General features: G+C 58.8%; 49 protein-coding genes, 1 tRNA gene and 1 riboswitch (1 of these 51 running past the window's edge). Of the genes, 34 read left to right on the top strand and 16 right to left on the bottom strand.

Features of this window, described 5'->3' with window-relative positions:
• The 12 genes from ispC to tilS form a co-directional block, all read left to right on the top strand.
• On the top strand, positions 1-327 hold the 3' end of the coding sequence (gene ispC, locus DCS96_RS00780) for a 1-deoxy-D-xylulose-5-phosphate reductoisomerase (protein ID WP_116472482.1). It extends 867 nt beyond the left edge of the window; 327 of the gene's 1,194 nt are visible here — the last part of the coding sequence; its start codon lies beyond the left edge, outside the window; it ends in the stop codon at positions 325-327.
• Positions 324-1,676: a sigma E protease regulator RseP gene (rseP, locus tag DCS96_RS00785; protein WP_116472483.1), complete on the top strand. Its 1,353-nt coding sequence runs from the start codon at positions 324-326 to the stop codon at positions 1,674-1,676. The genes ispC and rseP overlap by 4 nt, the downstream gene beginning before the upstream one ends.
• Positions 1,677-1,706: 30 nt before the next feature.
• Complete coding sequence (gene bamA / locus DCS96_RS00790; RefSeq protein ID WP_116472484.1) at positions 1,707-4,142, top strand: outer membrane protein assembly factor BamA; 2,436 nt, start codon at positions 1,707-1,709, stop codon at positions 4,140-4,142.
• Positions 4,143-4,274: 132 nt separating this feature from the next.
• Complete coding sequence (locus DCS96_RS00795) at positions 4,275-4,778, top strand: OmpH family outer membrane protein (protein WP_116472485.1); 504 nt, start codon at positions 4,275-4,277, stop codon at positions 4,776-4,778.
• Positions 4,779-4,852: 74 nt separating this feature from the next.
• A complete protein-coding gene (gene lpxD, locus DCS96_RS00800; protein WP_116472486.1) occupies positions 4,853-5,875 on the top strand; it encodes a UDP-3-O-(3-hydroxymyristoyl)glucosamine N-acyltransferase in 1,023 nt (340 codons plus the stop codon).
• A gap of 20 nt (positions 5,876-5,895) precedes the next feature.
• A complete protein-coding gene (fabZ, locus tag DCS96_RS00805; protein ID WP_116472487.1) occupies positions 5,896-6,357 on the top strand; it encodes a 3-hydroxyacyl-ACP dehydratase FabZ in 462 nt (153 codons plus the stop codon).
• A 2-nt stretch (positions 6,358-6,359) separates the two neighbouring features.
• Complete coding sequence (gene lpxA, locus DCS96_RS00810; protein ID WP_116472488.1) at positions 6,360-7,151, top strand: acyl-ACP--UDP-N-acetylglucosamine O-acyltransferase; 792 nt, start codon at positions 6,360-6,362, stop codon at positions 7,149-7,151.
• The gene (gene lpxB, locus DCS96_RS00815; RefSeq protein ID WP_408645983.1) at positions 7,126-8,292 is read left to right on the top strand and encodes a lipid-A-disaccharide synthase; all 1,167 of its coding nucleotides are present in this window, start codon (positions 7,126-7,128) and stop codon (positions 8,290-8,292) included. Before lpxA ends, lpxB begins: the two co-directional genes overlap by 26 nt.
• Positions 8,289-8,891, top strand: a complete 603-nt coding sequence (gene rnhB, locus DCS96_RS00820) for a ribonuclease HII (protein WP_198649892.1) — start codon at positions 8,289-8,291, stop codon at positions 8,889-8,891. Before lpxB ends, rnhB begins: the two co-directional genes overlap by 4 nt.
• Positions 8,881-12,351, top strand: coding sequence for a DNA polymerase III subunit alpha (gene dnaE / locus DCS96_RS00825; protein WP_116472491.1), 3,471 nt, complete (start codon positions 8,881-8,883; stop codon positions 12,349-12,351). The genes rnhB and dnaE overlap by 11 nt, the downstream gene beginning before the upstream one ends.
• Before the next feature lie 9 nt (positions 12,352-12,360).
• Positions 12,361-13,317 (top strand): acetyl-CoA carboxylase carboxyl transferase subunit alpha, encoded by a 957-nt coding sequence (gene accA / locus DCS96_RS00830; RefSeq protein WP_116472492.1) that lies wholly within the window; start codon positions 12,361-12,363, stop codon positions 13,315-13,317.
• Between the two features lie 178 nt (positions 13,318-13,495).
• The gene (gene tilS / locus DCS96_RS00835) at positions 13,496-14,758 is read left to right on the top strand and encodes a tRNA lysidine(34) synthetase TilS (RefSeq protein WP_232818152.1); all 1,263 of its coding nucleotides are present in this window, start codon (positions 13,496-13,498) and stop codon (positions 14,756-14,758) included.
• A 133-nt stretch (positions 14,759-14,891) separates the two neighbouring features.
• Here tilS and DCS96_RS00840 read toward each other — a convergent pair whose 3' ends face one another.
• The 4 genes from DCS96_RS00840 to rcsF form a co-directional block, all read right to left on the bottom strand.
• Positions 14,892-16,043, bottom strand: coding sequence for a patatin-like phospholipase family protein (locus tag DCS96_RS00840; RefSeq protein WP_116472494.1), 1,152 nt, complete (start codon positions 16,041-16,043; stop codon positions 14,892-14,894).
• 156 nt (positions 16,044-16,199) lie between these two features.
• On the bottom strand, positions 16,200-17,918 hold the full coding sequence (locus tag DCS96_RS00845; RefSeq protein WP_116472495.1) for a proline--tRNA ligase: 1,719 nt from the start codon (positions 17,916-17,918) through the stop codon (positions 16,200-16,202).
• Positions 17,919-17,978: 60 nt separating this feature from the next.
• A complete protein-coding gene (gene tsaA / locus DCS96_RS00850; protein WP_116472496.1) occupies positions 17,979-18,713 on the bottom strand; it encodes a tRNA (N6-threonylcarbamoyladenosine(37)-N6)-methyltransferase TrmO in 735 nt (244 codons plus the stop codon).
• Positions 18,710-19,081: an Rcs stress response system protein RcsF gene (rcsF, locus tag DCS96_RS00855; RefSeq protein ID WP_116472497.1), complete on the bottom strand. Its 372-nt coding sequence runs from the start codon at positions 19,079-19,081 to the stop codon at positions 18,710-18,712. The genes tsaA and rcsF overlap by 4 nt, the downstream gene beginning before the upstream one ends.
• Before the next feature lie 234 nt (positions 19,082-19,315).
• On the opposite strand from rcsF, the gene DCS96_RS00860 reads away from it, so the two are divergent.
• Positions 19,316-19,389: transfer RNA gene (locus DCS96_RS00860), tRNA-Gly, on the top strand.
• Here DCS96_RS00860 and DCS96_RS00865 read toward each other — a convergent pair.
• From DCS96_RS00865 to DCS96_RS00880, 4 genes are all read right to left on the bottom strand, one after another.
• Positions 19,378-21,492 (bottom strand): putative bifunctional diguanylate cyclase/phosphodiesterase, encoded by a 2,115-nt coding sequence (locus DCS96_RS00865; RefSeq protein ID WP_116472498.1) that lies wholly within the window; start codon positions 21,490-21,492, stop codon positions 19,378-19,380. The two genes, DCS96_RS00860 and DCS96_RS00865, sit on opposite strands and share 12 nt — an antisense overlap.
• 9 nt (positions 21,493-21,501) lie before the next feature.
• Positions 21,502-21,732: a hypothetical protein gene (locus tag DCS96_RS00870; RefSeq protein ID WP_116472499.1), complete on the bottom strand. Its 231-nt coding sequence runs from the start codon at positions 21,730-21,732 to the stop codon at positions 21,502-21,504.
• A gap of 160 nt (positions 21,733-21,892) precedes the next feature.
• The gene (locus tag DCS96_RS00875; protein WP_116472500.1) at positions 21,893-23,965 is read right to left on the bottom strand and encodes a putative bifunctional diguanylate cyclase/phosphodiesterase; all 2,073 of its coding nucleotides are present in this window, start codon (positions 23,963-23,965) and stop codon (positions 21,893-21,895) included.
• A 7-nt stretch (positions 23,966-23,972) separates the two neighbouring features.
• Positions 23,973-24,452: a molybdopterin-dependent oxidoreductase gene (locus DCS96_RS00880; protein ID WP_157953545.1), complete on the bottom strand. Its 480-nt coding sequence runs from the start codon at positions 24,450-24,452 to the stop codon at positions 23,973-23,975.
• A gap of 13 nt (positions 24,453-24,465) precedes the next feature.
• Positions 24,466-24,551: riboswitch (cyclic di-GMP riboswitch) on the bottom strand.
• Positions 24,552-24,952: 401 nt separating this feature from the next.
• Here DCS96_RS00880 and DCS96_RS00885 point away from each other — a divergent pair.
• From DCS96_RS00885 to DCS96_RS00895, 3 genes are all read left to right on the top strand, one after another.
• On the top strand, positions 24,953-26,590 hold the full coding sequence (locus DCS96_RS00885; RefSeq protein WP_116472502.1) for a BCCT family transporter: 1,638 nt from the start codon (positions 24,953-24,955) through the stop codon (positions 26,588-26,590).
• An 85-nt stretch (positions 26,591-26,675) separates the two neighbouring features.
• Positions 26,676-28,559 (top strand): putative nucleotidyltransferase substrate binding domain-containing protein, encoded by a 1,884-nt coding sequence (locus DCS96_RS00890; RefSeq protein ID WP_116472503.1) that lies wholly within the window; start codon positions 26,676-26,678, stop codon positions 28,557-28,559.
• Between the two features lie 9 nt (positions 28,560-28,568).
• On the top strand, positions 28,569-29,306 hold the full coding sequence (locus tag DCS96_RS00895) for a 3'-5' exonuclease (RefSeq protein ID WP_116472504.1): 738 nt from the start codon (positions 28,569-28,571) through the stop codon (positions 29,304-29,306).
• A 287-nt stretch (positions 29,307-29,593) separates the two neighbouring features.
• On the opposite strand, the gene arcA is transcribed toward DCS96_RS00895, so the two are convergent.
• Positions 29,594-30,310: a two-component system response regulator ArcA gene (gene arcA, locus DCS96_RS00900; RefSeq protein WP_116472505.1), complete on the bottom strand. Its 717-nt coding sequence runs from the start codon at positions 30,308-30,310 to the stop codon at positions 29,594-29,596.
• 472 nt (positions 30,311-30,782) lie between these two features.
• Here arcA and DCS96_RS00905 point away from each other — a divergent pair, with 472 nt between their 5' ends.
• Entirely contained in the window at positions 30,783-31,274 is a 492-nt protein-coding gene (locus DCS96_RS00905) for a putative 4-hydroxy-4-methyl-2-oxoglutarate aldolase (RefSeq protein ID WP_116472506.1), read from the top strand.
• 29 nt (positions 31,275-31,303) lie between these two features.
• On the opposite strand, the gene aceK is transcribed toward DCS96_RS00905, so the two are convergent.
• Positions 31,304-33,040: a bifunctional isocitrate dehydrogenase kinase/phosphatase gene (gene aceK / locus DCS96_RS00910; RefSeq protein WP_157953546.1), complete on the bottom strand. Its 1,737-nt coding sequence runs from the start codon at positions 33,038-33,040 to the stop codon at positions 31,304-31,306.
• A gap of 105 nt (positions 33,041-33,145) precedes the next feature.
• Here aceK and DCS96_RS00915 point away from each other — a divergent pair, with 105 nt between their 5' ends.
• The 6 genes from DCS96_RS00915 (at position 33,146) to ung (ending at position 41,180) form a co-directional block, all read left to right on the top strand.
• Positions 33,146-33,844 (top strand): tRNA/rRNA methyltransferase, encoded by a 699-nt coding sequence (locus DCS96_RS00915; protein WP_116472507.1) that lies wholly within the window; start codon positions 33,146-33,148, stop codon positions 33,842-33,844.
• A gap of 214 nt (positions 33,845-34,058) precedes the next feature.
• Positions 34,059-36,518: a bifunctional aspartate kinase/homoserine dehydrogenase I gene (gene thrA / locus DCS96_RS00920; protein ID WP_116472508.1), complete on the top strand. Its 2,460-nt coding sequence runs from the start codon at positions 34,059-34,061 to the stop codon at positions 36,516-36,518.
• Positions 36,519-37,475, top strand: a complete 957-nt coding sequence (gene thrB, locus DCS96_RS00925; RefSeq protein WP_116472509.1) for a homoserine kinase — start codon at positions 36,519-36,521, stop codon at positions 37,473-37,475.
• The gene (thrC, locus tag DCS96_RS00930; RefSeq protein WP_116472510.1) at positions 37,472-38,746 is read left to right on the top strand and encodes a threonine synthase; all 1,275 of its coding nucleotides are present in this window, start codon (positions 37,472-37,474) and stop codon (positions 38,744-38,746) included. Before thrB ends, thrC begins: the two co-directional genes overlap by 4 nt.
• A 735-nt stretch (positions 38,747-39,481) precedes the next feature.
• Entirely contained in the window at positions 39,482-40,348 is an 867-nt protein-coding gene (tesB, locus tag DCS96_RS00935; RefSeq protein ID WP_116472511.1) for an acyl-CoA thioesterase II, read from the top strand.
• A 160-nt stretch (positions 40,349-40,508) separates the two neighbouring features.
• Entirely contained in the window at positions 40,509-41,180 is a 672-nt protein-coding gene (gene ung, locus DCS96_RS00940; RefSeq protein WP_198650017.1) for a uracil-DNA glycosylase, read from the top strand.
• A gap of 48 nt (positions 41,181-41,228) precedes the next feature.
• Here ung and DCS96_RS00945 read toward each other — a convergent pair whose 3' ends face one another.
• Both DCS96_RS00945 and tal read right to left on the bottom strand, forming a co-directional pair.
• Positions 41,229-41,417, bottom strand: a complete 189-nt coding sequence (locus DCS96_RS00945; RefSeq protein ID WP_116472513.1) for a DUF3545 family protein — start codon at positions 41,415-41,417, stop codon at positions 41,229-41,231.
• Positions 41,418-41,561: 144 nt separating this feature from the next.
• On the bottom strand, positions 41,562-42,515 hold the full coding sequence (tal, locus tag DCS96_RS00950) for a transaldolase (protein ID WP_116472514.1): 954 nt from the start codon (positions 42,513-42,515) through the stop codon (positions 41,562-41,564).
• A 387-nt stretch (positions 42,516-42,902) separates the two neighbouring features.
• Between tal and DCS96_RS00955 the strand changes: the two genes are divergently transcribed.
• The gene (locus tag DCS96_RS00955) at positions 42,903-44,330 is read left to right on the top strand and encodes an alanine/glycine:cation symporter family protein (protein ID WP_116472515.1); all 1,428 of its coding nucleotides are present in this window, start codon (positions 42,903-42,905) and stop codon (positions 44,328-44,330) included.
• 50 nt (positions 44,331-44,380) lie between these two features.
• On the opposite strand, the gene DCS96_RS00960 is transcribed toward DCS96_RS00955, so the two are convergent.
• Positions 44,381-44,932 (bottom strand): hydrolase, encoded by a 552-nt coding sequence (locus tag DCS96_RS00960; protein ID WP_116472516.1) that lies wholly within the window; start codon positions 44,930-44,932, stop codon positions 44,381-44,383.
• 388 nt (positions 44,933-45,320) lie between these two features.
• Between DCS96_RS00960 and DCS96_RS00965 the strand changes: the two genes are divergently transcribed.
• A complete protein-coding gene (locus DCS96_RS00965) occupies positions 45,321-45,656 on the top strand; it encodes a YkgJ family cysteine cluster protein (RefSeq protein ID WP_116472517.1) in 336 nt (111 codons plus the stop codon).
• 101 nt (positions 45,657-45,757) lie between these two features.
• The gene (locus DCS96_RS00970; protein ID WP_116472518.1) at positions 45,758-46,381 is read left to right on the top strand and encodes a YceH family protein; all 624 of its coding nucleotides are present in this window, start codon (positions 45,758-45,760) and stop codon (positions 46,379-46,381) included.
• A gap of 12 nt (positions 46,382-46,393) precedes the next feature.
• Here DCS96_RS00970 and DCS96_RS00975 read toward each other — a convergent pair whose 3' ends face one another.
• Genes DCS96_RS00975 through nirK form a run of 3 tightly spaced genes read right to left on the bottom strand, consistent with a single transcriptional unit; the run spans position 46,394 to position 49,107 of the window.
• A complete protein-coding gene (locus DCS96_RS00975; RefSeq protein ID WP_116472519.1) occupies positions 46,394-46,945 on the bottom strand; it encodes an SCO family protein in 552 nt (183 codons plus the stop codon).
• Positions 46,946-47,686, bottom strand: coding sequence for a formylglycine-generating enzyme family protein (locus DCS96_RS00980; RefSeq protein ID WP_116472520.1), 741 nt, complete (start codon positions 47,684-47,686; stop codon positions 46,946-46,948).
• Positions 47,686-49,107, bottom strand: coding sequence for a copper-containing nitrite reductase (nirK, locus tag DCS96_RS00985; protein ID WP_116472521.1), 1,422 nt, complete (start codon positions 49,105-49,107; stop codon positions 47,686-47,688). The genes DCS96_RS00980 and nirK overlap by 1 nt, the downstream gene beginning before the upstream one ends.
• 380 nt (positions 49,108-49,487) lie before the next feature.
• Between nirK and DCS96_RS00990 the strand changes: the two genes are divergently transcribed.
• The 8 genes from DCS96_RS00990 to DCS96_RS01025 all read left to right on the top strand — a co-directional run bounded on the left by DCS96_RS00990 (position 49,488) and on the right by DCS96_RS01025 (position 57,670).
• Positions 49,488-50,498: a TRAP transporter substrate-binding protein gene (locus DCS96_RS00990; RefSeq protein ID WP_116472522.1), complete on the top strand. Its 1,011-nt coding sequence runs from the start codon at positions 49,488-49,490 to the stop codon at positions 50,496-50,498.
• Positions 50,495-51,061, top strand: coding sequence for a TRAP transporter small permease (locus DCS96_RS00995; RefSeq protein WP_116472523.1), 567 nt, complete (start codon positions 50,495-50,497; stop codon positions 51,059-51,061). Before DCS96_RS00990 ends, DCS96_RS00995 begins: the two co-directional genes overlap by 4 nt.
• Positions 51,058-52,338 carry a TRAP transporter large permease gene (locus DCS96_RS01000; protein ID WP_116472524.1) on the top strand — a complete coding sequence of 427 codons (1,281 nt, stop codon included), beginning with the start codon at positions 51,058-51,060 and terminating at the stop codon, positions 52,336-52,338. Before DCS96_RS00995 ends, DCS96_RS01000 begins: the two co-directional genes overlap by 4 nt.
• A 40-nt stretch (positions 52,339-52,378) precedes the next feature.
• Positions 52,379-53,110 (top strand): maleate cis-trans isomerase family protein, encoded by a 732-nt coding sequence (locus DCS96_RS01005; RefSeq protein WP_116472525.1) that lies wholly within the window; start codon positions 52,379-52,381, stop codon positions 53,108-53,110.
• 175 nt (positions 53,111-53,285) lie between these two features.
• Complete coding sequence (locus tag DCS96_RS01010; RefSeq protein ID WP_116472526.1) at positions 53,286-53,978, top strand: GntR family transcriptional regulator; 693 nt, start codon at positions 53,286-53,288, stop codon at positions 53,976-53,978.
• Positions 53,979-54,343: 365 nt separating this feature from the next.
• A complete protein-coding gene (hydA, locus tag DCS96_RS01015) occupies positions 54,344-55,765 on the top strand; it encodes a dihydropyrimidinase (protein WP_116472527.1) in 1,422 nt (473 codons plus the stop codon).
• Positions 55,766-55,769: 4 nt separating this feature from the next.
• On the top strand, positions 55,770-56,453 hold the full coding sequence (locus tag DCS96_RS01020) for an aspartate/glutamate racemase family protein (protein WP_116472528.1): 684 nt from the start codon (positions 55,770-55,772) through the stop codon (positions 56,451-56,453).
• A 50-nt stretch (positions 56,454-56,503) separates the two neighbouring features.
• Positions 56,504-57,670 carry a pyridoxal-phosphate-dependent aminotransferase family protein gene (locus DCS96_RS01025; protein WP_116472529.1) on the top strand — a complete coding sequence of 389 codons (1,167 nt, stop codon included), beginning with the start codon at positions 56,504-56,506 and terminating at the stop codon, positions 57,668-57,670.
• The last annotated feature ends 1 nt before the right edge of the window (position 57,671 follow it).

Raw genomic sequence — 57,671 nt, forward strand, 5'->3', positions numbered from 1 at the left:
ATCGACTCGGGAGTGGCGCCGCTGGATTTTTGCCGTCTGGGTGAACTGACCTTTATGGCGCCGGATATGGCCCGTTATCCTTGCCTGCGGCTGGCCATCTCCGCCTGTGCCGAAGGGCAGGGGGCGACCACGGCGCTGAATGCGTCCAACGAGGTGGCGGTGGCGGCCTTCCTGGCCGGTGAGCTGGATTATATGGCGATTGCGGCAATCAATGAGACAGTCGTGGAAAACCTGGGTCTAACCAAGGTAGGCAGCCTGGATGAAATACTGGCACTGGACAGCCGGGCCCGGCTTTGTGCAACAGAACTTATCAGGAGACGCTCATGATTGACATATTGTGGAATCTGGCCTCTTTTATCGTTGCCCTGGGGATCCTGGTGGCGGTGCATGAATACGGCCATTTCTGGGTTGCTCGCCGCAACGGGGTCAAGGTCGAGCGTTTTTCCATTGGCTTCGGCAAGCCAATCTGGCGCCGTATGGGGCGTGACGGCACCGAGTATGTGGTGGCCATGATCCCCCTGGGGGGTTATGTCAAGATGCTCGATGAACGGGTGGAAGACGTCCCCGAGCAGCTGCGTGACCAGGCCTTCAACAACAAGTCGGTGTGGGCGAGGATGGCGATCGTGGTGGCCGGTCCCATGGCCAACTTCATCTTTGCGGTATTTGCCTTCTGGCTGATGTTCATGATCGGGGTGCCGGCGGTCAAGCCGGTACTGAACGAGGTTCAGCCGGGCTCGCCCGCCGCCGTGGGTGGCCTGGCCCCGGGCATGGAAATCGTGGAAATCGACGGGCGCAGCGTGCGGACCTGGGAAGATGTCAATTTTGCCCTGATTGGTCGCCTGGGCGACGACGAAACCCGTTTCGAGGTGCGTCCCCAGGGCGGAGCCTGGACCGAAGCGCATACCATCCCCCTGGCCGACTGGCAGTTCGATCCGGATCAGAGTTCACCGATCGCCGCCCTGGGGCTGATACCCGAGAGCCCCAAAGCCACACTGACCATCGCCGAGGTGGTGTCGAACGGCCCGGCTGCCGAGGCCGGACTGCAGGCCGGGGATACGGTGCAGGCGGTGAACGGTGAGACCCTGGCCGGCTGGCCTGATTTTGTCGCGGCGGTGCAGGCTTCTCCCGAGATTCCGATGGAACTCATTGTGACGCGTTCGGGTCAAAGGCTGTCGCTGGTACTGACTCCGGAGCGTCGTGAAAGCCGCGAGCAGGTGATAGGCTTTGCCGGCCTGGCGCCCGAGATCGAGCCGCTGGCCGAGCAATACCGTTTCGAGCTGAGTTATGGACCATTCGAGGCTATCTGGGTCGGGATGGAGCGCACCTGGGCACTGACGGTGCTGACCTTCCAGATGATCGGCAAGTTGCTGACCGGTATTGTCTCGGTGGACAACCTGAGCGGTCCTATTTCGATTGCCAAGGGCGCCGGTGCCAGTGCCGACTTTGGCCTGGTCTATTTTCTCAGCTTTCTTGCGTTGGTCAGTGTGAATTTGGGGATTATCAACCTCTTGCCGCTGCCGGTACTGGATGGTGGCCACCTGTTGTTTTATCTGGTCGAGGCGGTCACCGGTCGACCGGTACCGGACAAGGTGCAGGAGATTGGCTTTAAAATTGGTGCGGTCGCCTTGATGATGTTGATGGGACTGGCGCTGTTTAACGATTTTGCTCGCCTCTAGGGCGAACGACACAAGGATTAAGTCAAACATATGGCAGTCAAAAAAATGCTTGCCGCCTCCTGCCTGTTGGGTGCCAGTATGTTGGCCCAGGCTCAGGGCGTTTCTACCACCCCCTTTGTGGTTGAAGATATTCAGATCAATGGCTTGCAGCGGGTCACCCTGGGGGCGGCCTTGCTCAGCCTGCCGGTACGGGTGGGTGAGGAAGTAGACAGCGGTCGTTTGTCCGAGGCCATCAAGAGCCTGTATGCCTCGGGCAACTTCGAGGATGTCCAGGTGTTGCGCGACGGCAATGTGCTGGTTGTCCAGGTGACCGAGCGGCCCACCATCGCCAGCATCAGCTTCAGTGGCAATAAGGAAATCAAGGAAGAACAGCTGCGCCAGAGCCTGGAAGGAGCCGGCGTGCGGGTAGGAGAGCCGCTGGACCGTACCACCTTGAGTACCCTGGAGAAGGGGCTCGAGGACTTCTATTACGGGGTGGGAAAATATTCGGCGTCGGTCAATGCGGTACTGACGCCCTTGCCCCGCAACCGGATCGATCTCAAGTTTGATTTTATCGAAGGCCCGGCGGCGGATATCAAGCAGATCAACATAGTGGGCAACAAGGCGTTCAGCGAGGAGCAGTTGTTGTCTCAGCTCGAACTGTCCGATGATGTGCCCTGGTGGAACTTTATGGCCGATCAGCGCTATCAGAAGCAGAAGCTGGCCGGTGATATCGAGATCCTGCGCTCCTACTACCGGGATCGGGGTTATCTCAAGTTCGAGGTGACCTCTACCCAGGTGTCCATGTCGCCCGATCGGGAAGGGGTCTATATCACCCTCAATGTGGATGAGGGTGAACAATATACCATCTCCGGTGTCAGCCTACGCGGTGATCTGATCGACCGTCGCGAGCAGCTGGAAGCCCTGGTGCCGATCCGCGAGGGGGATCTGTATTCCGCCGCCGATGTGGCCCACACCGAAGAAGTGCTGTCCAAGTTCCTCGGCCGCTTCGGCTATGCCTATCCCAAGGTGGGTACCTTCCCCCAGATCGACGAAGCGACCAAGCAGGTGGCGCTGGTGGTGAATATTGATCCGGGCAAGCGGGTCTATGTACGCCGTATCAACTTTACCGGTAACCAGCTGACCCAGGATCAGGTGCTGCGTCGAGAAATGCGCCAGATGGAAGGCACCTGGTTGTCCAGCGAACAGGTGGAGCAGTCGCGCACCCGGCTCAACCGGCTGGGCTATTTCGAAAACGTGGATGTGGAAACCCGCCGGATACCCGGTGAGGACGATCTGGTGGATTTGGATGTTTCGGTCAAGGAGCAGCCGGCTGGCTCGATCAACTTCGGTGTCGGCTATGGTACCGATTCGGGCTTCAGCATCCAGGCCGGCATCCAGCAGGATAACTTCCTGGGTACGGGGAACCGGGTCGGGATCAGTTCCCAGATGAATGACTATTCCAAGGATGTGTCTCTGGAGTATACGGATCCCTATTTTACCGTGGACGGGGTCAGCCTGGGCGGGCGCCTGTATTACCGGAAGTTCGAAGCCGATGACGCCAACCTGGCCGCCTACGACAGTCAGAGCTACGGTGCCCGGCTGCAGAGCGGTTTTCCGATCAACGAGACCAACAGCCTGAACGGCAGCATCGGTTATGAGCTCAACGAGCTGGGCAGGCCGGAAGACAGCTATGTGCAGCTGGATAAATTCTGGGAGCTGCACGGCGAAAATGTAGGCAGCAACGACGAGATCAGCTTCGATACCTTCGATATCAGCGGCGGCTGGACCCGCAATACCCTGAACCGGGGCGTGTTCCCCACCGCGGGCAACCGCCAGAGCCTGGGTCTCAAGGTGACGGTGCCCGGCTCGGATCTGCAGTATTACAAGGCTAGCTTCGACGATGCCCATTACCTGCCCCTGGACCGGGAGCATAACTGGGTGTTGAACGGCAAGTTCCGCGCCTCCTATGGTAATGGCTATGGCGATGCCAGCAATGGCTCCCAGACCCTGCCGTTTTTCGAGAACTATTATGCGGGGGGCTTCAGTACCCTGCGTGGTTTCAAGAGCAACTCGGTCGGTCCCCGGGCGGTCAAGCTGGATGGCACCGGCGTAAGCCGCCTGCGCGGCTCCGACAGCGCCATCGGCGGTAATGCGTTGCTTGCAGCCTCGGCCGAGCTGATTGTGCCCACCCCCTTCGCGGGTGAGGATCTGCAGCATTCGCTGCGGACCAGCCTGTTCGTGGATGTGGGCACCGTCTGGGATACCGAGTACCAGGCATCGGATTTTGCCGACTGTGAGCCCGGCAACAACTGTGAGTTGATCTACGACTTCGGTGACCCCACCAATTTCCGGGCGTCGGCCGGTGTCAGCCTGCAGTGGCTGTCACCGCTGGGTCCCCTGGTGTTCTCGCTGGCTTCTCCGCTCAAGGAAGTGGAGGGGGATAAAACCGAAATCTTTAACTTTAACATTGGCCGGACGTTTTAAAGAAAGCGTGAAGCTTAAGCGGTAAGCTGGAAGTCAAAAACAAAACACCGAGTCTGCTTATTCAGTGTTTGTCTTCCAGCGCTCAGCTTCGAGCTTCCCGCTTATAGCTTATTTTTTAAAAGGAGTAGTAGCTTGAAACAGATGGTTAAAATTTTTGGCGTTATTACCCTGATGCTGGCTGCCGTCCTGGCGCAGGCCCAGGACGTGAAAATTGCGGTGGTGGACACGGCAGCCGTGTTCCAGAAGATGCCGCAGCGGGAGGCGACTATGAACCAGCTCAAGAAGGAGTTTGAGGGGCGGGTCAGGGACGTGCAGAAGCTGGAGGAGGATGGCCGCAGTTTTATCGAGAAGCAGCAAAAAGACATGGCCTTTATGAACGACGAGCAAAAGGCCCAGGCGCAGCGCAAACTCAATGAAATGCAAGCTGCCTATGTGCAGAAGCGTCGCACCCTGGAAGAGGATCAGATGCGTCGGGAACATGAGGAGCGGCAGAAAATGCTGGGCCGCATCAAGGCTGCCATCGAAGAGATCACCAAGGCCGATGGCTATCAGCTGGTGCTCGAGCGCAACGCGGCCATCTATGTATCACCGTCACTGGACATCACCAGCCAGGTTATCAGCAAGGTGAGCAGGTAAGGTTGGCGGTAGACCAAGCCTGTCAGGCGGGGCCGACTGGCCTCCCTTCGTCAGCAATCTGAGAGTTCGAATCAATGAAAGTAACACTGGAAGAGCTGGCCCGGCATCTGGGCGCGGAACTGCATGGCGATGGCCAGCTGGAAATACACAGGGTCAATACCCTCGACAAGGCCGGCCCGGGCGATATCGCCTTCTTGTCCGATGCCAAATACCGCCATCTGCTGGACAGTACCCGGGCCAGCGCCGTTATCGTGCGGGCGGACGATGTGCCTTTTTGCCCGGCCGCCTCCCTGGTGATGACCGATCCCTACCTAGGGTTTGCCCTGGCGGCCCAGCGGCTGGATACCACCCCCCAGCCGGCGGTGGATATCCATGCCACCGCTGTCTTGGCGGAGGACGTCACGTTGGGGGAAGGGGTCGCCATCGGCGCCAATGCGGTGATCGAATCGGGCGTTGAACTGGGGGACGGCGTGGTCATAGGTCCCGGCTGTTTTGTCGGCAAAAACAGCAAGCTGGGCGCCCGTAGCCGGCTGTGGGCCAATGTCACCCTGTATCACAATGTGACGCTGGGCAGCGATTGCCTGGTTCAGTCGGGTACCGTGATCGGCGCCGACGGTTTCGGCTACGCCAATAACAAGGGAGAGTGGGTCAAGATCCCTCAGCTCGGCGGCGTGCTCATCGGCAACCGGGTCGAGATCGGCGCCTGCACCACCATCGATCGGGGGGCGCTGGAAGATACCCGTATCAATGATAACGTGATTATCGACAACCAGTGCCAGATTGCCCATAACGTCGAGATTGGCTATGGTACGGCCGTTGCCGGCGGCACCATAATGGCAGGTAGTCTGAAAGTCGGCAAATATTGTATTATTGGCGGTGCTTCCGTGTTTAATGGTCATATGGAAATCTGTGATCAGGTTACCATTACCGGCATGGCCATGGTGATGCGCCCGATTACCGAACCGGGCGTGTATTCCTCCGGGATCCCCTTGCAAAGCAACAAAGAATGGCGCAAGACGGCCGCGCGGGTGCTGCGTATCGATGAGATGCACAAGCGCCTGAGCCGTCTTGAAAAACAATCAGACAAAAAAGATTAAGCTATTAGTAGGGTTATATTTTGAATAACGAACTAAATCAGTTAGATATCCAGGAAATCCTGGAGCTGTTGCCGCACCGCTATCCGTTTCTGATGGTAGACAGGGTTGCGCATTACGAAATAAGCCCCGAGCGCAAGACGTTGAGAGGCATCAAGAATGTTTCTTTCAACGAGCCCATGTTCACCGGCCATTTTCCGCAGAAACCGGTGTTTCCCGGTGTTTTGATCCTGGAAGCCATGGCACAGGCCACCGGCATTCTGGCGTTTAAGATGGTCGGCAAGCCCAAACCCAACGAACTCTACTATTTTGCGTCTATCGACAATGCCCGTTTCAAGCGGCCGGTGGTGCCGGGAGATCAGCTGGTGCTGGACGTGGTGTATTTGAAAGAACGTCGCGGTATCGCTAAATTTACCGGTGTGGCCACGGTTGACGGCGAAGTGGTGTGTACCGCCGAGCTGATGTGTGCCAAACGCGAGGGTTAAATGTGACTGAGCAAAGTGCAGTGATCCATGAAACCGCCATCATCCACCCCAGTGCCAGGATTGGCCGGGGAGTGGAAATTGGCCCCTGGACTCTGATCGGTGCCGATGTTGAAATCGGTGACGATTGCTGGATTGGTTCCCATGTGGTTATCAAGGGCCCGACCCGTATCGGGCGTGGCAACCGTATCTTCCAGTTTGCCTCTATCGGTGAGGAATGCCAGGACAAGAAATACGCCGGTGAGCTGACCCGCCTTGAGATCGGCGACCATAACGTGATCCGCGAATCCTGCACTTTCCACCGGGGAACCTCTCAGGACGAGAGCCTGACCCGGGTGGGCAGCCATAACCTGTTTATGGTCAATGTGCATGTGGCCCACGACTGTCGGATCGGTGATAACTGCATCTTCGCCAATAATGCAACCCTGGCGGGTCATGTGCGTATTGGTGACCATGTGATTTTCGGTGGTCATGCGGCCATTCATCAGTTCGGCCGGGTCGGCAGCCATGCATTTATTGCCGGCTGTGCCGCGCTCAACAAGGATGTGCCGCCCTATGTGATGGCGGCGGGCCTGTACGCCAAGCCGTTTGGCGTCAACTCCGAAGGCTTGCGCCGCCGGGGCTTCAGCAAGGAGGCCATTTCCGCCATCAAGCAGTCCTATAAGGAAATTTTCCGCAGCGGCAAGACCGTCGCCGAGGTGCTGCCGGTGCTGGAAGAGCTGAACAGGAGCCAGCCGGAAGTGGGTATCCTAATCGAATTCCTGAAGGAAAATGAACGCGGGATCATTCGTGCCTGAGTCGCGTCCTTTACGTATTGGTCTGATCGCCGGGGAAGTATCCGGCGATACCCTGGGGGCCGGCCTGATCCGGGAGATTCGCAGCCATCACCCGGATGCCATTATCGAAGGCATCGCCGGGCCGCAGATGGTCGCCGCCGGCTGCACCGCCCTGTTCGAGATGGACGAGCTGGCGGTAATGGGGGTGGTGGAAGTACTGGGGCGCCTGCCCCGCATTCTTAAGATCCGTCGGCAGATCGTGCGCCATTTCATCGATAACCCGCCGGATGTGTTTGTGGGCATAGATGCGCCCGACTTCAACCTGGGGGTGGAGCACCGCCTGAAGAAGGCCGGCATCAGGACCATCCATTATGTCAGCCCCTCGGTCTGGGCCTGGCGACAAAGCCGTATCCACAAGATCAAGGCGGCCACCGATCTGGTGCTGGCCTTCCTGCCGTTTGAAAAAGCCTTCTACGATCGTTTCGATACCCCCTGCCGCTTTATCGGCCATACCCTGGCAGATCAAGTGCCCCTGGTACCCGATACCCTGGGTGCCCGCCTGCGCTTGGGATTGAAGCCGGACGCCAAATATCTGGCCCTGCTGCCGGGCAGCCGTCATGCGGAAGTGACCCTGCTGAGCCCTGTCTATCTGGAAGCCTGCAAGCAGCTGAAGGTGCGCCACCCCGATCTGGAATTCGTGGTGCCGCTAATCAACGAGAAGCGGCGGGAAGAGTTTCTAAAGATCAAGAGCCAGGTAGCGCCGACTCTGGAGATGACCCTGATCGAGGGCCAGGGGCGGGAAGCCATGGCCGCCAGCGATGTGGTGCTGCTGGCTTCCGGGACCGCTACCCTGGAAGCCATGCTGGCCAAAAAACCCATGGTGGTGGGCTACAAGCTCAGGGATTTCAGCTACTGGCTGGCCGAACGGCTGGTAAAAACCCCCTATATTTCCCTGCCCAACCTGCTGGCGGATCAGACCCTGGTCGCCGAGTTGGTCCAGCATGAATGCACACCGGGGCACATAGTGGACGAGATTGGCAAGCTGCTGGAACATGACAACAGCGAATTGATCGCTCACTTTACCCAGCTGCACAAGCAGATCCGCTGCACCGCCGATGAACAGGCGGCCCGTGCCGTACTGGAGCTGGCCGGATTATCATGACCGACATCGACTATCCTCAGGGACTGCTGGTGGCCGGGGTGGATGAAGTGGGCCGTGGGCCGCTGGTGGGCGACGTGGTGACCGCAGCGGTGATCCTGGATCCCGATAACCCCATCCCCGGTCTTAATGACTCGAAAAAACTCAGTGAAAAAAAACGCGAACAGCTGGCCGGGCTTATCCGTGAGCGGGCCCTGGCCTGGGCCATCGGCCGCTGTTCTCCGGCGGAGATCGATGAGCTCAATATACTGCAGGCCACCCTGCTGGCGATGAGTCGGGCGGTGGCGTCGCTCTCGCTGCAGCCGGGCTTCGTGTTTATCGACGGTAATCGTTGTCCGGCTTTACCCATGCCTGCCCGGGCCCTGGTCAAGGGCGACAGCCGGGTAGCGGAGATCAGCGCCGCCTCCATCCTGGCCAAGGTGGCACGGGATCAGGAGATGGTCGAGCTGGATCAGCGTTATCCCGAATACGGTTTTGCCCGACACAAGGGCTATCCCACCAAAGAGCATATGACGGCCCTGGCGCAATACGGTGCCCTGCCCGAACACAGGCGCAGCTTCAAGCCGGTTGCCCAGGTATTGGCGGATTTCGATGTCACCTGAATTTATCCATCTGCGCATTCACTCCGATTTTTCCATGATCGACGGCCTGGCCAAGATAGGGCCGATCACCGGGCGGGTGAAGGAATTGGGTTACCCGGCGTTGGCGCTGACCGACCAGATGAACCTCTGCGGCCTGGTGCGATTTTACGGTGATGCCCACGGCAAGGGACTCAAGCCCATAGTCGGAACCGATATCTGGGTACAGGAAGAGCCGGGCGGGCAGGTGTTTCGCCTGCTGCTGCTGGCCATGGACAACACCGGCTACCAGAATATTACCCTGCTGATCTCCCGGGCCTATGAGCGCGGTCATGTGGATCACAGACCCGTGGTGGACAAAGACTGGCTGGCCGAACACAATGAAGGGATTATCGTGTTGTCCGGCGGCCGGGAAGGTGATGTGGGCATCGGCCTGCTGAAGGGCAATCAGGTGATGGTGACCCGGAGCCTGGCTTTCTATCAACAGCATTTTCCCGATCGCTTCTACCTGGAATTGCTGCGTACCGAGCGGCCGGATGAAGAAAGTTACCTGCATATGGCGGTGGCGCTGGCGACCGAGGCGGGCCTGCCGGTGGTGGCCACCAACGAGGTGGTATTCCTCGACAAGGACGACTTCGACGCCCATGAAATCCGGGTCGCCATCCACGACGGCTTTACCCTGGATGACAAGCGCCGCCCCCGTCGTTACAGTGCCCAGCAATACCTGAAAAGTGCTGAGGAAATGGCTGAGCTGTTCGCCGACATCCCCGAGGCACTGGCCAACACGGTGGAAATCGCCAAGCGTTGCAATGTCACCGTGCGCCTGGGCGAGTATTTCCTGCCGGACTTTCCCACCGGCGACATGAGCATCGAGGACTACCTGGTCAAATGCTCCGAGACAGGGCTGGAAGAGCGGCTGGCGTTCCTGTTTCCGGATCCACAGGTGCGTGCCGACAAGCGCGGGGAGTACGACGAGCGGCTGGCGATCGAGCTCAAGGTGATCAACCAGATGGGCTTTCCCGGCTACTTCCTGATCGTGATGGAATTTATCCAGTGGTCCAAGGATAACGGCATACCGGTCGGCCCCGGACGGGGCTCGGGCGCCGGCTCGCTGGTGGCCTATGCGCTCAAGATCACCGACCTGGATCCGCTGGAATTCGATCTGCTGTTCGAGCGCTTCCTCAACCCGGAGCGGGTGTCGATGCCCGACTTCGATATCGACTTCTGCATGGACCGGCGTGATGAGGTAATCGATCATGTGGCCGAGCTCTACGGCCGGGATGCGGTCTCCCAGATCATCACCTTCGGCACCATGGCCGCCAAGGCGGTGGTGCGTGATGTGGGCCGGGTGCTGGGCCATCCCTACGGTTTCGTCGACCGCATCTCCAAGCTGATCCCGCCGGATCCGGGCATGACCCTGGCCAAGGCCTTCGAGGTCGAGCCCAAGCTGCCGGAGATTTACGATCAGGACGAAGAGGTCAGGGCGCTGATCGACATGGCGCGCAAGCTGGAAGGGGTGACCCGTAATGCCGGCAAGCATGCCGGCGGCGTAGTCATCGCGCCGACCCGCATTACTGACTTCTCGCCCCTGTATTGCGACGAGGCCGGCCGCAACCCGGTGACCCAGTTCGACAAGAACGACGTGGAATATGCGGGCCTGGTCAAGTTCGACTTCCTCGGCCTGCGCACCCTGACCATTATCGACTGGGCCCTGGGCATGGTAAACCCGCGGCTGGCCAAAGAAGGCAAGCCGCCGGTTGATATCGCCGCCATTCCCATCGACGACGCGGCCTCCTTCAAGCTGCTGAAACGGGCCGAAAGCACGGCGGTATTCCAGCTCGAATCCCGCGGCATGAAGGACTTGATCAAGCGGCTGCAGCCCGACTGTTTCGAGGACATGATAGCCCTGGTGGCGCTGTTCCGTCCCGGCCCGCTGCAATCGGGCATGGTGGACAACTTTATCGACCGCAAGCATGGGCGCGAGGCGGTGTCTTACCCGGATGCCCAGTGGCAGCATGAATCGCTCAAGCCCATTCTCGAGCCTACCTACGGTATCATCCTCTATCAGGAGCAGGTGATGCAGATAGCCCAGGTGCTGGCGGGCTATTCCCTCGGCGGCGCCGATCTGCTGCGGCGGGCCATGGGCAAGAAAAAGCCCGAGGAGATGGCCAAGCAACGGGCCGGCTTCGAGGCCGGCGCTGTGGCCAACGGCATCGACGGCGAACTGGCGATGAAGATCTTCGACCTGGTGGAGAAATTCGCCGGTTACGGCTTCAACAAGTCTCACTCCGCCGCCTATGCCCTGGTGTCCTACCAGACCCTGTGGCTGAAGACCCACTATCCGGCCGAATTTATGGCGGCGGTGATGACCGCAGATATGGACAACACCGACAAGGTGGTAACCCTGGTCGACGAATGCCAGCGCATGGGCCTGACCCTGCTGCCACCGGATGTGAACTCGGGCCGTTACCGCTTTACCGTTAATGAGCAGGGCCATATCGTCTACGGCATTGGCGCCATCAAGGGCGTCGGTGAGGCGCCGATTGAGTCGATTCTTGCCGCTCGCGAGCAGGGGGGGGCGTTCCGGGATCTGTTCGATTTCTGCAACCGGGTGGATCTCAAGAAGCTCAACAAAAGGGTGATGGAAAAGCTGATTCTGTCCGGTGCCATGGACCGCCTCGGCCCCCATCGTGCCTCGTTGATGGCGACCCTGGAAGAAGCCATGAAAGCGGCCGATCAGCACGCCAGGGCCGAAGCCCTGGGCCAGGGCGATATGTTCGGGGTGCTGGTTGAAGAAGCGCATACCGAGCATGCCTTTGCTGATGTGCCGGCCTGGCCGGACAAGGTCTGGCTGGAAGGCGAGCGGGATACCCTGGGTCTCTACCTGACCGGCCACCCGATCAACCAGTACAGCCGTGAGCTGCGCCACTATACCAGCGGCCGTTTGATCGAGCTGCAGGCCACCGGCCGGGACAAGACAGCCACGGCGGCGGGGCTGGTGATTGCCGCTCGGGTGATGACCACCAAGCGGGGCAACCGCATGGGTATCCTTACCCTGGACGACAAATCCGGCCGCTTGGACGTGACTCTGTTCTCGGAGGCCCTGACCCGCTATGAGCACCTGCTGGAAAAAGACAAAATTCTGGTCATTAGTGGCCAGATTAGCTTTGATGACTTCTCCGGTGGCCTTAAAATGTCGGCGCGCGAAGTTATGGTCATCGATGAGGCCCGGGAGCGTTATGCCCGAGGGGTACATCTGAGTATTAGCCGAGCCCAGATAGACGAGGGCTTTTTTTCACGTTTTCTGGACATACTCACCCCTGTGAGGGCCGGGGTATGTCCTGTCCGAGTGACCTATCATAGACCGGGGGCCCGGGCTCAGTTAACACTGGGAACCGAGTGGCGGGTAACCCCGACGGACCAGATGCTGGAACAATTACAGCAGCTACTTGGCGCCGATAAGGTCGAGCTGATTTTTGAATAGAGGGGACCTATGAGCCACCATTTTCTGGATTTCGAACAACCCATCGCTGAGCTGCAGGCTCAGATTGAAGAGCTCAGACATGTAAGTGAAGGGGACGGCCTGGATATCGACCTGGACGAAGAGGTCAAACGCCTGGAACTCAAGCGGGATGAACTGACCAAGAAGGTATTCGGTAACCTGGGTCCCTGGCAGATCTCCCAGCTGGCACGCCATCCGCGCCGGCCCTATACCCTGGATTACATCGAGCTGATGTTCGGCGAGTTCGACGAACTGGCCGGCGACCGCGCCTACGCGGATGACAAGGCCATCGTCGGCGGCGTGGCCCGTTTCGAAGGGCGTCCGGTGATGGTTATCGGCCAGCAGAAGGGCCGGGAAACCAAGGAAAAGATCCGCCGCAACTTCGGTATGCCCCGTCCCGAGGGTTACCGCAAGGCGCTGCGCCTGATGGAAATGGCCGAACGCTTCAAAATGCCGATCCTGACCTTTATCGACACCCCGGGTGCCTATCCGGGGGTGGGGGCCGAAGAACGCGGTCAGTCTGAAGCCATCGCCCGCAACCTCAAGGTCATGGCCGGCCTCAAGACCCCCATTGTCTGTACCGTGATCGGTGAAGGCGGCTCTGGTGGCGCCCTGGCCATCGGTGTGGGCGACCGGGTCAACATGCTGCAGTACTCCACCTATTCGGTGATCTCTCCCGAGGGCTGTGCCTCCATCCTGTGGAAGAGTGCCGACAAGGCTCCGGTGGCGGCCGAGGCGATGGGCATTACCGCCGGCCGTATCAAGGAGCTGGGCCTGATCGACAATCTGGTGGAAGAGCCGATGGGCGGTGCGCACAGCAACCCGGCGTTGGTCGCCGAGCGGCTGAAAGAGCGGCTGCTGGCCGATCTGGCCGAGCTGGACCTGCTGGATACCGATGCCTTGCTGGAGCAGCGTTACCAGCGATTGATGAAGTACGGTTACTGCTAACGCCGTCGGTGTTAAGCAGACAGACACCTGATGAACTGAAGCGCCAGTGGGCGCTTCAGTTATTGTGTTTCCCCTCCTGTTTCTTACAATGATCTTTTATCGCTGACATCCCACCATGGATCTATACCGCCACTTTTGTCGACAGCTAGCCGAATCGGGTCTTCATGGAGACTTGCTGGTGGCCTTTAGCGGTGGCCTGGACTCGACCGTACTGCTGACGCTGGCCGCCCGCCTGGCACGGGAGCAAGGCCGCTCGGTACGGGCTGTGCATATTCACCATGGCCTGCAGGCGGTGGCGGACGGCTGGCCGGCCCATTGCGTTCGAGTAGCGGCGTCACTGGGTATTAAGTGTCAGACGTTGCAGGTGCAGGTCAATTTGGGTCCCAGGATAAGCCTGGAGGCGGCGGCCCGGGACGCCCGCTATCAGGCACTGGCCGGGGTCATGCAGACCGGGGATGTGCTGCTGACGGGCCATCATCTCGATGATCAGACCGAAACCCTGTTGCTGGCGCTGAAACGCGGGGCCGGTATGGAGGGGCTGGCCGCCATGCCGGATATCAAGCCTCTTGGTCCGGGACGACAGTGGCGGCCCTTGCTGGATTTGTCCCGACTCCAACTGGAGCAGTTTGCCCACCAGGAAGGGTTGAGCTGGATTACCGATCCGAGCAATACCGACAGCCGCTTCGATCGCAACTTTCTGCGCAACGAAGTATTGCCCGCCATACTGGCCCGCTGGCCGGCCTTCAACCGCACTGTGGCCCGCAGCGCCGAGCTCTGTGCCGAGCAGGCCGAGTTGGCGGCCGAGCTGGCGGAGCAGGATCTGACCGGGATGGTGGGAGACCATCAGTCGTTGTCCATAGCGGGCCTGCAGGAATTGTCTGCCGCTCGACGGCATAACGCCCTGCGCCATTGGCTGCAGGCCCAGGGGGTCTATTGTAGCCGCCTGCAGTTGCATACCGTTTGGCAGGAGGTGGCGCTGGCCCGGGACGATGCTACCCCCCTGCTGGTTTTGGGCGAGCGGCAGATACGCCGCTATCGGCAGCGGCTCTATGTGCTGTGCGGCGAAGCGGTGCCCCGGCCATGTGCCGGGCTGGCGGCGGATACCTGGCTGGAGCTGGGAGTGGGACGGTTACGGCTGCAGTATCGGTCGGCAGAGCCGGGCCTGAGCCCGGCTCTGGATCCCGGGCAGTTGCACATTGCGTTTGGTACCCAGGGAGTACGGGCCCATCCGCTCGGGCGAGCCGGTTCCCGCCCCCTTAAAAAACTGTGGCAGGAATACCGGGTACCGCCCTGGCAGCGTGATCGGGTGCCGCTGTTGTTTGATGGCGAGCGCCTGGTGGCCGCGGTCGGGGTGTTTATCTGCCGTGATTTCGCAAGCCAGCCCGGGGGCCCCTCGTGGCAGCTGGAGTGGCAGTCCAATGTCCAGCAGGGGGGGCCATGACTGATCATCATCTTGCCGCCGCTGTTTTGGGCCCACTAAACAGCAGGCTAAGCACCTGGCCCCGCAGCGTCACAGTGCCCGTTACCACAATACACAGTAACGGCATCCTCTTAGCTATCTGAGCCGCTATCGCTCAGCCGGTCTTGCGCAGATCCAGGGGCACCGACAGGAAATTGCAGATCTCGGTCAGTCGGTCATGGGTATCCTGGTAACCCAGCTCGATCAGCTCCTGGCAATATTCCTTTTCAAACAGCAGGAAACTGGCCAGGCCGGTGGCATCCCCGGCATCGACCCCGAACAGTCGCAGCATGGCCCTGATATTGAACGGTAGCCGGTGGAAGTGCTTCTCGGTCAGCTCGTCCAGGTTCTGGCTTGGTTTGAGCACCAGATTGTCGATATGACGCAGGGAGATCTGGGCGCGTTTATGTTCCGGGATCAGCTTGATGGTACTGTTAATGCGCTGCAGCCGCTCTATGTCCGAGGTCAGGGCATCGGTGAAGATGGTATCCAGCAGATGGCCGGCAATATCCGAGCTGCTGGGGTCACTGCTGAGCATGCCCGGCTGGGCTTCTTCGGTGGCCAGACTGACAATCAGTATCTTGTCGGCACCGAGATGAATGGCCGGGCTTAACGGGTTGAGCTGGTGGATGGAGCCATCCCCGTAAAAATGGTTTTGCAGCCGACAGGGCTGGAAGATAAAGGGCAGGGCGCTGCTGGCCATCAGGTGAGGCGTGGCGATAATGGCCGCCCGCCCCGAACGACCGGCCCTGGCCCAGGCCTGGTGATGGGGCCGGCCCTGAAAGAAGGTAGTGGAATCACCGGTGTTGTAATTGGAAGCGGTTACCGCCAGCACCTCGAGGGCGCCGTAGAGCAGGTTGTTGTCGATACGCTGGAAATCGATCAGCTTTTCCAGCAGCCGTTCCAGGGGGCTGTTGTCAAACAGCGGCAAGGCCATCTGGGCGGGGCGGCCCAGCAGTCCGGACAGCAGGCTCTTGAGGGAATGGCTGACAATCTTGCCGGCCTGCAGGCGCAATACCTGCTCGGTATGTAAATGGCGCCAGACATACTCCAGCTTGCGTACCGCCAGGTGAAAGCAGGAGGCGTAGCAGGCCAGTCCGGTGGCGTTGATGGCCCCGGCCGAGGTACCGCACAGGATGGGGAAGGGGATGGGCTGCCCCCTGGGATAGCATTCGGAGATGGCCTTGAGTACACCTATCTGGTAGGCGGCACGGGCGCCACCCCCGGTCAGGATCAAGGCGCAGGCACCAGTATCTTCTCGCTCCATAACCTCTCCTTTTTGTTCAGTATAAGGGGCTGTTTTAAGGACTAAAAGGGGGGCGCGAAAAGAAGCCGGGGGCAGGGAGAGCGGGAGCGGCGGCTCCGACGAGGGGGGAGAGTCTCCAGGATAACAAAAGAGCGCCGAGTGGCGCCCTTTTGGTGATTAACGGCCCATGGCCTGGTCGATATGCGCCACTACCTGGTCGATGGCGATTTCAACCTTGTTACCATCGCGCCTGTGTTTGTATTCGACCACCTGGTTGTCCAGGCCCCGCTCGCCGATAATGATGCTGTGAGGTACACCGAGCAGTTCCATATCGGCGAACATCACGCCCGGGCGTTCCTTGCGGTCGTCAAACAGCACGTCGATACCGGCGTCTTTGAGCTGCTGATACAGCTTGTCGGCCACTTCCTGAACCCGGTGGGACTTGTGCATGTTCATGGGGATGATGGCCACCTGGAACGGCGCTATGGCGTCGGGCCAGATGATGCCGCGCGCATCGTAATTCTGCTCGATGGCGGCCGCGACGATACGTGACACGCCAATACCATAGCAGCCCATCTCCAGCACCACCGACTTGCCGTCTTCGTTGAGCACGGTCGCGCCCATCTTGGCGGAGTAATTGTTACCCAGCTGGAAGATATGGCCCACTTCGATGCCACGCTTGATCTGCAGCACACCCTTGCCGTCCGGGCTGGGGTCGCCTTCCTTCACATTGCGCAGATCGGCCACTTCCGGTTGCGGCAGATCCCGTCCCCAGTTGATACCGAAATAGTGTTTGTCTTCGATATTGGCGCCGCCGCCAAAGTCGCTCATCACCGCCACGGCCCGATCCACGATGACCGGCACCGGCATGTTAACGGGGCCGAGGGAGCCGGGGCCGGCCCCGACAATGTCCCTGATCTCTTCTTCTGTGGCAAAGGTCAGCGGGAAGGCCACCTGGGGCAGCTTTTCCGCCTTCACTTCGTTCAGTTCATGGTCACCGCGTACCATCAGCGCTACCAGCGGGGCATCCACCTGCTCGGAGGCCTTGACCAGCAGGGTCTTGACGGTTTTCTTGATATCCAGGCCGAACTGCTCGACCAGCTGGGCGATGGTCTTGGCGTTGGGGGTGTCGACCAGGGTCATTTCCTGGGTCGGGGCATCGGCCTGGGCCTTGGGCGCCACCGCTTCGGCCATTTCGATATTGGCGGCGTAGTCGGAGCCGGTCGAGAAGGCGATATCATCTTCGCCGCTGTCGGCCAGCACATGGAATTCGTGAGAGGCGCTACCGCCGATGGCACCGGTATCGGCCAGTACGGCACGGTAGTCCAGGCCCAGGCGTTCAAATATCCGGCTGTAGGCCTGGTACATGTCCTGATAGGTCTGTTGCAGGCTTTCCTGGTTGGTATGGAAGGAATAGGCATCCTTCATCAGGAACTCGCGTGCGCGCATGACCCCGAAGCGGGGGCGGACTTCATCACGGAACTTGGTCTGGATCTGATACAGGTTTAGGGGCAGCTGCTTGTAGGAGGCCACCTCGTTGCGCACCATGGCGGTGATCACTTCCTCGTGGGTCGGACCCAACACAAAGGGGCGGGCGTGCCTGTCCTGCAGGCGCAGCAGCTCGGGGCCGAACTTTTCCCAACGGCCGGTTTCCTGCCACAGGTCGGCGGGTTGTACCACCGGCATCAAGACCTCAATGGCACCGGCCCGGTTCATTTCTTCCCGTACGATGGCGGCAACCTTGTTCATGACCCGCAGACCCGAGGGCAGCCAGGTGTAGAGTCCGGAAGCCAATTTGCGGATCATCCCGGCCCGCAACATTAACTGGTGGCTGATCACCTCGGCATCGCTCGGGGTTTCTTTTAGGGTGGAAAGCAAATATTGGCTGGTACGCATGCGCTAAAACCTTGTCTGAGCTGAAGTCCATTAAAGGGTCGATTGTAGCAGGGGCCAGGGTCAGGCAGAAGTCCCGGCTGTTTCGTATGGTTCGTTATCCGGTACTATCGCCAGCACCCGGGTCAGTCGGCCTGTCACTTCATATTTCACATTGTAATGATAAAGCCGGACCCCGTATTGCTGCCGCTCGAGTAAGTCCCGCTTATAGGCGGGCCTGGGATCCTGTATCAATACTTCGGAAATAAATTCCTTCAACTCGGGAACCGGTGACAGGGCACAGGCCTGCTCGGCAGCGGGACTGAAGATGACTTCCATATTGATATCGGGGGCGGCAGGGGCGAAGCCGCCATGGGCTTGGGGGACGGCATCGGCCCAGGGAATATAAGGCTTGATATCCACTATGGGGGTTCCGTCCACCAGATCTACCCCCCCCAGATCCAGCCATACCTTGCTGCCCTCCTGATGCATGCCTTCCAGGCTGACCACGGACAGGCCGAGGGGATTGGGCCTGAAGGTGGAGCGGGTGGCAAAGACGCCGACCCGTTCGTTGCCTCCAAGGCGGGGAGGGCGCACCGTGGGTTTCCAGCCCTGCTGACGGGTCTGGTGAAAGACGAACACCAGCCAGAGATGGCTGAACTCGCCCAGCCCGCGAAAGGCGCTGGGTTCATTATAGGGGGGGAGCATTTCCAACCGGGCGCGGGCACGGGTTACCAGGCCCGGCTGACGGGGCACGGCAAACTTTTCCTTGTAGGGCGAGTGGATGATCCCGATGGGATCCAGGCTGATGGTGGTCATTTTTCGGCAACCGACAGGGCCTGGCCACTGCACAATACATGCTCGATACAGCCGGGCATATCATCGAAACGGATGCAGCTGTCCAGCAACAGGCCGTTGGCGCCCATATCCGCGGCGCGGCGGCGGATGTGGGTGCGGGCATCGGCTTCCTTAGGGGGGGCTTCGTTGCTCTCGAGCTGGCAGGCTTCACCTTCAACCGACCCCAGGGTGACATAATTCCTGCCGGCCAGTTGCTCTCGGGTATAGAGGGTGACGGTGCCTGCCTTGTAGTAATCCTTGACGCCTGCGGGTGAGACATTGCTGTCAAACCCCCAGTTGGCACAACCGGACAGGGTCAGGGCAATGAAAGTCAGGCTGAGTGTACGCATCGTGGTTCCTTATATGATCAATATTGCCGCGGTTGGCAACGAAGCAATGGTTATCCCTAGAGTGGCATGAGTACCGACTCGGCGCAATTGGCAGCCTGGGAGATTGCGCCATTGTAGCGGGAGGCGGGAGCCGAGGCCGTTCAAATTAGTGCCGGTCTGTTTGTTTCCTGTGCAAACGCACGGGCGGGGGATTGATTGGTCCTGAAAAAGGCCTATAGTGAAGTGGCTTCCGATGCGGGTGTAGTTCAATGGTAGAACGGCAGCTTCCCAAGCTGCATACGAGGGTTCGATTCCCTTCACCCGCTCCAGTTTTTCTCACAGCTATTGTTCCAATGCCCCTTGCTGTTTTCCATCTGTGGTGTTGTTTCGTCGCCTGACTTCCGTACCTGTTGCTGCAGCAGCTTGGTGATCTCCGCCGCCGGCAGGGGGCGGCTGAAGTAATACCCCTGGCCCCGATCACATTGCAGGGAACGCAGGAAGTTCAGCTGCTCTCGTGTTTCGATACCTTCGGCCAGCACCCTGAGTTGCAGGCTCTTGCTCATGGCGATAATGGCGCGGACGATGGCGATGGCGCCGGGTTGAGCCGGCAGGTTACCCACGAAGCTGCCGTCAATCTTGAGCTGGCTCACCGGAAACTGCTGTAGATAGCTCAGCGAGGAATAGCCGGTGCCGAAGTCGTCGATAGACAGGCTGACGCCCAGACTCCGCAGTGTGTTCATGGCCGCGATGGCCGACTCCACATCACGTATCAGCAGACTTTCGGTCAGCTCCAGCTCCAGGCATTCGGCCGCCAGCCCCGTTTGCTGCAGGGTGTCGGCAACCTGCGCCACCAGGCTGGGATGCTGAAACTGACGAGCCGACAGGTTGACCGCCATTATCATAGGAGGCAGGCCCAGCGCCTGCCAGGCCACGGCCTGCCGGCAGGCCGTGGCGAGTACCCATTCGCCGATAGGCACGATCAACCCGTTTTCTTCGGCCTGCGGAATGAAGTCGGCCGGACCTATCAGGCCTCGCTGCGGGTGGCGCCAGCGCAACAGGGCTTCAACGCCGATAATGTGTTCCTGTTCGAGATCCAGCTGCGGCTGGAAGAGCAACTCCAGCTCGTCCTGGTGCAGGGCATGACGCAGTTCCTGTCCCAGTTTCAGGCGCCGGTTGTTGTCGGTGTTCATGCTGGGATGGTAAAGCTGTACCGTATTGCGGCCCTTTTCCTTGGCGGCGTACATGGCCATGTCGGCGTTGCTTAGCAGCTGCTCGACACTGCCGCCATCCCGGGGATAGAGGCTGATGCCGATGCTGCCGGTGATGCTCAGCTCCTGGCCGTCGAGGAGGCATGGGGCACGCAGTGCCATCGCTATCCTCTGGGCAACCGCCAGCACGGGTTCATCCTGAACAACGGTATCTTCCAGTATCAGCGCAAATTCGTCGCCGCTGATACGGGCTACGGTATCCACTTCGCGCACACTGGCGGTCAGCCGTGCCGCGATAACCTGCAGCAGGGCATCGCCGGCACTGTGCCCCAGGCTGTCATTGATATCCTTGAAGCGATCCAGATCCAGAAACATGACCGCTACCTGGCTGTCCTTGCGCTGGGCTACGCTGATGGCATGGGCCAGCCTGTCCTGCAGCAGCAGGCGGTTGGACAGGCCGGTGAGGGCATCATGGGTGGCCTGAAACGAGAGGGTATCCGAGGCTTTGCGCAACTGGCGGTTGCTGTCTCGCAGCTGGCGGGACTCCAGCCGGAGAAACGCCGCCAGCCGCAGGGTCTGCCGGAACTGGAAAAAATAGAGCAGCAGCAGGACCAGCCCGCTGATGGCCGGTGCCGCCAGATACCAGTTGCTGCTGGTGGCATTGAATTCCCGCAGCAGCCGGTCGCCTCTGACCTCGCGCTGCAACAGGTGGCGCTTGCTGATATCGAACAGGGCCTGCCGGTAGGGATACAGGCTATTCCAGATGGCGTTGTAATCGGGATCAAGGGGGTCGGGAGTGAGCCTGGTCAGTCTGGGCTCGATATCCGCGAGCGCCGCATTCAGGCCTTCGATGACCTCCCGCACCTCCGGAATTTCCAGCACCGCCCGGTTTACCTCGCCCTGTTCAAAGGAGGTGATCCGGCTGGCCAGCAGTTCGAAGCTGAGCTGCATGTCGGCCCGGCTGTTATGCCGGAACGGAACGGGTTGTACATACAGGCTTACCGCGTCCCAGAAGTGCTCCAGTTCCTCGGATGTCTTGAACAGGATAAAGGTTTGTTGGCCGAAGCTGAGGCTGGTCAGCCGGTTTACCCGGGTCAGCTCACGGTAGGCGGAAACCAGGCTGAGGGTAAATATCAGCAGGGACAGCACCAGGCTCCATATGCCGATGGTGCGCCATCGGCCGCCGCTGGATAACGATGGGGAAGCAGTCTGCTCTGCCGGCATGGTATGGCCTCACTTAACAATCGCGCGATGCAGTTGCCCGTTCATGCTGGTACCCAGGCTGCACGGGTCGGAATAACCGTCCAGGACACCTGATCCACAGCGGCCCTTGTCGCGAATGGGGATAGGACCATTGGGCTTGAAGGCGATGCTCACCGGGTAGCCGACCCATTCGTCCCGGTTCTCGCAGGCGGAGAGCAGCATGAGGCCGGGTGGTTTACCGGGTTCATACGATTCTCCCATGACGGCCAGCCTGGGCGCCCTTGGTGCTGCGGTTTTGCGCCCCAGTCTTGGAGGCAGGCCGCCTTTTGCAAGGGGTTACATAACGGGACTAGTGAGTTGATATTAGCACAATGAAATTCATATGAGTCATAAGGGTTACCCCGGGTCTCTCTGGATAGCCTCAACTGTGGTGCACCGCCTCTCTGCTCATATCCGTGGGGAGCGCGAAGCTGGGCCTGTGTTGCAGCAGGTTCGTGATGTCGGCGGCCGGTAGCGGCTTGCTGAAAAAATACCCCTGGCCCTGATCACAGTGGTGGGTGCGCAGGTACGTCAGTTGCTCGGTGGTTTCTATGCCTTCTGCCAGCACCCTGAGCCCCAGGCTTTTGCCCATGGCGATGATGGCCCGGGCAATGGCGCCGGCACCCGGTTTAAGGTGGGCATCGCTCACGAAGCTTCTGTCTATCTTGAGTTGACTGAGCGGGAAGTGCTGCAGGTAGCTGAGTGAAGAATAGCCGGTACCGAAGTCATCGATGGACAGGCTGGCTCCTAATTTTCGCAGGCCATTCATGGCAATGATGGCGCTCTCTACATCACGCATCAGCAGGCTTTCGGTCAGCTCCAGCTCCAGATACTGGGGGGGCAGGCCCGTGACTCTCAGTACATTGGCAATCTGGGCTACCAGCCCGGACTGTCGGAATTGCAGGGCGGACAGGTTTACCGCCATTTTCAATGGTGGTAAACCCATCATCTGCCAGGCCTTGGCCTGTCGGCAGGCAGTGTTGAGTACCCATTCGCCGATGGGCACGATCAACCCGCTTTCTTCCGCCAGCGGGATAAAATCGGCCGGCGAGATCATGCCCCGTTCAGGATGGCGCCAGCGCAGCAGTGCCTCGACACCGAAGATGCGGCCATTCTCAAGATTCACCTGAGGTTGGTAGAACAGCTCCAGTTCGCCCCGGTTAAGGGCATGGCGCAGCTCCCGCTCCAGCTCCAGCCGGACCAGGGCGCCGGAGTTCATTTTCGCCAGATAGTTCTGGATACTGTTATGACCATTTTCCTTGGCCCAGTACAGGGCGGCGTCGGCGTTAATCATCAGGCGTTCTGCCGTGGTGCCGTCCTTGGGGTATTTACTGATCCCCATGCTGGCGGTAATAAACAATTCCTGGCCCGCGACAGGCAAGGGTTGCCGCAGGGCAATTGTGATCTTGTCCAGGACCCGGGTCAGGGTGTCCGGATCGGCGTTGTTCAAGACCAGAATGAACTCGTCACTATTGATGCGGGCCACCGTATCGGTGCCCTCTACGCAGGACGAGAGCCGGCGGCTGACCACGCACAGCACTTCATCCCCTATCTTGTGTCCCAGGCTGTCATTGATGGCCTTTAGTCGGTCCAGATCCAGGTAGACCACGGCAACCTGGCCCTTGTTCTGTCGTGCCTGACTGATGGCCTGCTCGAGGCGATCATGCAACAAGGTTCGGTTGGGAAGGGCGGTCAGAGGATCATGGGTGGCTTGATAGGTCAGGGTGCTGGTGGTCCGAAACAGGCGCTCGTTGGCGTCTCGCAGTTGGCGGGATTCCTGCCGAAGGGCCGCCGTCAGCTGCCGGGTCTGTCTGAGCTGGAAGACATAGAGCAGCAGCAGCACGAGCCCGCTGATAACCGGGGCGGCCAGGTAGACGCTATGCCGGTTGTCGGTGAATTCGCGGACGATCTGGTCGCCGCGTACCTCGGCACTGACCAGGTATTCCCTGGTCAGCTCGAGCAGCGGCTGTCGGATGGGCTGCAGCAGTTCACGAATGGCCAGATAGTCGGGGTCAAGGGGGACGGGGTCGACCCGGGGCAGCCGCATGTCCACTTCTGCGAGGGCGGCTTTCAGCTCCAGGTACAGAGCCCTTACCTTTGGGGATTCAAGGAGACCTCGGTTGGCGTCGCCTTCTTCGAACAGGGCAAGCCGGCTGTACAGCAGTTCGAAATTCAGCTGCAGCTGTTCCCGGCTCACCTGGCTATGGGGGTCAGGATGAACATAGACCCCTAATGAGTCCCAAAAGCGGTCCAGCTCTTCATAGGTCTTGTGCAAGGTATGAGTATGGTGGCCGATACTGAGATTGGTGAGGTCATTAACCCGGCTCAGCTCCCGGAAGGAGGCTGCCAGGCTGAGCAGAAACAACAGCAGCACCAGCACCAGCACCAGGGTAGAGAGCGGGCGCCTTTTGAGGGCTGGGCTGTGCACATCCTTGGTGGCGGCAGTCGCGGTCATGGCCGCCTTACCTGACAGTCAAGCGGCGGAGCTGCCAGATCATCTTGCTGTCGGTGTCCAGGGACCGCAGCTCGGGGTAGTCATCCAGCGGATAGATGATCCACAAGGGCCCCTTGTCACGAATGCGCATATAGTTGCCGTTGCGTTTATAGGCGATGATCACCGGATAGCGAGCCAACTCATCCCAGCTCAGCTCCGTCTTGTAGTTGTTCAGGGCCCGGGCTTCCACGTTGCGGCCCTGGGCACCGAGACTGGTCAGCAGCCGGCTGATAGGCACGCCGGTAAAGGTCTGCACCCCTTCGCTCCAGGGGGTACGGGTGCGCAGGGTGATGGGCTCCATGGCTTCGAGGGCAGCGATATCCAAATCGGTTTGACTGTTGTCATGAAGCACAACCGTCAGCACGGTCGGGCCCTCAGCGCGGGCCGGCTGAACGGTGAACAGCAACAGTATGACCAGTAGTGCGTAGAATCCTTTACCTAAATACAAAGTTAATCTCTCCCAGGGCGGCCCCGCTGTCATAGGCGATTGCCCTTAGACCGGTAGCTTTGCGTCCCCGTCTTTCGTTCGGGGGTGCCTTTCTAACAGGATACACCGCCCGCCTGTTATCATTCGGCGAGTGTAGCAGTATAAAACTGAATTGTACTTGATAAGGCGCCAATCTGTAAAAGAAAAGGCCGCTTCGACAGGGTGCATATTCATTATTTTTACCCGAGATGTCTTGAAGGCGGAGCCATGGCTACTCCGGTCGGTTTGATGGCTGTCCGGGCGGAGCTGGACCAGGGGAGCCTATTCCGGATATTGCCGCTATGATTGGTATCAGATTTCATTCTACCGGGGGCCGGACAGACCATTAGCAAATTGATATGAGCGTCAACCTGTTACCGAACTGTGAGCGGATTGGTATTTTGTTCTCTGTGGTCTGAATCGTATGGAATGAGTATGTTATGCTCTTCCTTCAAGGACTCAAATAACCCAGGATTAAGCCTATGACTGAAAAAGAAAAAGACGAGCCGGGCATCATGTCGCCCGATGGTGACGTCAATCCCATCGATACCGACTATCAGATTGGGCAAGACAATATCGCGCTGAAGATAGGCCCTTTCGGCCTGGATATTCATGATCGGGTCTTTATGATTTCGGGCCTGGCTATCGTGGCCTTTGTCCTGCTGGCGCTGATATTCCAGACCCAGGTTGAGCCTCTGTTTGGCGGAATACGGTCATGGCTGACCTCTAATCTGGACTGGTTTTTTCTGAGTGCCGGCAATATTTTTGTGCTGGTCTGTCTGGCGCTGATTATTTCTCCGCTGGGGCGGGTACGCATCGGTGGCACCAAGGCGACACCGGACTATAGCTATGCGGGCTGGTTTTCCATGCTGTTTGCCGCCGGTATGGGTATCGGCCTGATGTTTTACGGTGTATCCGAACCCCTGTCCCATTTCAACAGTTCGCTGGCGGGTACAGCAACCGAAAACGGGGTACGCACCGACTGGGCGCCCCTGGCCGGGGCCGCCGGGGATGCGTTGGGTGCAGAGCGCCTGGGGATGGCCGCCACCATTTATCACTGGGGGCTGCACCCCTGGGCGATATATGCGGTTCTGGCACTGGGGCTGGCGATCTTCTCCTACAACAAGGGTTTGCCCCTGACCATGCGCTCGGTGTTCTATCCCTTGCTGGGTGAGCGGGTCTGGGGCTGGCCAGGCCATGTGATTGATATCCTGGCGGTGGTGGCGACCCTGTTCGGGCTGGCGACCTCCCTTGGCCTGGGGGCTTCACAGGCCAGTGCCGGCCTGAACTACCTCTTTGGTCTGCCCACCGGTACCACCACCGAAATTGTCCTGGTGATAGTGATCACCGCCGTCGCCCTGATTTCCGTGCTGGCCGGTCTGGATGCCGGGGTCAAGCGGCTGTCCGAAATCAACATGGTTCTGGCGGCCTTGTTGCTGCTGTTCGTGATTGTCGTCGGCCCGACGCTGGCCATCCTGACCGGCTTCTTTGCCAACCTGGTTGCCTATATCGAATACCTGCCGGCGTTATCCAACCCGGTTGGCCGTGAAGACGCCAATTTCTCCCAGGGATGGACTTCTTTCTACTGGGCCTGGTGGATTTCCTGGTCTCCTTTCGTTGGTATGTTTATTGCCCGGGTTTCCCGTGGTCGAACCGTGCGTGAGTTCATGATTTCGGTCCTGCTAATCCCATCTGCCGCCTGTGTACTGTGGATGACGGCATTTGGCAGTACCGCCATCCATCAAGTGATCGAGGGCTACGAGGGCGTGGTCAATGCGGCACTGCCGCTGCAGCTGTTTACCATGCTCGATCAGTTACCCATGTCGCAAATCACCTCATTCCTGGGTATTGTGCTGGTCGTGGTGTTTTTTGTGACCTCCTCCGACTCGGGCTCCCTGGTTATCGATACCATTGCCGCCGGCGGCAAGGTGAATGCGCCCAAGCCGCAGCGGGTATTCTGGTGTACCTTCGAAGGATTGGTGGCCATTGCCCTGATCCTCGGGGGAGGCTTGGTCGCCCTGCAGGCGATGGCGGTCTCCACCGGCTTTCCCTTTACCATAGTGCTGCTGACGTCCTGTGTCGCGCTGATCAAAGGGTTGGCATCGGAGCCGCGGGGGTAATCCTGTCCGAAACATATGTGGCTCATAGGGCAGGTAGGCGTTTCGGCGCCACCTGCCTTTTTCGTTTTGTTTAAGAGGGTGTCAGATGGAAGTCGAACAGCTGGAGATACTGGGATTCATCCGCCAATTTGCGCCCTTCGACAGCTTGCCGGAGAAGGCGCAGGAGCATGTCGCCCGCCATATAGAAGTGGCCTATTACCGGGCGGGCACCACTATCTGCGAATATGGCGACAAGCTTCAGGATCTATACCTGATCCGTAGCGGGGCGGTGGAAACTTATCGCCGTTCTGGCGAGCTTTATAACCGCCTGAGCGAAGGTAACCTGTTTGGGCAGATGGCCCTGCTGATGAATAACCGGGTGCGGTTACCGGCGAAGGCGCTGGAAGATACGCTGCTGTATTGCATACCCGAAACCATCTTTACCGAACTGGTCGAGAAGTATGAGCAGTTTGCCGATTTTGTCGAGGTGGCAGACAGAGACAGGCTCCGACAGGCGGTTTCCGAGCGTGAGGACGCCAACCAGTTGATGACGTCAACGGTTCGCACCCTGATTGCCAGGGAACCGGTGACCATCACCACCACGGCCACCATCCGTGAGGCGGCGGTAAGAATGACCGAAGAAGGAGTGTCCTCCATCCTGGTGGAGTATCCGCAGCAGGAACAGCCGACGGAAAGTGATCATTGCCTGGCGGGCATTATCACCGATCGCGACCTGAGGACCCGGGTGCTGGCAGCCGGACTTTCTCCGGATGCCCCTGTGGTGGATATCATGTCGGGGGATGTGATCTCCCTGGAAAGTGGCCAGCTGGTGTTCGAAGCCATGTTGACCATGCTCCGTTACAATCTGCACCATCTGCCGGTACTGCATCGCCGCCGGCCGATCGGGGTGGTTGCCCTGTCGGACCTGGTGCGTTACGAAACCCAGAGCAGCCTGTTTATGGTCGGCAGCATTTTCCGGCAGCATACGGTGGCGGAGCTGCAGGCGCTGGCGAGCGAGGTAAAGTCCTGCTTTGTCCGCCTGGTCAATGAGGATGCCAACTCCCATATGGTGGGCAGTGCCATGGCGGTGATTGGTCGCAGTTTCAAGCAGCGCTTGCTGGAGCTGGCAGAGGAGCAGCTGGGACCGCCGCCTGTCCCCTACTGTTTTCTGGCACTGGGCTCCATGGCGCGTGATGAGCAGCTGATAGTGACCGATCAGGATAACGCCTTTATTCTTGATAATCGCTACAATCCAGCTCAACATGGCGACTACTTTCAGGCATTGGCCCAGTTTGTCAGCGACGGGCTGGCGGCCTGTGGTTACAGCTATTGCAAGGGGGGGATCATGGCGACCAATCCCAAGTGGCAGAAAACCCGGCGAGAGTGGGAGCAATGTTTCAGCGACTGGATTGATAATCCCACCCCGGAGTCCCTGTTGCACAGCTCGATCTTCTTTGACCTGGATGGCGTCTGGGGGAAAATCGAGTGGGCGGCGCAGCTGAACACCCTGATCCGGCGGCGGGCCAAGCGCAGCCCGCGTTTCCTGGCATGCATGGCACGCAATGCCCTGAACCGGACACCGCCGCTTGGTTTTTTCAAGAACTTTGTGATGGAGCAGGACGGCAAACACAATAACTCGATTAATCTCAAGCGCAGGGGCACGGCACCGCTGGCCGATTTGATCCGGGTTCATGCGTTGGCGGTTGGCTCCCGGGCGCAGAATTCCTTTGAGCGGCTGCAGGACGTTATCGAGGCGGGTATTCTGCCCAAGGGGCGGGGGCCCGACCTACGCGATGCCATGGAGTTCATTGCCATGGTGCGAATTCGTCATCAGGTCTTCGATATTGAAGCAGGACGCGAGCCGGACAACAATATCGAGCCGGACTCCTTGTCTGATTTTGAACGCAGAAACCTGAAGGATGCCTTCCAGATCCTCAGCAATGCCCAGAAGTTTCTGAAGTTCCGTTATCAGCCAAACCGCATAACCTGAGGTGACTGCGTGCTTTATTTAGGACCTGAAGAACAAACAGCCAAGGAGGCGCCGATACCGGACTGGCCTAGCTGCTTTCAGCAGCTGGCGGCAACCGCCAAGGATCCCCGTCTGCAGCACTTTTATCAGGCGGGGGTGGTCGCGGCCGATACACCGCTGTCCAAGGTGCCGTTTGTGGCGATAGACTTTGAAACCACCGGCCTGGACCCGAATGTACACGGCATTGTCAGCATTGGCCTGGTGCCGTTTGATATACATCGTATCCATTGCCGGCGAGCCCGGCACTGGATTGTAAAACCGCGCAAACCCCTGGGTAAAGAATCGGTGGTTATCCATGGCATTACCCATGCCGATGTCAGGCAGGCTCCGGATTTGCTTCGTATTCTGGAGCCATTGCTGGCCGCCCTGGCCGGACGCATCCTGGTGGTTCACCACAGGGGCATAGAGCGCGCCTTTTTCGATGCCGCACTCAGGGAACGACTGAAGGAAGGGATCCGTTTTCCGGTGGTCGATACCATGGATCTCGAAGCCCGCCTGCACCGTGGCAAGGCTACCGGTTTATGGGCCCGGATGTTGGGGCGCAAGCCGATCTCCATTCGCCTTGCCGACAGCCGGAGCCGGTACCATTTGCCCTACTATCAGCCCCATCATGCGCTCACCGATGCATTGGCGACGGCGGAGTTGCTACAGGCTCAGATAGCGCACCATTATACGCCAGAGACGCAGATACAGGAGATTTGGCGGTAACGAGTCAAGGCCGCCTATCGCTGCAATGGCTTTATGGCAACGGGAAGGAGGCTCGGCTAGATACAAAGAGGCAGAAGGACTTACGCGGTCGACAAGCCGGGCATATATCCTTGCGGGCTCGCTGCCTTGTTCACGAGGCGGAGGGCCGGTCGAGGAGTTTCCTTATGCCGCTGTTGAATGCCGGCGCTGCGATTTTTCCGATGTGCTCCGGAAGAAGAAGGACGGTATGTTCAGTGGGAGTGATCCGGAGGCGGGGCCGCCTCCGGTATGTTTTTTACGGTCTGGGATCAGTCTTCCAGATCGCCACAGAAGCGGTAACCTTCACCGTGAATGGTGGCGATGATTTCCGGGGAGTCTGGCACCGATTCAAAATGTTTGCGGATACGGCGGATGGTCACATCGACCGTCCTGTCATGGGGTTTCAGCTCCCTGCCCGTCATTTTCTTCAGCAGCTCTCCCCGGCTCTGGATCTGTCCCGGGTTTTCGCAAAAGTGGATCATGGCACGGAACTCACTGCGCGGCAGCTTGAACACTTCGCCATTGGGACTGACCAGTGCCCGGCTGTTGATGTCCAGCGTCCAGCCGTTGAAGCGGTAGGCTTCGACCTGCTTCTCTTCGTCGGCGGCCTCGGGTACCTGCATGGTCCGGCTCAGCAGGTTGCGAGCCCGGATGGTCAGTTCCCGTGGGTTGAATGGCTTGGTGATATAGTCGTCGGCACCGATTTCCAGCCCCAGGATCTTGTCGACCTCGTTGTCTCGGCCGGTGAGGAACATCAAGGCCAGGTTATGCTGTTCGCGCAGCTCCCGGGCCAGCAGTAGTCCGTTTTTACCGGGCAGGTTGATATCCATGATCACCAGGTTGATCTTGTTGGCCGACAGCGCCTGGTGCATTTCTTCGCCGTCTGTGGCTTCCAGCACTGTATAACCTTCCGCCTCAAAAATGCTTTTGAGGGTGTTACGGGTGACCAGTTCGTCTTCAACGATAAGGATGTGTGGTGTCTGCATGAGCGTACCTGTTTTTAGATATAGAAGGATTCGTTGTCAACAGCCGCTGCGGTTAAGGACATCTACCCAGGAAAGTGTAAGTAAGTCACGTCAACAAAGCCCAAGTAACATCGCTTAAACTTTCAACGTTGTCGTAAAAGTTCAGCCAGTTTAACTTGCATCCCATGCAGTTGCTGTCTCGGATTCAGGGTGTACGACACCAGAAATAGCCAGCGGTCCATCACAAAAGTTGTCTTATTTTAACAGTTAACAGGGGCATAACAACAGCCCCTTTGGAATGTTAAATAGTTTTAGGGCCATCACCAATCCAGGTCAAGCCGGGATTGAACAAAATGGGCGGCATGTTATACAACTATTCTAGGTGTCCGGAGGGCAGCTCTGGCTCCCGTGATCCGGATGGCATTTCCCGGGGGACGGGCATAGGCTGACAGTATCACTATCGCCCTTGTGACAGAGGGCAAAGGAGGCAAGGATGTTGGATTTATTACCCGATTTATGTGATGAGCACGGCGACAAGGTAACGGTACTGGAGCCTTTGTTTGAAAATTTCGGTGGGGAGGCCGTGTTCTGGGGACAGGCGGTCACGGCCCGCTGCCTTGAAGACAATTCCAGGGTCAGGGAGCTGCTGGCCACTCCCGGCACCGGCAAGGTGTTGGTGGTGGACGGCGGCGGCCTGTTACGCCGGGCCTTGCTGGGCGACCAGCTGGCGAAAATGGCGGTCGAGAATGGCTGGGAAGGCATTATCGTCTACGGTGCCGTCCGTGATGTGGGGACCATTGGCGAGTTGGGACTGGGGGTCAAGGCCCTGGCCGCGTCTCCGATGAAAACAGAAAAGCGTGACCTGGGTGATGTGGATGTCATACTCAATTTGGCCGGGGCGCGTATCGCACCCGGTGATTATGTTTATGCCGATCTCAACGGTATCATCGTCTCCCGGGAGCCCCTGAGCCATCCCGATTTATAGGGCTTAGGGATGGTGACATACCCCAGCCGCTATCCCTGCTCCTCGTACAGGTACCGAAAGCGCCGCTTGCGCCGGTAGGGGAACACATCCCCGAACTGGCCCGCTTCTATATCGCGCTGCAGGCTGCGCCAGTATTCGGCGGTGAACAATTCGCCGTGCTGGTGTGCAAAGGCCTTGCGGATCCGTGGGCTGCTCAGCAGAAAGGTGGCGAATTCCTCGGGGAAGATATCGTTGGGACCGACCGAATACCAGGGCTCGGCGCTCAGCTCGTCTTCCGGGTAGCGGGGCGGGGGAATATCGCGGAAGTTGCATTCCGTCATATAGACGATTTCGTCATAGTCATAGAAGATCACCCGCCCGTGACGGGTCACCCCGAAGTTCTTGAACAGCATGTCGCCGGGAAAGATGTTGGCGGCGGCGAGCTGTTTGATGGCATTGCCGTATTCATCCACCGCTAGGGCCAGCGCCTCGTCACTGGCCTGTTCCAGGTAGATATTCAGCGGGGTCATCCGCCGCTCGGTATAGAGATGGCGGATCACCAGGGTATCGCCCTTGATCTGCAACAGCGAAGGGGCGACGGCCTGCAATTCGGCCAGCAGCTCATCACCGATGCGCCTGAGCGGTAGTTCGAAGTTGCTGAACTCCAGGGTGTCGGCCATCCGGCCTACCCGGTCATGCTGTTTTACCAGCCGGTATTTGGCCTTGACCGTCTCATGATTGACCTCCTTGGGCGGGGTGAACCTGTCCTTGATGATCTTGAATACCACCTCGAAGGAGGGCAGGGTAAAGACGCTCATCACCATGCCCTTGATACCGGGGGCCAGCACGAATTTGTCTCGGCTCCGGTGCAGGTTGTGGAGAAAGTCCCGGTAAAACTCGGTCTTGCCGTGCTTTTGGCAGCCGATGGCCGTGTAGATTTCGTAATCGACCTTGTTGGGAAACAGGGGCCGTAGAAAATGCACCAGCAGGGCAGGCACTGGGCAGTACACCATAAAGTAAGCCCGGGCGAAGCCGAACAGGATGGAGGCATCATCGGTTGAGATGATCAGGGTATCGATATAGAGCCCGCCTTGGTCGTCGTGCAGGATGGGCAGGATAAAGGGCAGCAGCAGGCCGCCCTGTTCCAGACGGCCCACCAGGTAGGCGCCCTTGTTGCGGAAAAACAGGGTGTTGACCAGGGTCAGGGTAAAATCACCCTGTTGCAGCCCGCTCGGGCCGTATTCTTTCAGGTAGCGGCAGGCATAATCCAGATCCCGCTCCAGCCGACTGAAGGGCGTATCCAAGTCCAGACGGGCCAGTATCTCCCGCAGGCAGCCGTTCAGTTGCGCGAGGCTGGTCCGGTATGTCCAGGTGTAGGGACTCAGGTCCGGGTTTGGGGCGCGTTTGACAAAGCTGTGTACATAGAGGTTTTCGGCGCGGATATTCTGGTGGCGAAAGGTACGGCGATAGACGGAGTTATAAAATGACTCGGCAATCTCGAAGTTGTCGTGGTCGGTGAGCAGATCGTTGAAAGCCTGCTTGATGGATTTCAGGCAGTTTTGATCGAGCGGGGCGCCGCCGTTGTGGTCGCGCATGGCCTGCAGGGTTTCATTGACATGATGATCGTAGAGGCGGATGCGTTGGCGACCGGCCAGCTGTACTGCCAGCCAGTCCTGGGCTTCGAACCTGTCCTTGGCGCCGAGGGTGATATCGAGAAACAGCCGGTAAAACCGATCGAAGCGGGTCAAAATGATCTGTGCCATATCCTTGGCAGGAGTCGGGCCCATAAGTCGTGTCCTGTAAACCGGGTCAGCCCTTATCAAACACCGCCCGGGCTGGTAATTCGAGCATTGATTGCGCACAATGTGCGGCCTTTCACAAAGGGGAGTGGGATGGAGCTGTATTTTGTACTGAAATCGCCGGCGCGGGCAGAAAACGTCGGTGCCGCGGCCCGGGCCATGAAAACCATGGGCTTTGACAAGATGCGGCTGGTGGACAGTCGGGTGCATCAGCAGGAGCAGGCGTCCTGGGTTGCCCACGGGGCCCAGGAGATACTGGAGCAGGCGGAATACTTTGCGGGGCTCGAAGAGGCCCTGGGCGACATGGACCTGGTGATTGCCACCACGGCCCGTAGCCGGGGCCGCTATCGTTATTATCTGACGCCGCAGCAGGCCTGTGAGCAGGTCAACAACAAGCAGCTGAACAAGGTGGCGTTATTGTTCGGCTGTGAGGAGTCCGGCCTGAGTAACGAAGAGTTGGCTTATGCGGATATTATCAGCTACCTGCCGCTCAAGGTCAGTTATCCATCGTTGAATCTGGGACAGGCAATCATGCTGTACGCCTATGAGTTCAGCCAGGGATTGATGCCGGCTACCGCAGAAAATGCTGAGCAAACAGCGCAAAATAGTCAGTTAAAATTGCTTCAATGTAAAACAGAGGAATTGTTTGATTTAATCGGTGTTTCCCAGCATGAAAAACTGGCTGAGTGGGTAAGAGACCGATTGCCTATGCTGGAGCAACGGGATCTGAATCTGTTGCATCTGCTGTACAAAGATCTGACCCGGGCATTGTCGCGCAAGGGTGAAAGTTGACAAGCAGCGGCCACCAAGGTATTGCTATGCCATCCGATTTCAGAGGTTGTTCGTCATGCCGCTTAATGCCCGTCGCATTATCACCACCATTATTACCGGTACCACCCTGGGTGGCACTGGAGCGGGCTGATGCGCTGACGACAAACAGATTTGAATCCTTAAGCCCGTATCCCAACCAGATACGGGCTTTTTCGTTTTATTCAGGGAGTACTACATGCGTGTCTTGAAATTTGGTGGCACTTCATTGGCCAATGCCGAACGGTTTCTGACCGTTGCCGACATAGTGGTCAACAACCAGCAACAATCCCAGGTGGCCCTGGTGCTGTCTGCGCCGGCCCGGGTAACCAACCACCTGGTGGCGGTGGTCGAGCAGACCATTCGCGGGCTGGACGCCGCCCCGGTATTGAAAGAAATTGAACAGATCTTCGCCGACATCATTTCCGGTCTTCAGCAGCATTATCCCAGCCTCGACGCGGACGGCCTGAGCGCTCAGGTTGACCGGGAGCTGTCCCAGCTTACCCGCTTGCTGCAGGGCGTCAGCCTGCTGCAGCAGTGCCCCGACAATATTCAGGCTCGTGTACTGAGCCGGGGCGAGGCACTGTCCATCGCTGTGATGGGTGAGCTGCTCAAGGCCCGTGGCCACCAGGTGGAGATTATCTCGCCCCAGGCCATGTTGCTGGGCGAGGGGGGCTTCCTTGAAGCCCATGTCAACATCGAGGTCTCCCGTGAGCGCTTCCGCGAGCAGGGTATCAAGGACAATTGCGTCTATCTGATGCCGGGCTTCACCGCCGGCAATGAGCAGGGCGAGACGGTGATCCTGGGCCGTAACGGTTCCGACTATTCCGCCGCCGTGCTGGCTGCCTGTGTCGATGCCGAGTGCTGTGAAATCTGGACCGATGTGGACGGGGTATACAACTGCGATCCCCGTCTGGTGGCGGATGCCAAGCTGCTCAAGCAGCTGTCCTACAAGGAGGCTATGGAGCTGTCCTATTTCGGCGCCAAGGTCATGCACCCCAAGACCATAGCGCCCATCGCCCAGTTCCATATCCCCTGTTTGATCAAGAATACTGCCAATCCCCAGGGCGCCGGCACCCTGATAGGTCCGGAGCAGGGCGATGAAGAGCTGCAGGTAAAAGGCATTTCCGACCTGTCCGGCATGAGCATGATCAACATCTCGGGTCCGGGTATGAAGGGCATGGTCGGCATGGCCGGCCGGTTGTTTTCCAGTGTGTCCCGCGCCGGCGTCAGCATAGTGCTGATCACCCAGAGTTCTTCCGAATACAGCGTCAGCTTCTGTATCCACAGCTATGACAAGGACAAGGCCTGCAAGGCCATCGCCAGCGAGTTCTCCCTCGAATTCAAGAACCAGTTGCTGGATCCGCTGGAGATCACCGATGACCTGGCGATAATCTCGCTGATCGGCGATCGTATGCGTACCGCCAAGGGGGTATCTGCCCGCTTCCTGACCTCCCTGGCGGAAGCCTCCATCAATATTGTGGCCATCGCCCAGGGGTCCAGCGAGCGCTCCATCTCCACCGTGATCCGCAAGGAAAAGGTGGCCGAGGCGATCAAGGCCTGCCATCAGAACTTCTTTTCCAGCCGCCAGTTCATCGATGTGTTCCTGGTCGGTTGTGGTGGTGTGGGCGCGGCCCTGCTCGAGCAGATCCGCCGCCAGCAGCCGGTGCTCGAAACCCAGGATATCGGCATCCGGGTGGTGGGTATCGCCAATTCCCGCAAGATGGCGCTGGACCGCAACGGCATCGACCTCAACCAGTGGCGCGACACCCTGGAGCAGGCCCACGAACCCTTCAACCTGGAGCGGGTGACCAAGCTGGTGGCAGACAGCCACCTGATCAACCCGGTGCTGGTAGACTGTACCTCCGATGAAGGCGTCGCCGATCAGTACGCCGATTTCCTGGCTGCCGGCTTCCATGTGGTGACCCCCAACAAGAAAGCCAACACCGCCAGCCTGGATTATTACCGGGAGCTGCGCCGCACCGCCCTGGCCACCCGTCGCAAGTTTCTGTACGAGACCAACGTCGGTGCTGGCCTGCCGGTGATCGAGAACCTGCAGAACCTGATCCGTGCCGGCGATACTTTGAATGCCTTCGGCGGCATCCTGTCCGGCTCCATGTCCTATATCTTCGGCAAGCTGGACGAAGGTATGAGCTTTGCCGACGCCACCCGTATCGCCCGTGAGAACGGCTTCACCGAGCCGGATCCCCGTGACGATCTGAACGGTATGGATGTGGCGCGCAAGCTGCTGATCCTGGCCCGTGAAGCCGGTATGGAGCTGCACCTGAGCGATATCGAGGTGGAACAGGCGCTGCCACCCGGGTTTGACGCCGAGGGTGACATCGACAGCTTTATGGCCCGTTTGCCGGAGGCCAATGCCTGGTTCGAACAGCGGGTGGCGCAAGCCGCCGCCGAAGGCAAGGTGCTGCGCTATGTGGGCGCCATCGAGGGTGGCCAGTGCAAGGTCGCCATCCAGGCGGTGGACGGCAACGATCCCCTGTTCAAGGTCAAGGACGGGGAAAATGCCCTGGCCTTCTATACCCGTTATTACCAGCCGATCCCACTGGTGCTGCGCGGCTATGGCGCCGGCGCCGATGTGACCGCCGCCGGCGTGTTCGCCGATCTGTTGCGTACCCATAACTGGAAGCAGGAGGTTTAAATGAGTATTGTTGCCTACGCCCCTGCCTCGACCGCCAATATGAGCGTGGGATTCGATCTGTTGGGGGCCCCGCTGGCCCCCATCGACGGCTCCCTGCTGGGTGACAAGGTCTGGGTTGGTGAAACGGACGGCGAATTCAGCCTGACCTCCACCGGCCCTTTTGCCCACAAGCTGCCGGAGGATTACCGGGAAAACATCGTCTACGACTGCTATCTGGGCTATGGCCGGGCGCTGACCAAACGGGGCCTGACGCTGAAACCGCTGACCATGGTACTGGAGAAGAACCTGCCGGTGGGCTCGGGCCTGGGTTCCAGCGCCACCAGTGTGGTGGCGGCGCTGGTGGGCCTGAATGCCTACCACGATGATGCCCTGGACGAACAGGAACTGCTGCTGCTGATGGGCGAGCTGGAAGGGCAGATTTCCGGTTCAGTTCATTACGACAATGTGGCACCCTGTTATCTGGGCGGGCTGCAGCTGGTGCTGGACGACGGCGGGGTGATCAGCCAGCCGCTGCCGGTGTTTGAAGACTGGTACTGGGTTGTGTGCTATCCGGGGATCAGCGTATCCACTTCCGCGGCCCGGGCGATACTGCCGGCCCAGTATCGCCGCCAGGACTGCCTGACTTACGGTCGCCGCCTGGCGGGCTTCGTGCATGCCAGCCATACCGGCCAGGAAGCGGTGGCTGCCGCCATGCTCAAGGATGTGATTGCCGAACCCTATCGTTCGCAGCTGATCCCCGGCTTTGCCGCCGTCCGTGACCATGCCGCCACCATGGGCGCGCTGGCTACCGGTATTTCCGGCAGTGGTCCCACCGTATTCTGCGTGATGAAAGACCTGCATCAGGCCGAAAAACTGAAAGACTGGCTGGCCGAACACTTTATTCAAAATCAGGATGGCTTTTGCCATATTTGCAAACTCGATGCCCAGGGTGCGCGGGTAACAGGAACAGAACTATGAAGTTGTACAACATTAAGGATCATTCCGAGACCATCAATTTTTCCGGTGCCGTCAAACAGGGCCTGGGTCGTGGCCAGGGGCTGTTTTTCCCGGAAAACCTGACCCCGCTGGCCAATGTCGATGCGTTGCTGGAGCTGCCGCTGGTACCGCGCTCCGTGGCCATACTTCAGCACCTGATCGGTGACGAAATTCCCGAGGACACACTGGCGGCCATGGTGGAGCAGGCCTTTGCCTTCCCCGCGCCGCTGGTCAAGGTGGACGAGCACACCTATTCGCTGGAGCTGTTCCATGGTCCAACCCTGGCGTTCAAGGATTTCGGTGGCCGCTTCATGGCCCAGTGCCTGGCTACCCTCGGCAATGACGGCAAGATCACCATCCTCACCGCCACCTCCGGTGATACCGGTGCCGCCGTGGCCCATGCCTTCTATGGTCTGCCCAACATAGAAGTGGTGATCCTCTATCCCCAGGGCAAGATCAGCCCCTTGCAGGAAAAACTGTTCACCACCCTGGGCGGCAATATCCGTACCCTGGCGGTGGAAGGGGACTTCGATGCCTGTCAGGCTCTGGTCAAACAGGCCTTCGATGACGAACAGCTGAAGCAGGCAGTGGGCCTGAATTCGGCCAACTCCATCAACATCAGCCGGTTGGTGGCCCAGGTTTGCTACTACTTCGAGGCCATCGCCGAACTGCCCGCCGAACAGCGCCACAAGGCGGTGATTGCCGTGCCGTCAGGCAACTTCGGCAACCTGACCGCCGGTCTTATCGCCAAGGCGCTGGGGCTGCCGGTGAAACGTTTCGTCGCGGCCACCAATGCCAATGATACCGTGCCCCGTTACCTGGACAGCGGCAACTGGGATCCCAAGGATACGGTGGCTACTTTGTCCAACGCCATGGATGTCAGCCGTCCCAACAACTGGCCGCGGGTGGAAGAGCTGTGCCGGGTCAAGGGCTGGTCCCTGTCCGATATCGCCTCCGGCGCCCTGACCGACGAGCAGACCCGGGATGCGCTCAAGCGGCTGTTTGCCCAGGGTTATCTGTGCGAGCCCCACGGTGCCATCGGTTGGGAGCTGCTCAACAAGGAGCGGGGCAAGGATGAGGTCGGTATCTTCCTGTGTACCGCCCACCCGGCCAAGTTCAAGGAAAGCGTGGATGAAATACTGCAGCAGGATATCCCGCTGCCGGGCCCGCTGGCCAAGCATGGTGCCATGGAATCCCTCTCCGAAGTGATCCCTGCCGATTTCTCGGTATTGAAAGCCAAGATGATGAAATAATCGGGATTCTTGCCGATACAAAGCCGGGCTCGACGTCATTCGAGCCCGGCTTTTTTATTTTGGGTCCTGTCCCGGCTGGCTGGTTAAAGATCGGCTGTCAGCGATAATCGGGGTGTCTTGTAAGAGATCTCTCAATCAGCGCCGGGAAAAAACGCTTTATGGCCGGGAGTTTTTAACATGCATATAGATAATTATCTGATTTAAATGTAGTTTTAATTTTTGATTGAAATTTGACCGGTTTGTACTAGCCGGCAATCGATTGAGCCGCTCGGGGAAATCCGTATAGTGAATACCACAGCAGGACGCTGACGAGTCAGGAAGATGGATTGGCGAGGACGCCACAGGATAGCCGGCAGGAGCCGGGACAAGGATAAGGAAGCGGTGCCGGTCAGGATGGCAGGCAGCCAGGATGGTTAAGGACAAACCCGGATGGGTTAGGGAACAGCTTCAGGATGAAGCAGGGATACCTCCAGGACAGGAGCGGTTACATACGGGATGTATGTTGTCAGGACGATGCAGGACACTCCGACGGAACGGGTAGGGGAAGACTCGGGACGGGTCAGGTCAGGGAATGCAGGGAGCAATCAGGTTTACGGATTAAACCGATACGACGTTTGAAGAGGGCAGCCATTGGCTGCCCTCTTTTCTATTGTGCGATATACCCGGCACTACCTTAGAATTACCGGCCTGTGATAACGTGTTAGACCCGTTTATGCAGATAAGGTAGTTAGCCGAATGAGCCAGGCATTGGACGAACTCCTCACCCTGTTGGCCCTGGAGCCGCTGGATGACGGCCTGTACCGGGGGCGAAACCGGGATGTGGGCTCCCGCTCCGTATTCGGAGGGCAGGTTATGGGGCAGGCCCTGGCCGCCGCCAAATACACCTTGCCGGACAGGCCCGTGCATTCATTCCATGCGTACTTTTTACGGCCCGGTGATAAAGACAAGCCCATTATTTATGATGTGGAAATTATCCGCGACGGCAGGACCACCTCTACCCGCCGGGTCAAGGCGGTACAGTACGGCAAGCCCATTTTTTACATGATGGCCTCGTTTCAGGATCCGGTAACCGGTTTTGATCACCAGGCCCCGATGCCGGCGGTCGCCGGACCCGAAGGACTGGTCCCCGAGCTGGAGCGGATCCGGGAACTGAAGTCGCATCTTCCGGAGCGCATCCGCGACCTGCTGCTTGCCGAAAAGCCTATCGAAATACGCCCTGTGAATTATGTGAACCCGCTGAAGCCGGAGGTGTGCGAGCCGGTCCGTTATACCTGGATGAAGGCCAACGGTACGCTGCCGGATGATCTCCGTATCCATAAATACCTGCTGGCCTACGCCTCCGACTTCGGCTTCTTGCCGACTTCCCTGCAGCCCCATGGCCGCTCCTTCTGGGAAACCGGGCTGCATGTCACCACCATGGATCATTCCATGTGGTTCCATCAGGATTTCCGCTTCGATGACTGGCTGCTGTATGCGGTGGAAAGTCCGCGGGCCGCTGCCGGACGGGGACTGGTCCAGGGACGTTTCTACAACCAGGACGGGGTGCTGGTAGCCAGTACCATACAGGAAGGGCTTATTCGTGAACGGGATGCGGTGAAATAATACCAGGCGGCGCAAAGAGAGCACCTTTGTTGGCGTAATGCCTACCAGGGCCCCCCTACAGAGCGCGCGTGGGTGCGAGTAAAGCGCCGGTCTGCCGGACGACTTGCAGCCGACAGAGTCTGCTTTTAAGCTAGGCCTTTTACTGTGACGGATACCAATGATGTTGACCTGGAGCCAGGTGATAGGCGAAGAAAAGCAGCAGGCATATTTCCAGCAGGCGCTGGCTTTCGTCCAGGCCGAACGGGCCGCCGGCAAGCAGATATATCCCCCCCAGCAGGATATGTTCAATGCCTTTGAGTATACCGAACTGGCCGATGTCAGGGTGGTCATCCTGGGTCAGGATCCCTATCACGGTCCTCAGCAGGCTCATGGCCTGTGTTTTTCGGTGCTGCCCGGGGTACGTACACCGCCGTCCCTGGCCAATATGTACAAGGAGCTGAGTACCGATATTCCCGGTTTTCAGACTCCCGGCCATGGTTACCTGGAGTCCTGGGCCCGTCAGGGAGTGCTGTTGTTGAATACGGTATTGACGGTGGAGGCGGGCAAGGCCCATTCCCATGCCCGGCTGGGTTGGGAGACCTTTACCGACAAGGTGATCCAGACGGTGAACGAGCATCTGCAGGGAGTGGTGTTCCTGCTGTGGGGCAGCCATGCCCGGAACAAGGGAGCCATGATTGATCACCGGCGTCATCATGTGCTGACCGCCCCTCACCCCAGCCCGCTTTCCGCGTACCGGGGTTTTTTCGGGTGCCGGCACTTTTCCCGGGCCAACGAGCTGCTGATCCAGCAGGGCAAGGCGCCTATCGACTGGCAACCGCCACTGCAATTGTGACAGGTAAAAAGGGGCGCCCGAGTGGGTGCCCCTGAGTCTTTATCGTGCCTACAGCATGCTCTCTATGTCACCTTCATATTCATAGGTGCAGTCCAGCAGCTGCAGTTCTTCTTGTAAACGTCGCTTATCCTTGAGTGCTTCTATTTCTCGCCATTTACGTTTTTTAGCAGGCTCACGCGTTGTGCTGCGTGGGGACCGCTCAACCACAAACTCCTGATCGAAGCTGAACCTATCCATGGGGCTCCCTCCTGTTGGCTATCAGTTGTAGTCACATTTGGATATATCACAGTCCGCTATAAAATAGAACCTTATTATTACGTTTATATTAAAAACAAAAAAAGGCGGAAAATCCGCCTTTTTTCAGGGTGTTGCAGTAAAAATCTACAACATGGTGCTGAGCATCTGCTCCAGCTTGCCCTGGTCGATGGTGAAGTTGCGGATGCCTTCGGCCAGTTTTTCGGTGGCCATGGCGTCCTGGTTGTGTTCCCAGCGGAATTCCGCTTCGGTCAGCCTGGGCGGACGGGGCTGGGTTGCACCCTTGTCGGCCAGCTTGCGGACCACTTCGCCTTCGGCCTGGCTCAGCTCTTCCAGCAGGTTGGGACCTATGGTGAGACGATCACAGCCGGCCAGTTCGAGGATTTCACCGGTATTGCGGAAGCTGGCGCCCATCACCACAGTGCTGTAGCCGTGCGTCTTGTAATAGTCATAGATCTGGGTGACCGACAGCACTCCCGGATCCTGCTCGGCGGTGTATTCTTTCTGATCGGTATTCTGTTTGTACCAGTCGAGGATGCGGCCCACGAACGGCGAGATCAGGAAGGCGCCGGCTTCGGCACAGGCCCGGGCCTGGGCGAAGCTGAACAGCAGGGTCAGGTTGCAGTTGATGCCTTCCTGCTCCAGCACTTCGGCGGCGCGGATGCCTTCCCAGGTGGAGGCCAGCTTGATCAGGATACGATCGCTGCTGACCCCGGCCTGGCTGTACAGTTCGATCAGGCGGCGAGCCTTGTTGATGCTGGCCTGGGTGTCGAAAGACAGGCGGGCATCCACCTCGGTAGAGATGCGGCCGGGAATGATTTTCAGGATTTCGCAGCCGATGTTGACCGCGAGCCTGTCGGAGGCGTCGATCAGCTGCTGGTCGCTGTCCTTGCTTTGGGTTTTCGCCCAGTCGACCGCCTCTTGTACCAGGGGCTGGTAGTCGGGAAGCTGGGCGGCCTTGAGGATCAGCGAGGGGTTGGTGGTGGCATCCTGAGGCTGGTACTTGCGAATGGCATCGATATCACCGGTATCGGCTACCACGGTTGTCAGGGATCTTAATTGGGTTAACTTATCTGTCATCGGAGTCGTCTCTCGTGCTTATACAGCTGCCCTTTCGGGAACAGGCCCACAGTATCCCCCATCCGGCCCATGAAAATAAAGTGATCATCCGTCAGAGATCATTGCCTATGCTTGCAGGAGGCACACGGGACTTAACTGACGTGGAAGCCAATCAAGATGGTCATATGTACTTAAACATGGTTTTTTGTTGGGTATATATATTAAATAATGTTTTTTATTTGGTTTTATTGTTGTTTTTTTAGGGGTGGATGCCATTTGGTGTGAGTTTGATCACAGGGTGGTTTGGGAACCCTGTGCTAGATTCCGGGCCCTGCAAAATTTGGTGGTCGATGTGTCATTGATCAACGCATATTGAAGCTCAACCGGTAATAAGGCAAAGGCAAGCCAATGGATACGATTATCTCTTTTATCAATGACCTCTTATGGGGTTCGGTACTGATTTATCTGCTGATGGGTGTGGGCGTGTTTTTTACCCTGCGCCTAAGCTTTGTGCAGTTCCGCCATTTCGGTCATATGTTCAGCGTGCTGAAACACAGCCGCAAGTCGGATCGGGCGGGCATCTCCTCGTTTCAGGCCCTGTGCACCAGCCTGGCGGCCCGGGTAGGCACGGGTAACCTGGCCGGGGTGGCGGTCGCCCTCTACCTGGGCGGGCCCGGCGCTATCTTCTGGATGTGGCTGATCGCCCTGATTGGCATGTCGACCGCCTTTGTCGAAAGTACCCTGGCTCAGCTGTACAAGGTCAAGGATGAAGACGGCAATTACCGGGGTGGCCCGGCCTACTACATGGAAAAAGGCTTGGGCATGCGCTGGATGGGGGTCTTGTTTGCCATCTTCCTGATCATCGCCTTCGGTCTGGTATTCAATGCGGTACAGGCCAACTCCATCAGTGTTGCCATGGATGTGGCCTTCGGTATCCCCCACTGGGTGAGCGGTGTGACCCTGGTGATACTGGCCGGCCTGATCATCTTCGGTGGCCTGCGCACCATCGCCCGTTTTGCCGAGCTGGTGGTTCCGGTCATGGCGCTGGCCTATCTGCTGATTGCCCTGGTGGTGGTGATGCTCAATATCACCGAATTGCCCGGGGTACTGGCATTGATCGTCAAATCCGCCTTCGGCCTGGAGCAGGCGGGCGGCGGTGCCATGGGGTATGCCATTTCCCAGGCGCTGCTCAATGGTATCAAGCGCGGCCTGTTTTCCAACGAAGCGGGCATGGGCTCGGCCCCCAACGCGGCGGCGTCGGCCACCCCTTATCCGCCTCATCCGGCTTCCCAGGGCTATGTGCAGATGCTGGGGGTGTTTGTTGACACCATTGTTATCTGTACCTGTACCGCCTCTATCATACTGTTGTCCGGACAGTTCGAACCGGGCTCGGGGGTAACAGGTATCGAGCTGACCCAGCGGGCCCTGTCCAACGAGGTGGGAGCCTGGGGTAACACCTTTATTGCCGTGGCGATCTTCTTCTTCGCCTTTACTTCTATCGTGGCCAACTATGCCTACGCCGAGAACAACCTGATCTTCCTGGAGCACAACCATAAGGCGGGCCTGCTGGTGTTCCGGCTGTTTGTACTGGGAATGGTGATGTTCGGCGCCATCGGCGAGCTGCCCACCATCTGGGCGATGGCCGATGCGTCCATGGGACTGATGGCGTTGCTCAACCTGGTGGCCATATTGCTGCTGTCCGGGGTGGTGGTGAAGTTGGCCAGAGATTACAACGACCAGCTGAAACTGGGCAAGGTCCCGACCTTCGATGCCACCAAGTATCCGGAGCTGAACCGTCAACTGGAAGACGGTATCTGGGATACCAACAAGAAATAGATAAGTGATTGGGGGGCACTCCATGCTGGAGTGACCCCATGCCCTGAGGTTTAAGGCTGTTCCCCTACCAGGAACTGTTTGCTGATGGCCTTGAAAGTGTCGGTGCCCGACTGATGCATCAGTTCGAACACCACCATTTCCCGGCTGACTATCTGAGCCCCGGCGTCACGCATCCGGGCCAGGCCCAGCTGGTGGTTTTCTTCCGTACGGCTGCCGGTGGCATCGGCCACGACAAATACTTCCTTACCCGCATTCAGTAAATCCATTACGGTCTGCAGTACGCAGACATGGGTTTCCATACCGCAGACAATGAGCTGGCTGTATTCCTGCCAGTGATCGGGCAGGCATCGAGCCGCCATGGCGGAGAAATGCATTTTCTCGACGATCTCCGGCTGTTCAACCAGGGCCGTCAGTGCCTGCCGGGTATGGCCCAGGCCCTTGGGGTATTGTTCGGTAAAGAGAACAGGGGTGCCCAGCAGGGTACAGGCGGAAATCAGCCACTGAACGCGTGCGCTCATCTGCTCGCCCTTGTGGATGGCGGGCACCAGCTTGTCCTGGATATCCACCACCATTAATCCCGCTTTGCCCATTTCCATCAACATAGCTGTCTCCCTTGATTGGTGAAGAGCCCAGTATCGCCCGTTTTCAGTTCCATTGTCACGATACGCCGGGCGAGTCGGGCGCTTGGACCCTGCCTGCCGGGTATATTTTCCGGGACCTCTTGCACTTGTCGCGGTTTCGATTTATCTATATGGCCCGCTGCTTTCGGCTTCCGCCGTGAGGCAGCAAGTATCAGGCCACACAGAGGAGAGATGACCGGCCAGCGCACATTCCCTTGTCGACCATGCAGGCGACGAGTCGTGCCATTCCATCCGTTGACCACACCCGTTCCCCGGCTGCCGGAGCCTGCCCGTAAGGGATAATCCGTGCATTTACCCAATATGAGTTCGTTTCGTCACTGTTTTAGTTTTGCCAGGAGGTAAGGCGTAGATGAGTGGTGGCAATCCCTGTTTGACCTGTGGCGCCTGTTGCGCCTTTTTTCGCGTTTCCTTCTACTGGGGAGAGATCCACAGTGATTATCAGGTGCCTGAAGCACTGACCGAGCCGGTAAACCATACCCGGTTGGCGATGCAGGGCTCCAATCACCCCCGGCCCCGCTGTGTGGCGCTGGAAGGGACGGTGGGAGACTGTGTCTCCTGCAGCATCTACCCCAACCGGCCCAGCCCCTGCCGACAGTTCGAGGCCAATGATGCAGATGGTGCCTGTAATCGGGCCAGGGCCGCCTACGGGCTGCCGCCGCTGGATTCGGAGCCGGCCGCGGCCTGAGAGCAGGGAAACGAGACGGGTGGCACCCGGCAATCTGTTCTGGTTTTTTCAGATTTGTTCGGTAGGCTTGGAAGCATAAGAAAAAACGAAGGAAGGTAGTTATGGACGCGCTTTCAGCCCTCGAACTCAGAGTGATTGGTTGTTTAATTGAAAAGCAGGTATCAACGCCAGATGCCTATCCCCTTACCCTGAATTCCCTGGTCAATGCCTGCAACCAGAAAAGCAACCGGGATCCGGTGCTGTCCCTGAGCGAGCAGCAGGTACAGCAGGTGCTTGACGGCCTTGCCGACAAGCGGCTGGTCAACAATGTGGCGGGCTTCAATGCCCGGGCGGCCAAATATCAGCACAGGTTCTGCAATACCGAATTCGGGGGCCTGCGCTTCAGTGCCCGGGAGCTGGGCATTGTCTGTGAGCTGATGCTGCGCGGTCCGCAGACCCCGGGCGAATTGAGGAGTCGTACCCAGCGGCTATGCCAGTTCGACGAGGTCAGCCAGGTGGAAGATTGCCTGCAATCCCTGCTGGAGCAGGGGTATGTGGTGAAGCTGCCCCGGCTGCCGGGCAAGCGGGAATCCCGCTATGCCCACCTGTTTGGCGAGGAAACCGAATTTGAACAAGCGGTTATGCCCGGCCACGGCGACCGGGAAGCCGAGCTGGCGCAGCAGGTACAGGAACTGACCGCCGAAGTGGCCCTGCTCAAGGCCCGCATCAAGGAGCTGGAAGGGTAAATTGCGCCGAGGTCATCGCTCCTGCAGCAGACGTTCGATAAACCCTTCGGTCCCCTCGGGCAGGCCTGCCTGCTGAAACAGCAAGCGGCCCTGCTCATCCAGCACGGTAACTGCATTGGCATGAGCTACACTGCCATCGGCCTGTCCCTGGTACTGGATATTGAGTGCCATGGCCAGGGTGCGGACATTATTATCGTTGCCGCTGAGCAGGGTCCAATGGCTGTCGAGCCCTCTCTTTCGGGCAAAATGGCGTAATACCCTGGGGGTGTCCCGGTTCGGGGTCAGGGATACCAGTACAAAGCCGACTTCTTGCTGCTGCGTTTCGCTGAGGGCCTTCTGCACCGCCTGCATGTTGGAAACCAGCATGGGACAGGCAAGCAGGCAATCCGTGTACATCATCCCGATGATCCGCTTTTTTCCGGCAAAATCCGCGATCTTGATGTTGTTGCCCCGTTCGGTCTGCCATTGGCTGTTGAGCTGATAGACGGAATCTCCGGGCAGGGCGGCATGCAGGCTAAAGGCCAGCAGCAGGGCGGCCAGTGGCAGCAGTGTACTATGTTTCATTTATCTCTCCTGTGCGCACCGAAAGCCCAGGTTCCCGAGGGTATAGGGTGCCTTTAGGCTGGAGCGGAAACCAAACCGCATAAAGGCGGCGTAATCGGAAGGATCGGCGGATCCGGCGGCGGCCGAGCCACAGAACAGTCCCTTGTCCAGGCTGCTGTCACCGCGGGACTCACCTGTCACCAGAGTAGAGTTGAAATCCTGGGTCCATTCCCATACCAGGCCGTGCAGATCATGCAGCCGCCAATAGTTGGCTGGCCTCTGGCCGACGGCTTCCAGGGTGGTGGTGGACGGCCTGGCATACCAGGACAGGATGCGCTGGGTATACGCGGGCTCGTGGCTGCCATCGGCCGCCAGCTCTGAGGCCAGGGCGGCAAATTCCCACTCGGCGACCGTCGGCAGCCGCTTGCCCCGGGCCTTGCAATAGGCATCGGCAGCATACCAGGATACATGGGTAACCGGGCTGTGTAGCGCGGCTTCCTCAGGTTGCCAGCCGTCATCCCCGGTTTGCCAGTGTTTAAGATAGTCATGCTCGGCAAAGAGGGCGGGGACCTGTCCTTTCTGCCAGTGCGGATATCGGGCGACAAAGTCGGCAAATTGCCGGTTGGTGACGGGGGTGACATCCATGCGAAATGGCGCGACCTGCAGCAGCGGGCTGTTCTTGCTCAGATACAGAGGCCGGACTTCCCCGCCGGGAAGCTCGGCCATCTGCAGTGCCGCCAGGATCAGCAGTGCGCCATTCATCAGTGGGCACTTCCTTCCATGATAATGGTTTTGCCCTGGCTGCGACGTTCGACCACCTGTTCGGGAGTGATCACGCCGCCCTTGTTACCCCAGCTGTTGAGCACATAGGTCAGCACGTTGGCCACTTCTTCGTCGGGCAGGCTCATGGCCGGCATGATGCTGTCGAAGCCCTGACCATTGACCTTGATCGGGCCCTTCAGGCCGTGTAATACGATGTCGATGGCGCGGGTGGTATCTTCATTGAGAAAGTCGGACTCGGCCAGCGGCGGAAAGGCATTGGGGATACCCTGGCCTTGGCTCTGGTGACAGGCCTGGCAGTTGGCTTCATAGGTGCGCTGACCAAAGCGGAGCTGCTCGTCCTTGTTTTTCGCCACCAGCTTGGGATGGCCGTTGGGTATGCTCTGCACCGCCGAGCCTTCCGGCAGATAGACACTCTCTGCCACCTTGCCGGAGTACACTATCTTGTCTTCGTCTCCTGCCACCTGCATCATCCCCAATGCCCCCTTGTTGAAGGCGCGGAAAATGGAATGATCCACCAGGATAAAGTTGCCCGGGACGTCCAGGGTAAATTCCACGGCGGCGGCACCTCCGGCCGGTACCAGCGTAGTCTGCACATTCTCGTTGGTCATATTGCCGCCTTCGACATTGACCTTGTCGAAAATTTCACCAATGACATGGAAAGAAGACACCAGGTTGGGGCCACCGTTACCTACATAGAGGCGGACTGTCTCACCCACATTGGCGGTCAGCGCCTTCTCGCCGTTCAATGCGCCCACCGCGCCGTTGAACAGCACATAATCCGGCTGCTCCTTGATGGCTTTTTCCATATCAAAGGGCTGCAGGCCCTGCTCGCCGAAGGCGCCCTTGGTATAGAAGTCACCCTGCATCACATAATATTCCCGGTCCACCGGCGGCAGGCCTTCCTCGGGTTCGACCAGGATCAGGCCATACATGCCGTTGGCGATATGCATGCCGACCGGCGCAGTGGCGCAGTGGTACACATAGAGGCCGGGATTGAGCGCCTTGAAGTTGAATACCGAGGTATGGCCGGGGGCGGTAAAGGACGAGGCGGCGCCGCCCCCTGGACCGGTGACCGCATGCAGGTCGATGTTATGGGGCATCTTGGAACCGGGATGGTTGGAAAGGTGGAACTCGATTTCGTCTCCTTCCCGTACCCGGATAAACTGGCCCGGCACCGAGCCGCCGAAGGTCCAGAACATATATTCCACCCCATCGGCGATTTCCATCACCTTCTCGACCGTTTCCATCTTGACCACCAACTTGGCGGCATAATCCCGGGTGATGGGGGGCGGCACCATGGGCGGGGAGGTTAGTATGGCTTCTTCAACGGGCAGGGGGGCGGCATTCACCGACAGGGCGAAGGTCATACCGAGGGCGGCAACAAGCTGGCTCAATTTCATGGGAACACTCCCGGAGTATTGTTGTGGTAGCGGACTATAAATGCTGTATTTCACAGTTGAGTTTATGGTCTGGCTCCGCTTTCGGCCTGATATAGATCAACAAAACATCGTGATATGAGCATGAGATCCACAAATGAGGCCCAGATAAAAGGTGAGCTGTGTCATGGTTTACAATTTATTTACCTGTTCACGAAGGCGGCTTACATAGCGTTTTTTTAGTTATTTTTACAATTAAATCATTGCTTTATTGTTTTTGTTAACACTGGGGAGGGGAGTGGTTGGGGGTGACTGGGTGGAATTTGTGTTAATGGAGTGTATATATAATTATATATTCATAATAATATTAAACCCGTCTTGTGACAAAACCAAAGGAGAAAGCAATGGATAGCAATATACAACCTTTTGGAAAGCGTTTTCACAAAAGTCTGTGGGGAGTCATGTTGGGAGCCAGTCTGGCTTCCGGATCGGTCTACGCCGAGACCCTGAGGATCGCCGGTAACTTCGCCCTCGATCATTCCAGCAGCCAGGCAATGGAAATCTTCAAGGAAAAGGTAGAAACCGCGACCGACAAGGGTATCAAGGTCCATCTGTTCCCGGCCATGCAGCTGGGCGGGGCGGCAGAAAACGTCGATCAGGTGCGCTCCGGGGTATTGAGCATGACCTGGATAGGGGTTTCCTTCCTGTCGCGTACCGTGCCCGAGCTGGAAGCCATCAGCCTGCCCTTTGTGCTCAAGGACAGGGAAACCGCCTTCCGAGTTATCGACGGCAAGGTAGGGGAGCTGCTCAATGAAAAGCTGGCGGATAAAGGCTTCGTCGCCCTCGGCTTTATGGAGCTGGGCGCGCGCCATATCACCAACAGTGTGCGGCCCATCGAGTCTATTGAAGACTTCGAAGGACTCAAGATCCGTTTGCAGCCGAATGAAACCCACCTGAATAGCTTCCGTGCCCTGGGTGCCAGCCCAGTGTCCATGGGTATCAACGAGGTGTATTCGGCCCTGCAGCAGAAGGTGATCGACGGTCAGGAAAACCCGTTCAGCATCATTCGCAAGAACAACTTCGGCGAAGTGCAGCAGTATCTGACCGATACCAATCACTTCTTCGACTTTATCGTGGTGGTGGCCAACAAGAAAAAGTTCGATCGCATGTCCGATGAAGAGCAGCAGGTATTGCGTGATGCCATGGTCAAGGCCGTTGCCTGGCAACGGAACAAGGCCGCCGAAGAAGACATCCAATCCCGGGACGAGCTGATTGCCGCCGGCATGAAGTTCAATGCCGTTACACCCGAGCTGAATCAGGCCATGCAGAAAAAAACCGCCGGTATCGTCGAAGAGCTGAAAGAGCGTCTCGGTGCTGACCTGGTTGATGCGGTACTGGAGGGAGCCAAGTCATGAAAACCGGCCACAGTGAGCATGTCGATATGCTTGCCGGGCCGGGGGCAAGCTCATCCCTCGCAGCGCCGGCAAGGCGCTGGCTGCTGAAGGTGGACAGCGCCTCCATGGTCCTGATCCAGGCCACCATGGCAGTCATGGTGCTGCTGGTGTCGTCTCAGGTGTTAAGTCGTTATTTGTTTTCGGAGTCCATCGATTGGGCGGATGAAGGGTCTCGGCTGGCCTTCGTCTGGGCCATCTTCCTCGCCATTCCCCACGGGCTCAAGCAGGGGGTGCATGTGGGCATCGATGTGCTGACCAACCGGCTGCCGGCCCGCTGGCAGGAGCGACTCGCACGCTTCATGTTGCTGGTAAGCGGTGGGTTGATGGTGGTGGTCTGCTATCAGGCAGTGATGGTTTCTATCGACACCTGGGAAGAGCTGATGCCAACTCTGCCGGTGACCGCCTCGGTGTTCTATTTCCCGGTGATGCTTAGCTGCGGCCATGCCTTGCTGCACCTGCTGTTCATGGCCTGGCAGGGTACCGATACCTGGCGTGAGCCGGATAACGAGGAGGCAATCTCATGACCACACTGGCCATCGTGTTGTTTCTGGTGCTGGCCCTGCTCGGCATGCCCCTGGCATTTTCCCTAGGTCTGGCGGCCTTGGGTGGTCTGGCCTACAGCGGCATCGAGCTGTCGGTATTGCCCCAGCGGATGATGCACGCGGTCAACTCCTTTCCGCTGATGGCGATTCCGTTGTTCATGCTGGCGGGGGAGCTGATGGTGGGTGGTCAGGTGATGCAGCGCACCATCGATTTCGCCAACGCCGTCGTCGGTCGGGTCAAGGGTGGACTGGCCCATGTGACTCTGCTGTCCGGCCTGGGCCTGGCCTCGGTGACCGGTGCCGCCGTGGCCGGTGCCAGTGCCCTGGGCACCACCATGATGCCGTCGATGAAAAAGCATTACGACGTAGGCTTCGGCTCGGCGGTGGTGGCCTCGGCCTCCAACCTGGGTCCCATTATTCCGCCCAGCGCAGCCATGATTGTCTATGCGTTGATGGCGGGCTCTTCGGTGTCGGTCGGCGGCCTCTTCATGGCCGGTGTTGTACCCGGGATCCTGCTGGTGGTCGGCATGATGGGTTTGGCCAGCTATATCGCGCATCGCAAGGGTTATGCGCCCACCGGTGAACCCTTCAGCTGGAAAAATCTGCTGATCCAGGGCAAGCGGGCAGGGGCCATCATCCTGATGCCGGTAGTGGTGATCGGCGGTATCGTCGGTGGTGTCTTCACCGCCACCGAAGGGGCGGCCATCGCGGTGATTTACGCCTTTATCGTCGGCAAGTGGGTTACCCGCAAGCTGAGCTGGGACGATCTGCCGGGCTGCATGTTCCGGGCTGCCCTGACCTCGGCGGTAGTAGGCGCGCTGATCGCCTTTGCGACCCCGCTGACCTTCCTGTTTACCATAGAGTTGCTGCCGCTGCGGTTGTCGGAGTTCATCCAGGGCTTCACCAGCAACCCCGAGGTGTTTCTCGCCATGGTGATGGTGATGCTGCTAATTGTCGGTATGTTTCTGGAGTCGAACGCAGCCTACATTATGTTGGTTCCGCTGTTTGCTCCCATCGCCCTGACCTACGGTATAGACCCGCTCTATTTCGGCTTTCTGTTCGTGTTCAACCTGGTGATCGGCATGATGACGCCCCCGGTTGGTGTGCTGCTGTTCGTGATGTGCGGCATTGCCAAGATTCCGATGTCCCAACTGTTGCGTTATGTCTGGCCCTTTATTGCCCTGCAATATCTGGTGCTGATGTTGTGCTGGATTTACCCGGAAATCGTGACGGCCCTGCCGCATGCCCTGGGTTATTGATTGTTAACTGAAAAATCGTAAATTTTCCAAGGAGAAGATAATGACTGATCGTACATTGTTAGGTGTGTTAACTCCGTCTTCCAACACCACGCTGGAGCCGGTAACCGCCGACATTCTGCATGGGGTCGACAACACCAGCGCCCACTTCGGCCGACTCAAGGTAACCGAGATTTCACTGACCGAGCAGGCCCTGAGCCAGTTCGACAACGAACCTTTCCTTGAGGCGTCCCGGCTGCTGGCTGATGCCAGAATGCAGTCCGTTACCTGGAGCGGTACTTCGTCGGGCTGGCGCGGTTTTCAGGATGACGAAATATTGTGCGATGCCATCACCCGGGAAACCGGCATTCCCGCCACCACCTCGGTGCTGGCGCTGAACGAGCTGTTCGACTTGACCGGGGTCAAACGTTTCGGCCTGGTTACCCCCTACCTGCATGACGTGCAGCATAAAATCGTCGAGAATTATGGTCGCTCCGGTTACGAATGTGTGGCCGAGCGTCATCTCAACGACAAGGGGAACTTCTCCTATTCCGAGGTGAGCGAGCAGACCCTCGCCAATATGGTACGCGAAGTGGCCAGAACCCAGGATTGTCAGGCGATCACCATTTTCTGTACCAACCTGCGCGGAGCCCGGGTGGCGGCTGAGCTGGAAAAGGAAATCGGTATTCCCATCTATGACACCATTTCTACCGGTATCTGGAAGGGCATGCTGCTGGCCGGTGCCGATCCCGGCAAGATTAAAAACTGGGGCAGTATTTTTTCGATTAAGCCATAATTATATATTATGTAATATCAAGCCCTGGTTCGCCGGGGCTTCCATGCTCGAAAGCCCAATCCAGGCGGGACAGGGATCACGCTTGCTACGTCCGAATATGGCGCTTTCATGCAGCAGACAGTATGCTGCCCGGCTTAGAGCCGCGTCCAGATATAAATACAAGAAGGTGAGCACTGTGGTCACTCCCATCAACAGTTACGGTAGAAATTCCCTGCGTCGTCGCTCCCTGCATGAGGAAGTGGCCGATTGTGTTCGCACCATGATCATCGAAGGTGAGCTGGAAGAAGGCCAGCGCATCAACGAGCCCGAGTTGTGTCAGCGACTTGATATTTCCCGAACCCCCCTGCGCGAGGCGCTGAAAGTGCTTCACTCCGAAGGCATGGTCACCATAGAGCCCAACCGGGGAGCCTGGGTAGCCACCATTACGGCCGAGGAGATTCGCGAGCATTTCGAGATCATTAGTACCCTGGAACGGCGTGCCGCCGAGCTGGCCGCCATCAAGGCCAGCGAGAGCGATCTCACTCGACTGAGCCAGTTGCAGGAAAAGCTGGAGCACCACCACCAGGCCCAGGAACGTCATGAGTATTTCGAAATCAACCAGCATATTCACCGCTTGATCATCGAGCTGGCGAACAACGAAAGCCTGACTCATTTACACCATCAGCTGATGAATCGCGTCAGTCGCGGGCGTTACCTGGCCATCGGTATGCAACATCGTTGGGACGAATCCGTCGATGAGCACAAAGCCCTGCTCGACGCCCTGCTGGCGCGCGATGGCGACAGAGCCGGCCGCATTCTGGCCGAGCATGTGATGCATACCGGTGAAACCGTGGTCAAAGAGCTGGAACAGCAACAAAAGGTTGGCTGACCGGATCTTCGCTCAGCCCTTATTCCCTATCTGTTCATCCCTACCCTACAAAACGCCGCACGGCGGTACACCGCCGATGCCTTTAGCGTTTTTTCTGCACCTCGCCGGCCCTGGCCGCTCTTGTTTCCGCTGACCGTCAGCTCGGCTCTCCCTTTCTTGGTCACAATGCCACTGCGCCCCTGTATCACCTCTCGAATTCACATTTACACACAATATTTAACTAAAATGTTACAAATATAGTGATCCAGATCGCATATTGCCACCGTATCGATTGAGCGTTCTCTCGAGTAATGCTTAATTACGAATATATAATTATATATTCAATCTGGCCTGTCCGGCAGGCAAACGGCAAAAGAGGAAGGCATATGTCTGAATTCGATCTGGTAATCCGCAATGGCCGCATCGCGACCGCCGCCGATATTACCGAATGTGATCTGGCCATAACGGATGGCCGCATCGTCGCCATGGGCGAGGAGTTAGGTCCGGGCCGGCAGGAAATCGACGCCCGGGGATTGTGGGTATTGCCAGGCGGGGTCGACGCCCACTGCCACCTGGATCAACCCATGCCGGAAGGACTACGCATGGCCGACGACTTTCACTCCGGCACCCGCTCCGCGGCCTGCGGCGGCACCACTACTGTGATGCCGTTTGCGGCCCAGGAAAAGGGCCAGTCCCTGAAGGCGGCGGTGGCGGATTATCACAATCGCGCCGAGGGAAAGGCCTTTGTCGACTATGCCTTCCACCTGATCGTCACCGACCCCACCGAGACGGTGCTCAAGGAAGAGCTGCCCGAACTTATCCGCCAGGGCTGCACCTCCTTCAAGATCTACATGACCTATGACGATCTCAAGCTCAACGACGGCCAGATCCTCGACGTGTTGGCCCTGGCCCGCACCGAAGGCGCCATGGCCATGATCCATGCGGAGAACGCCGACTGCATCGGCTGGCTGACCCAGCGTCTGCTCGACGCCGGCCACACCGCGCCCAAGTATCACGCTGCGTCCCGCCCCATGCTGGTGGAGCGGGAGGCGACCCACAGGGCCATCGTCCTGTCCGAGCTGGTGGACGTGCCCATCCTGGTGGTACATGTATCCGGTGCCGAGGCGGTGGAGCAAATCCGCTGGGCACGCAGCAAGGGCATCAGCATCTATGCGGAAACCTGTCCCCAATACCTGTTCCTCACTGCCGAGGATTTGGGGATTGATGGTTACCAGGGTGCCAAGTGCGTATGCAGCCCACCGCCCCGGGATCAGTCCAACCAGCAGGTGATCTGGGACGGCCTGGACGATGGCCTGTTCACCATCTTCTCCTCGGATCATGCCCCCTTCCGTTACGAGGACCCCCAGGGCAAGAAACCGGGCGGGGAGGAGGTGGCCTTCCCCTACATCCCCAATGGCATTCCCGGTCTGGAAACCCGGCTGCCGCTGCTGTTCTCGGAAGGGGTCAACAAAGGCCGAATCAGCCTCAACAAGTTCGTCGAGCTGACCGCCACCAACCCGGCCAAGCTCTACGGCCTGTATCCGCGCAAGGGCACCATCGCCGTCGGCGCCGATGCCGACATCGCCATCTGGGATCCAAAGCGGCAAGTCACCATCCGCAACGAGATGCTGCATCACGATGTGGACTACACCCCCTATGAAGGCCGTACCGTCACCGGCTGGCCGGTACTCACCCTGAGCCGCGGCGAACTGGTCTGGCGCGACGGCGAGGTCCTGGGCCGGGCAGGGCACGGCCACTTCCAGCCCTGCGGCAAGCCGGACATGGCCAGGCCCAAGGTCAGGGGCTGAGACCATGCGCCTGCTGCTTGTCAACGCCAATACCAGCCGGAATATCACCGAGCACCTGGCCGCCGAGGCCCGGCTGTCCTTGCCGGCAGGCTGGCAGCTGAGCACCGCCACCGGCGCCTTTGGCGCAGCGGTAATCCAGAGCCGCCGGGACTGCGCCATCGCCGAGCATGCCTGTATCGAGGCAGCCGAAGCCAGGGTGGAAGGGTGTGATGCCGTGGTAGTTGGCGTGTCGCTGGACATCGGCTTGTGGGCCCTGCGGCAGACCCTGAATGTGCCGGTGGTCGGCCTGCTGGAGGCTTCATTGATGACCGCCTGCATGGTCAGCGGCCGCTATGGCCTGGTGGTGATGGGGCGGCAGACGATGCCCCTCTACCGGGAGTTGGTCGCCCGTCATGGCCAGGAAGCCAGATTGGCCGGGATCGAGGCCATCTGTGCCGGTGCGCCCGAGGTGTATGCAGCGCCGGAACAGTTTGCATCGACCCTGGTCGAGGCAGCCAATCGGCTGGTAGCCAGCGGGGCTGAGAGCGTCATCCTGGTCGGGGCGGTAGTGGCCGGCATGCATCGCCGACTGCAGCCCAGGGTCGCGGTGCCGCTGCTCGACGGCATGGCCTGTGCCGTCACCCAGGCCTGCGGCCTGGCCGGCCTGGTATTGCCCAAGGCTGAGGCAGGCAGTGTTCGACCGAGTTAATCAAGGAACCGGGGATTCCCCATCATCAGTAAGTACATCAAGGAGTGAGTATGTCATACAAGAGTGGTCGTCATTTTCTGCAGATCCCGGGACCATCGCCGGTACCGGATCGCATCCTGAGCGCCATGAGCTATCAGACTATCGATCATAGGGGACCCGAGTTTGCTGAGCTGGGGCAGGAAGTGCTGGCCGGCATCAAGCGGATTTTCAAGACCGACAGCCCTGTGGTGATCTACCCAGCCTCGGGGACCGGTGCCTGGGAGGCGGCCTTGGTCAATACCCTGAGCGCCGGCGACACAGTGCTGATGTGCGAGACCGGCCAGTTCGCCACCCTCTGGCATGAACTGGCCACCAAGCTGGGGCTGGAGGTGGAGTTCATCCCAGGTGACTGGCGCCACGGCGCCGACCCTCAGGCCATCGAAGCCCGGCTGAAAGCCGATAGCGAGCAGCGGATCAAGGCGGTGTGTGTGGTGCATAACGAAACCTCCACCGGCGTAACCAGCCGGATCCCTGAGATCCGCCGGGCCATCGACAACAGCAACCACCCTGCGTTGTTCCTGGTCGATACCATCTCCGGGCTGGCGTCCGCCGACTATCGTCACGACGAGTGGGGTGTGGACGTCACCGTATCCGGCTCCCAGAAAGGCTTGATGCTGCCGCCGGGGATCAGCTTCAACGCCCTCAGCGACAAGGCGCTGGCCGCGGCCAAGCAGGCCAGGCTGCCCAAGTCTTACTGGGACTGGCAGCCGATGCTGGCCAGCAACGCCACCGGCTATTTCCCCCATACCCCGGCCACTAACCTGCTGTTCGGCCTGAAAGAAGCGATCCACATGCTGGAAGTCGAGGGCCTGGACCAGGTATTCGCCCGTCACCAGCGCCATGCGGAGGCCACCCGTCGTGCGGTGCGCGCCTGGGGCCTGGAGGTGCTGTGCCTTAACGAGCATGAATACAGCCCGGTGCTAACTGCCGTGGTGCTACCTGACGGGCATGATGCCGATCGGCTGCGCCGGGTGATCCTGGAACGGTTCGATATGTCCCTGGGGGCGGGCCTGGGCAAGCTCAAGGGCAGGATATTCCGTATCGGCCACTTGGGCGATATCAACGATCTGACTCTGCTCGGCACCCTGGCAGGTGTCGAGATGGGGCTGTCCTGTGCCGGCGTGCCCCATCAGGCCGGTGGCGTGCAGGCGGCGATGAGCTACCTGGCCGATACCTGAG

Source organism: Zobellella maritima (assembly GCF_003075035.1).
In the GTDB taxonomy this organism is placed as follows: Bacteria; Pseudomonadota; Gammaproteobacteria; order Enterobacterales; family Aeromonadaceae; genus Oceanimonas; species Oceanimonas maritima.

Bases quoted from the DNA above. Each gene is read 5' to 3' on its own strand.
- rseP (WP_116472483.1), top strand. From the start codon at position 324: ATGATTGACATATTGTGGAATCTGGCCTCTTTTATCGTTGCCCTGGGG.
- bamA (WP_116472484.1), top strand. From the start codon at position 1,707: ATGGCAGTCAAAAAAATGCTTGCCGCCTCCTGCCTGTTGGGTGCCAGT.
- lpxD (WP_116472486.1), top strand. From the start codon at position 4,853: ATGAAAGTAACACTGGAAGAGCTGGCCCGGCATCTGGGCGCGGAACTG.
- lpxB (WP_408645983.1), top strand. From the start codon at position 7,126: ATGAACGCGGGATCATTCGTGCCTGAGTCGCGTCCTTTACGTATTGGT.
- rnhB (WP_198649892.1), top strand. From the start codon at position 8,289: ATGACCGACATCGACTATCCTCAGGGACTGCTGGTGGCCGGGGTGGAT.
- dnaE (WP_116472491.1), top strand. From the start codon at position 8,881: ATGTCACCTGAATTTATCCATCTGCGCATTCACTCCGATTTTTCCATG.
- accA (WP_116472492.1), top strand. From the start codon at position 12,361: ATGAGCCACCATTTTCTGGATTTCGAACAACCCATCGCTGAGCTGCAG.
- DCS96_RS00840 (WP_116472494.1), bottom strand. From the start codon at position 16,043: ATGGAGCGAGAAGATACTGGTGCCTGCGCCTTGATCCTGACCGGGGGT.
- DCS96_RS00845 (WP_116472495.1), bottom strand. From the start codon at position 17,918: ATGCGTACCAGCCAATATTTGCTTTCCACCCTAAAAGAAACCCCGAGC.
- tsaA (WP_116472496.1), bottom strand. From the start codon at position 18,713: ATGACCACCATCAGCCTGGATCCCATCGGGATCATCCACTCGCCCTAC.
- rcsF (WP_116472497.1), bottom strand. From the start codon at position 19,081: ATGCGTACACTCAGCCTGACTTTCATTGCCCTGACCCTGTCCGGTTGT.
- DCS96_RS00865 (WP_116472498.1), bottom strand. From the start codon at position 21,492: ATGCCGGCAGAGCAGACTGCTTCCCCATCGTTATCCAGCGGCGGCCGA.
- DCS96_RS00870 (WP_116472499.1), bottom strand. From the start codon at position 21,732: ATGGGAGAATCGTATGAACCCGGTAAACCACCCGGCCTCATGCTGCTC.
- DCS96_RS00875 (WP_116472500.1), bottom strand. From the start codon at position 23,965: ATGACCGCGACTGCCGCCACCAAGGATGTGCACAGCCCAGCCCTCAAA.
- DCS96_RS00885 (WP_116472502.1), top strand. From the start codon at position 24,953: ATGACTGAAAAAGAAAAAGACGAGCCGGGCATCATGTCGCCCGATGGT.
- DCS96_RS00890 (WP_116472503.1), top strand. From the start codon at position 26,676: ATGGAAGTCGAACAGCTGGAGATACTGGGATTCATCCGCCAATTTGCG.
- arcA (WP_116472505.1), bottom strand. From the start codon at position 30,310: ATGCAGACACCACACATCCTTATCGTTGAAGACGAACTGGTCACCCGT.
- DCS96_RS00905 (WP_116472506.1), top strand. From the start codon at position 30,783: ATGTTGGATTTATTACCCGATTTATGTGATGAGCACGGCGACAAGGTA.
- aceK (WP_157953546.1), bottom strand. From the start codon at position 33,040: ATGGGCCCGACTCCTGCCAAGGATATGGCACAGATCATTTTGACCCGC.
- DCS96_RS00915 (WP_116472507.1), top strand. From the start codon at position 33,146: ATGGAGCTGTATTTTGTACTGAAATCGCCGGCGCGGGCAGAAAACGTC.
- thrA (WP_116472508.1), top strand. From the start codon at position 34,059: ATGCGTGTCTTGAAATTTGGTGGCACTTCATTGGCCAATGCCGAACGG.
- thrB (WP_116472509.1), top strand. From the start codon at position 36,519: ATGAGTATTGTTGCCTACGCCCCTGCCTCGACCGCCAATATGAGCGTG.
- thrC (WP_116472510.1), top strand. From the start codon at position 37,472: ATGAAGTTGTACAACATTAAGGATCATTCCGAGACCATCAATTTTTCC.
- tesB (WP_116472511.1), top strand. From the start codon at position 39,482: ATGAGCCAGGCATTGGACGAACTCCTCACCCTGTTGGCCCTGGAGCCG.
- ung (WP_198650017.1), top strand. From the start codon at position 40,509: ATGTTGACCTGGAGCCAGGTGATAGGCGAAGAAAAGCAGCAGGCATAT.
- DCS96_RS00945 (WP_116472513.1), bottom strand. From the start codon at position 41,417: ATGGATAGGTTCAGCTTCGATCAGGAGTTTGTGGTTGAGCGGTCCCCA.
- tal (WP_116472514.1), bottom strand. From the start codon at position 42,515: ATGACAGATAAGTTAACCCAATTAAGATCCCTGACAACCGTGGTAGCC.
- DCS96_RS00955 (WP_116472515.1), top strand. From the start codon at position 42,903: ATGGATACGATTATCTCTTTTATCAATGACCTCTTATGGGGTTCGGTA.
- DCS96_RS00960 (WP_116472516.1), bottom strand. From the start codon at position 44,932: ATGTTGATGGAAATGGGCAAAGCGGGATTAATGGTGGTGGATATCCAG.
- DCS96_RS00965 (WP_116472517.1), top strand. From the start codon at position 45,321: ATGAGTGGTGGCAATCCCTGTTTGACCTGTGGCGCCTGTTGCGCCTTT.
- DCS96_RS00970 (WP_116472518.1), top strand. From the start codon at position 45,758: ATGGACGCGCTTTCAGCCCTCGAACTCAGAGTGATTGGTTGTTTAATT.
- DCS96_RS00975 (WP_116472519.1), bottom strand. From the start codon at position 46,945: ATGAAACATAGTACACTGCTGCCACTGGCCGCCCTGCTGCTGGCCTTT.
- DCS96_RS00980 (WP_116472520.1), bottom strand. From the start codon at position 47,686: ATGAATGGCGCACTGCTGATCCTGGCGGCACTGCAGATGGCCGAGCTT.
- nirK (WP_116472521.1), bottom strand. From the start codon at position 49,107: ATGAAATTGAGCCAGCTTGTTGCCGCCCTCGGTATGACCTTCGCCCTG.
- DCS96_RS00990 (WP_116472522.1), top strand. From the start codon at position 49,488: ATGGATAGCAATATACAACCTTTTGGAAAGCGTTTTCACAAAAGTCTG.
- DCS96_RS00995 (WP_116472523.1), top strand. From the start codon at position 50,495: ATGAAAACCGGCCACAGTGAGCATGTCGATATGCTTGCCGGGCCGGGG.
- DCS96_RS01000 (WP_116472524.1), top strand. From the start codon at position 51,058: ATGACCACACTGGCCATCGTGTTGTTTCTGGTGCTGGCCCTGCTCGGC.
- DCS96_RS01005 (WP_116472525.1), top strand. From the start codon at position 52,379: ATGACTGATCGTACATTGTTAGGTGTGTTAACTCCGTCTTCCAACACC.
- hydA (WP_116472527.1), top strand. From the start codon at position 54,344: ATGTCTGAATTCGATCTGGTAATCCGCAATGGCCGCATCGCGACCGCC.
- DCS96_RS01020 (WP_116472528.1), top strand. From the start codon at position 55,770: ATGCGCCTGCTGCTTGTCAACGCCAATACCAGCCGGAATATCACCGAG.
- DCS96_RS01025 (WP_116472529.1), top strand. From the start codon at position 56,504: ATGTCATACAAGAGTGGTCGTCATTTTCTGCAGATCCCGGGACCATCG.